This window comes from Streptomyces sp. NPDC055955 (assembly GCF_042270245.1).
In the GTDB taxonomy this organism is placed as follows: Bacteria; Actinomycetota; Actinomycetes; order Streptomycetales; family Streptomycetaceae; genus Streptomyces.
Map to the genome: position 1 here is coordinate 56532 of NZ_JBHJYS010000024.1, position 40927 is coordinate 97458.

Below are 40927 nucleotides of genomic sequence, written 5' to 3' on the forward strand. Positions count from 1 at the left end.
TCGAAATCTAGGATATTCGCGACTCCCTATTGTCCGGGGCCGTTCCGACGGGGACATACTTCCAACAAATCAGGCTGGAACCCTCCCGGCGCGTCACCACAAGACGTGACACGACAAGCGAGAAACCGGCGGCCCGGTGGGGCTGAGCCGTCGGTTCGCACGGCAGGGAGCCATTCCCCAAGGGGACAGCCCCGATGCCGGACATCCACACCTATGGCCATACGACAGTTCGCCACACGTCCTCGTAGGCACGATTCAGACGTGGAGTGACATACGCTCCGGCTCTTGATCGCGTCGTGGACGCGATCTCCCCATCATCCTAGATCTTCTTATGCGGCGATTATACCTCCGCTTTACCCGTTCGGCCGGTCTCCCGACCCGCTCTACCGCCCTCAATAGCGATGCCACATATGCGATGGAAGAGGAAATGATGAATGGCAAATTCGCATCACAGAGGGCAACGGCCCATTGGCAACAGACTGGGCGCCAGCCGAAGGAAATCACCAGCTCCGGGCCGACGTCGAGCCCCTCGTCTGCGTCATCAAGAAGCTCACCCTGGAGAACCGGCAAGGGCGGGAGGCACCGTCACACCCTGGCCCGCGCGTCCGTGCATCGCCGACCCAGCCGGACCCGAGTGACGCCGAACGGCACCCCCCGACGCGACAAGTACGCCCCACAGTCCTAACGTCGACGCAGGACGTCAGTACGCGGCGTACCTACCGGCCCCGCGCCCCACGCCAACCGTGCGCGGGGCCGCCGACATCGCCTGGGGCCCGTACCCGAGTACGGGCCTCCGGCCAGGTGTCGCAGAGTGTTCACTACACGATGAGGGTTCGTCGCCGGGCATGATCCAGCTCGGATACTGGGCGAACTCGACGGCAGGCGGCGCATCATGCATCTGTCTGCGGAGGCCATGGAGGAGCCGGGCCACCCCGCGCGTACGGATGCGCGGACTCCTCGACTCCGGCCGTGACGATTTCGGCCGACTACACCGGGAGAAGAGTCAACTCATCGAGGCCGCGGACCAGTCTGCTCACCGCGAGGAGCGGCGGCCGTAACCGCACGCTATCGAGCCCACGAGCAGTCTGAGCGGGGACTCTCTTGGCGTGTGCGTGCCAGGCATTCACGCTCAATGCTTTTCACTTCAGTACAGGACCGCCCACCGGACCACCCTTCGCACTATTCAGCCCTGAACAGGGCAATCATCAGCCCTATGAAGCATGCGGCCGAAACCACGCTCAGAGCGACGTAAATGATCCTGGACCACCGCTCAGGACTCACCGAGCTCCCCCTCCCTGGACAACCAAGCGTAGTAACTCTAGGGCCGCGAGGCGCCGTCCGGCCGGCATTGCTGACCCTCATGCCAGGCACGTATGGGCTGGTGAGGTGCTCTTCACCTACCTGCCGCTGCACAACGGTGCGTGACCTTCTGAGCCGTTCGCAGAAGCGTCTTAAGATCCGCTCGTGGCACACACCTTCGATGAACTGGTCGAGAGACAGCAGGCGGCGAACGCCGCGCACCGCGAGGTCCTGCGCCTGCGAGACGAGTACGGCCCGCCGACCGCGGCGGGCTGGGCTGAAACGCACACGGCGGAGTATGAGACGGCCTGGCGCGCCTGGCAGGACCTGACCCGGGACACGCAGGCAGCGGTCACGGAGTACGCGAAGGAGCAGGGCGTTCCTCGGCACCAAGCCGAGCAGGACGTAAAGACAAAGGCCCGGGACGGCGCCTGAGTTGACGGCAGCTACGCCGCGCTGTCCGGCCACGCCTTCGATTCACCCCACCACTCCTTCGCGGCAACTCGGCCAATGCCGTCCGGGGCGTCCGGGGCACCGGACATGACGCTGTAGCTGCCGATCGATGAGCTTCCGCTCCCCCGTCGCGATAGTCACTACGTCGGCTCTGCCCATCCCACGTACTTCCCGACGTACTTCACGATCGATGCAACCGAGGCCTGAGCGGCTCAGAGCGCGTTGATCGCAGATGGCGCACGCTCCGCTCGAGCCAAAGCGCGCAGCAACGCCGCTTGGCCGTGCCGGCGGGCGGCGAGTCTGGCCAGCAAGGTCAGCACGGGATCAAATGCCGTGGCCGGGATTTTCGGCGCAGCGATTCCCACGCTGACCGCCAGGTCGTCCATGTGGACGGCGAGCTCCATCATCCGCGTCACAAGGAAGTCGTCCAGGCTCAGCGCCCACCCCGTCTGGGGCATGAACACGACCCGGCCACTCTGAACCCTCGGAAGGGCGACCTTCTGTTCGCCAAGTGCCGCACGGACACGCTCCAGCAGCACTTGGGCGCCCTCGGATGCGATGTCCTCACCCTTCGCCCGAATGCCGGCGTTCGCCTCACCGTCGAGTGGTGCATCGATCCAGGCGGCGCGGGCGTAGTGCTCGAGAAGCGGGATCGGCGCCTCGTGCGACGTGGGTTCCTGCAGGGCCGGCGTCACGCTGAAAACCTGATACGCGAGATGACCAGCCAAGGCGGCGACAGTCATGTCCGTCAACGCGCTGTTCTTCTCCCAGGAAGCGGCGACTTCCGGCACACCCAGCAATGTCATCGCCTGGGCCGCAGTATCCAGATACGCGTCCGTGAGACTCATCAGACCCCCCGTGATCGACTGCCCCCAGTATGCGGGCAGGCAACTGGGGCGATACAGCCCTCCGCGATGTCACCCTGACGGAACGAGCGCCCCATTCGCCAAGAACACCCAGTGCCCCAGCAGGTTCCCGCGAGAACGATCCTCAGAATCCTGGTACCCGCCGATTTCGTCCGCGCGCTCGTACTCCCTACTCGTACTCGTACTCGTACTCGTACTCGTACTCGTGGGCCATGGTCCCCGTGGGGGATCTCGCCACGGGACTATGACCTGCAGTCGCACGACGGGGATGTTGCCGAGGGTGTCGCCGTTGTGGAATCTGGCGCGGGCCTCGGCGTCAGGGCGGGGCTGGCCGGTCATAGGTACCCCTGATGGTGCTGCGGTGAGGAGGAGCGTGTGCCTCGGCCGCGTGGCGCACGCCGCGGGTGCGGGCCAGTAGCCGCCGGCACCGAGGGCACCGACACTCGGCGACGGCACCTGGCCGAGCACGCCGAAATCCGTGTCCGGCCGGCAGTGCGGACAGGCCGGGGCACCGCCCACCATGCACGAGCTCGTCAGCTTCCCCGACCGTCGAAGAGTCCGGCTGCGCGGGCGCGGGTATGCAGGACTGGCACTCGTCGTGTGCGTGGGAGGGGCGATGCTGACCATCCTGATATCTGTGCTCGCAGTCCTCGTGTCCGTGGGGTCTCTTGTTCTGTCCTACGCGTCCAACCGCCGTTCCCACATGCCTGTCTTGCAGTTCATGTGGGAGAGCGCGCAGGGCGATTCCGGTGAGCCGAAGTGGTGGCTCGTCAACGTCGGAACAGGCCCAGCGACGAATGTCGTTGTTGCCCAAACCATGAGAACGGGGCTCACAAGGGGACTCAACGGAGAAGTGTGGTTCAACCCAGTGCTGGTGCCTTCTGTCCCGGCCGGGGGCAAGCTTTCGTTGTCATGGCTCGGTGGAGTCATGGGCTTGGAGTCAGGCCTCGGAGCCAGCTACACAGACGTCGAGCGGTACTTCTACACCACCAAGTGCGGCGACGACGTCTCGATGTTCTTCAGCGGGCTGCATCTTCCTCGTTGGCCGCTGCTGAAGCTCGGCGGGAACAAGGCGGTCAAGACATGGTGGGGCGTGGAAGATCTCGCCGGCCCTCAATGGTCCTCGGTCACGGCTGATCACGTTCGACGGCGCTGGTGGCTGCCTTCACGCTACGGGCTGTCACGTCGCCTCGGCGGTTGGGCGGATCCAGTGCTCTCCTATCGGCCACGATGACCCTTGCAACCTCGAGCCACAGCGCTCACCGGCTCCCCCGAACTCTCGGCCTCGCGCGAGCACCAGACCCCGCCCACCAGCACCAAAGGGATGCGGCCGCCTTGATGCAACCAGGCCCTGTGGACAGGCCTCTAGCCTCAACTCGCCGCTAATCGTGAGGTATTGTGCCAGCCTGAGATTGCTGATGCGCTGAGAAGATGTCCGATCTGCAGGATGCCGCTGCCGCGCACGCGCGTCGACAGCGGGAAGAAACGGATGCCGCGGCGGCCGTGGCGGATGCCAAGAAGGCGGCCGCCGATAGGGCCCTGGAGGTGCGACTGCGCGATCTGGCCGGGCCGGGCCGCGCGTTCTTCGCCTTGGCGAGGAGCCGGGGCGAAGGCGGGGCGCCGTCGAGTTTCCGTTCTACCGATTCGGCAATGCAGGTTATACGAGTGAGCGAGCCCTGCGTCATCGCGGCGCTCTGGGACGGCAACTCCGGCCGCTTCGGCGGCTCCACCCTCAATGGATGTTGGGCTGTCACCGGATCCGGCGTGTTCTACGGAGAGGCGCAGTTACACCAGCGCCGTGACTTCAACGACGAGGTCCCTATGCGCGAGGACCTCTTCGTCGTCGGATCCCTGGCCGGCCACGTGAATGGTGACGCGCTGGAACCGGCGCTCGTTCCTCTGGTGACGCAGGAGGAACTGGTGGATGCCGCCGCCACATTGCTCGAATCGGTTCCGGTGACTTCGCTATTCTCGCGCGGCGACCGGACAGGAATCCAGACGGGCGGGCTGATCGGCTACCTGCGTTGGACACTGGTGGACACCGACCAAAACTCGGCACGATTGGTCCATGGCGCCCACACTTGGTCCGCATTGCTGGCTGCACCGATATGCCGAGGTGCGCCCGTCCCCCATTGCGGGTTCGGGCCTGTTCGCTCGAGCCTCGCTGGCAGCCGGAACCGTCGTGGCTCGATTGGGCGGGCGTGTTGTCTCACACCAGGAGTTGCAGGACCTGTTCGCGGCAGCGGCGCGCGCGTCCGTCCACCCCTACATCGACACCATCGCCGTCGATGACAGCACGCACCTCGTCCTCCCACCTCGCACCGAGCAGTCCATCGGTTACAGCAACCACAGCTGCGATCCGAACCTGTGGTGGGACAGTTCGTACGCTCTTGTAGCCCGCCGTGGCATCCGCAGAGACGAGGAACTCACCAACGACTACGCCACGAGCACCTGGGACCCCTCGTTCTCTCTGGCCTGCGCCTGTGGTGCACCGAAGCAGTGCCGGGCCATCGTCACCGGTGGCGACTGGCGGTCGCCCGAACTCCGGACCCGTTACGGCGATCACTGGGTGCCGGCCCTCCTGAGCCGCATCACCAGCACTCTCTAGGACAAGGCCACAAGAAGCCACGTCAAGCGGACGACGCGCACATTAGACAGTTCACGGCGCCGTATCACCCAACCACGTTCCGCTGACTGAGAGACACCGAATACCGCCGGACCGTAAAGCAGCGCGGGGCCAACTCGCTTTGCCCGTATATGGTTGCGAGGTCTGCTGTCCTGACACATGTTCGGCCACTCGGCCACGGTGTCTTCGTGACCGTCGCCGACACGACCTCTCCACCTGGAGGAACTACAGATCAGAAACGCGGCATAGTCCCGTGGGCGTCGGGAACGTCCGTGTAGCGCCATAGCTTCGCGCCTCAATCGGCATGGAGGAGGCTTGTCACTCGGCGGGCCGTCTCCGAGTCGCCGGCAGCACACGGCTCGATGAAGCTCGGTCAAGTCCGTCCGGAGGACGCTGAGGGGGTCTCGGGGGTCTCCTTGGACCGAAACACCGGGAAAGCGACGGGCCGGTAGGCGCACCACGGCATGGCTTCCGCTGTCAGTTCCCGCTGTGAGTACCTAGAGCAGGAAGCTGACGCTCTGACGGGTAATGCTGGGATACTGCTCGCCTGTGACCCCTTCTGATCTTGCTCTCCGCATCCATGCCGCCTCTCACCTGACCGGTCGGTTCACGCTCCGGTCCGGACGCACCGCCACGGAGTACTTCGACAAGTACAGGTTCGAGGCGGATCCTGTTCTGCTGGACGAGATTGCCCGACGCATGGCACCGCTCGTGCCGTCCGGCACGGAAGTGCTGGCCGGCCTGGAGATGGGCGGCATCCCGGTGGTGACCGCGCTCGGCCGGCACACGGGGCTGCCCTGCGCGTTCGTTCGCAAGCAGGCCAAGGCGTACGGCACTTGCCGTCTCGCCGAGGGCGCCGAGATCGAGGGGCGCCGGGTGCTGGTCGTCGAGGACGTGGTCACCAGTGGCGGGCAGATCGTGCTGTCGACCGCGGATCTGCGGGGCCTGGGCGCTCAAGTCGGCGGTGCTCTGTGCGTGATCGACCGGGAGCAAGGCGGCGCCGCCGCTCTCGCAGCCGAAGACATCGTGCTTCATTCGCTGCTGACGGCCGAGGACCTGCGGGGCGCCGCGACATCCGTCCGGTAGGCCGCTTCTACCGGTCACCCAGGCGCGTGGAGCCCGGGCAGGACCTGGCCGCTCACAAGCGGTGCGGGCGAAGGGGGCCACTCCGCACCCGGCGGCCAAGGCGGCCACCGACGGGAGTGGCCCTCCCTCGTGAGCGTTCGACGGTGCCGACGCGCCGCTCGACGTCGACGCCCAGCTCGACGTAGGCGAGGTGCTCCACGTAGCCGAGGCGCCGTTTGGCCTGGTCGCCATGTTGGACGAGAGCAGGCTGGGCTGCCCTCGACTCGCCCCTAGGGCCTGTCTGAAGTTGTGATCAAGGACTGCGATTCCTCTCTCGGTGATCGTTGGGCGGTGTTCTGTGCGTCGCTCTGGATCCCGCCGACCTGGCAAGATGCCCTCATGGAAATGGGTGTCCCCTGGGGATCCACGCCAACCGTCGATCTCCGCCTGTGGCGCTCCGATGCCATCGTGCTGTTCGACTGGCTGATGAGCACCGACCTGAACGCCGTACCGATCACGCATCCGGCTCAGAAGCAGGCTCTCGCAGACTTGCTGGCGCGCTTGGAGGAGGTGGACGTCATCGAGTCCACCGAGGAAGAGATCGCCGCGGCCCAGGAAGAGGTGGCCAAGGACATGGGCTGGTAGGAGAGCACATGGCGAGCGAACTCGACGGCACGGAAGCAAAGTTGGCCGTCATGGGGCATTTTATGATCAGGACTTCAGACAGGCTCTGGCAGTCGGTGGACAGAAGCCGAAGGGCGGGAGAGGCCAGGACACTCTCGATGCCTGATGCCGCGGGAAGGCGATGAGCTGGCGGGCCGGAGGCCACCAGGCAGGTACTGGTCATCAGGAGTGCCGCTGCAATGATCACGCCCAGGCATGGTGAGTGAACGGCGGCTGCGACCGCGATGAGCGGTCCGCAGATCTTGGTCACTTCGGTGAGAACCGCGTCCAAGGCGTAGGCGCTGTGCACCAAGTCCTTGGACACTGCCTGCGCCCACAGGGGGCGGATGCCGGCCATGACAGGCGGGGCGGCGGCGCAGGCGAGAGCACCGAAGCCGATCATGCGCGTGGTTCCCGCTGCGGTGGCCAGGCCTGCGGTGGCAAGGGCTGTGATCACCGTCAGGGCAAGGAGAGGCAGGCGTTGGCCGTAGCGGTCGACGAGGCGTCCGCGGAGGGACCTGTCACGGCGCCGCCCATACTCCAGGCGCCTGCTACGGCCCCGGTGTCCAGGAGGGACCCGGAGGAGCCCTGTCCGATCAGCACGGTGGCCAGCGGGAAGACAGCGAAGCCGAGTTTGCCGGTGGCGGTGGCAGCGGCAGCGGCAGCGGCAGCGGCAGCGATCAGCCTGCCTTCTCGGGCAACCGATGCCGCATCTCAGTCTGTCTGGGTAGGCGGACCGAAGGCCGACACCCACAAGATCTACTGCGAGTCCGGCGCGAGCGCGCCCACATCAAGGACCTCTCAGCGATGCGGCAAGGAGCTGGCACAGCCTCAGTCTTGGCGCAGCTGCTGGAACTCTGGCTGGTCCCTTCGAAGTTCGACGGGCTGAGGGCGGAGCGAAAGCGCCTGGCGGAGCGGGGATGGATGGGGAAGGGCTGCCGCGGGGGTGCCGGACGTGCCGCGGCCGTCAGCGAAGCGAGGGCGTCAGGCGTGACGGAGCAGGCCGCGAAGCGTTGAACCGAGTGGTTGTGGTGCCGCCGGACAGAGCGTCCAATGACATTGGACACCGGTCTCTGTAGCACCTGATGGCAAGCCGTTCAAGAGTGTTTGCTCAACCGCCTTGCTAGCAGGAAGAATCGATCTCGTGGCCAACACACTGCAGGAATTGGTGAAGAGCCGGCTGGACCAGCAGGGCTGGTCCTACGGTGACGTGGCCCGGCGCGGCGGTATCCCGCGATCCACCGTGCACCACCTGGCGACCGTGACGCACGTGGCCCGTATGCCGCAGCAAGCCACCCTCGAAGGACTGGCCCGGGGACTGGAACTGCCCCTGGACGCGGTACGTCGAGCCGCTGCCGAAGCCTGCGGCATCCACCTCTACTTCGAGGATCCCGCCGACACCGCGTCGGACCCGGAGATCGCGACCCTCATCGCCAGCGTCCAGCGCCTGTCCGACGCCGACCGCCGCCACGTCACCGCACTCGTCGAGTCCCTCCTGCGCAGCACCTCCGGCAGCCCCCGCTAGGGGTTTTGCCGCACGGACGTGCATTGCGTGGCGAAGTGTCAGATCGCCGTAAAAATCGCTCCATTGGGGCTATCCTCTCGTCGCACGGGCCGCGTTGAACCGCCCGAAGCCTCCAGGGAGAGAGAGGGGCGGCTACGTGCTTGTCGTCCGTGGCGTGTCCGCGACCGCCGTCGTACGGGGCAGGACGGGGGAACCGGTGGTCCTGCTCTCCGGCGAACTCCCCGAAGCCCTCACCTCCGCAGCCCGCGACGAACTGCTGAACCTGGCCGCCGCGGTGCTCGACGCGGAGGAACTGCGGCTGTTCCGGAGCTGCCTGTCCGCACTGCACTGCGGCGAGAAACTCGAAGAACGCCGCATCGAAGTGAGCGGAGCCGTCCTCACCGTTTACCGGAGTTGATTCCGGACACGGCCGCGGGGCTCCCGGGAGTTACTCCCGGGAGCCCCGCATTGGGTGCGCCCGACGTCGGGTCTCGCCCGATCAGACCGGATCAGACCGGATCAGAAGTCGCGGTCGCAGTTCCTGTAGTCGTTGTAGTCGTTGTAGGCGCGGTAGTTGACGTGGCGGTAGCCCCTCCAGTCGTTGCGGTAGCCACAGTTGTCGTCCCACCGGCTCCAGTAGTGCCCGCGGTGGTGGCGGTTGTGCCGGTAGTCCCCGCACCAGCCGTTGTTGTGAAGGGCCGGCTTGTGCAGGAGCCGGTAGGTGTGGGCCGGGGCGGCCGTCGCGGTAGAGGCCATGGCCGTGCCCGTCAGGGGGATGGCGACCGCTGCGATGGTCAGGGCAGCCGTCGCGGTGGCGCGTGCCAGTTTTCTCACCGTGTTTCTCCTTGTTTCGACGAATTGCCGGATGGCGTGCCAGACATTACTCGGCAACGCCCCTCACGCATTCCTTCAACCGGCTTCTGGTGACTTACCGGAGCACAATCGATGCAGAGTTCCGTGGCGCCCGAAACCCGCCCTGAGCTTTGCTTACCGGGTGTTTCCGGTCTCGCTTCCGCGGCCGCCGGAAGCACTCTTCAGGGTGAAGCAACTCCCGTGTGTCGTGGCCGCGTTGCGCGTCACCCTGAGATATCAAAAACTCTTCTGGGTCGCCCCGGATAATGCGTTGAAGAATTCTCTGCCGTTTTCATGAGCGGAGAGTTCTGCCCTGCGCAAACGGAAATCTGCCGCATCGCGTTCGCCCCGTGTTGTGCGCAGTCGGTTCAGCGCGGTCAGCTTCGGTAGACGGCCAGGACGGCTCCGCTCACCTCGATACGGCGTTCTTCGAGTTTCTCGCCGCAGTGCAGTGCGGACAGGCAGCTCCGGAACAGCCGCAGTTCCTCCGCGTCGAGCACCGCGGCGGCCAGGTTCAGCAGTTCGTCGCGGGCTGCGGGGGTGAGGGCTTCGGGGAGTTCGCCGGAGAGCAGGACCACCGGTTCCCCCGTCCTGCCCCGTACGACGGCGGTCGCGGACACTCCTTGGACGACAAGCACGTACACCCCTCTCGCGGAGGTTTCGGGCGGTTCACCCGTCTTGAGGGTCGAGAGGATAGCCATGGTGCAGCCGCGCAACATGGCCCGATTGGGGCCTAGTTGAGCCAATCGGGTGAGGGCGCGACGCGCGTCGGACGTAGTTCGTGTCCGGTCATTTGCCCTCTCGCCTGCTGTTTCCCTCGATGGGCGATGTGTCCGATGGGGGGCGATGTGCGTGAAGTGGTTGTCCGAGGTTCTTGAACGGTCTACTGTCCAATCTCGTCAGACAGATCGTCCGGCATGGATGGACGTCCGAGACCTACGTGACCCTCCATGCCCATTCAGTAAAGGAACCACCATGCTCGGCATGCGTGAGCTGGACGCGGAATCCGCAGAGCTGCTGCCCGGCCGTGAGGCCCTGGGCCGGCTGAAGTTCAACTTCGTCAAGACGACGAACGTGACGCGGCACGTCGCCTACGTCCAGGCCCAGAACAACTCGTACGCGCTGAACGCCTGCTCCCCCGAGGCCATCGCCCAGTCCGCGGCCAACCAGACCATCAACGTCCACCAGTAACCAGCCCTTTATCCCGAAAGAGGTTTCACCATGAACAACGAACAGCTCAACGAAGAGTCCGCGGAACTGCTGCCCGGCCGTGAGGCCCTGGGCCGGCTGAAGTTCAACTTCGTCAAGACGACGAACGTGACGCGGCACGTCGCCTACGTCGACGCCCACAACAACTCGCTGGCGGCGAACGTCAACTCCCCCGAGGCCATCGCCGCCTCCGAGGCCAACCAGACCATCAACATCAGCCAGTAGCAGCACCCGTCACGTGCGGACCGTGTTCTATGGCGACGCGGTCCGCACCGGGGGGAGGGAGGCAGGACGATGGCCAAGGGTCAGGGGGCCCATGACCCCGCTCCCATGGGGACGGCGGTACGGGACGCAGACAAAACGTTTCCCGGGGACGTGTACGAGGAACCGCGCTTCCCCGTCCCGCGACTCGGAGCAGGGCTTCAACGCCTGGGCGAGTACCAGGGATCCGGCTTCACAGAACGCAAGTATCTGGTCCGCCGGGAGGACGGACAGGTGGTCCAGCTCTCCCCGCTGCTCTATCTCGTGGTCGAAGCCATCGACGGCGTACGCGACACCGAGGGCATCTCCCACCGGGTCAGCGGCCGCTTCGGACGCGAGCTCAGCGCGGACAACATCCACTACCTCGTGGAGCACAAGCTCCAGCCGCTCGGCCTCACCGTCCCGTTCGGGCAGGCGGACGAGCAGATCGTCGCCGGCCCCCGGTCCGACCTCCTCCTGGTCCTCAAGGGCCACCGGGTGATCTTTCGCGAGCGGCAGGTCGCCCGTATCGCCAGGGCACTGTCCTGGCTGCACCGGCCCGCGGTGGTGGCCCTGGTGCTGGCAGCGGTCACCGTGCTGGACGTCTGGCTGTTCGGCTTCCACGGAGCAATGCAGCCGGTGCTCCAGGTGCTGGAACAACCCGTCCTGATGCTGGCCGTCTTCGCGCTGATCGTAGCCTCGCTCGTGTTCCACGAGTTCGGTCACGCCTCGGCCTGCCGGTACGGGGGCGCGCGCCCCGGAAGCATCGGGTTCGGCCTCTTCCTGATCTGGCCCTCCATGTACACCGACGTCACCGACGTCTACCGCATCAACCGGGCCGGCCGAATCCGCACCGACCTCGGCGGGGTCTATTTCAACGTCGTCTTCCTGCTTGGGCTGGCCGGCGCCTACCTCCTCACCGGCCAGCCCTTCTTCCTCGGCGCGGTCTACCTGGTGCACTTCGAGATCCTCGAACAGCTGATGCCGGCGGTCCGCCTCGACGGCTACTACATCCTCGGTGACCTCGCGGGGATCCCCGACCTCTACGGCAAGATCAAACCCATCCTCCTGAGCATGCTGCCGGGCCGGCCGGTCCCCCCGGAGGTGGCGGGCCTCAAGCGCTCCGCACGGGTCATCGTGACCAGCTGGGTGCTGACCATGGTGCCGCTGATCCTCGCCGAGCTCGGTTACGTCCTGTGGAACCTCCCCCGCCTGCTCGAAACCGGGCTGCGTTCCCTGGTCGAGCAGGCGACCGGAACCTGGTTCGCCTTCGCCGACGGACAGATCGCGGCCGGACTCGTCGGCGTCGTCGGAGGGTTCATGATCCTGTGCCCTCTGGCCGGCGCGGGGTATCTCGCCGTGCGCCTGACCGGGCGGCTCGTGCGGGCAACCCTTCGCGCCACCGAGGGAAACCTCCGGCTTCGCCTGGTCATCTGCGCCGGCGTGCTGACCGCGGCCGCCGCGCTCGGCGCGGCATGGATGGGCGGGGTGACACCCAAGCCGCTGCCGCCGCGGCCGCCCATCATCCCCATTCTCCAGCCCGGCGTGCCCACGCTCCGCGCGGCGGCGACGCCGTCGGCATCGGACGAGTCGCCCCAGGACACCCAGCCGGAATCCCCCGACCCCACCGGCCCGTCGCCGGAGGCGAGCCTGCTCTCGCCGACGCCCGATGCCAGTCCGTCCGACGAGGCCGGCACGGCGAGCGGTTCCCCTTCGGCCGACGACGAGACCAAGACGGCTGCCCCGACACCCAAGAAGACGACGTCGAGCCCGCCCCCGACCCACAGGCAGAGTCCGGCGCCGCCCGGGCCCAGCCCCTCGGCGGGTACATCGAGCCCCTCAGCGTCGGCCGGGCCCTCGTCGAGCCCCTCTCTGCCGCTGCCCACCGAGAGCTTCCCCGACCCCTCCAACTGGTGATCCCCCGGGGGGCCCAGAACCCCCCGATGAACAGCCGCGAACCCCGGTGAACCCCCGTGAACCTCCCCGGCCCCGTGCCGCTCATACACCCGCAAAAGGAGAACTTCAGTGAGCCACCGTAAACCACGCACCGGCACAGTCGGCCGGACGGCCATGCGCCTGGGCATGCTGACCACCGTCTGTCTGACCGGCCTCGCCACCGTGACCCCCGCGGGCGCGACGACCGGATCCCGCACCACCGGTGGCGTCGGCATCGCCGTGGACGAGGCACGGTCCCTGGCCAACCCCAGACACCGCGTCGACCACGACGAGGAGTTCTCGGTCCATCAACTCGGCACGGTCCTGGGCGCCGGCGTCCGCAACCGGGCGATCGCCCGCTCCGTCGGCTGCTCGATCGACGCTCCCTGCCGGTCGATCGCGCTGTCCTTCCAGGTCGTCACCACGAACGGGGTCGCGGGCCTCAACGCCTCGAACACCAGCAAGGCCATCAACGACCACTGCGCAGGCTGTGAGACCTTCGCCGGCGCGTACCAGTTCATCGTCTCGACCCCGTACCGGTTCACGCTGAGCTCGTCGACCAGGAACAAACTCGCCGCGTACGAAGGGCGGCTGGCCGCGCTGGAACGCAGCCGCGAGCCGATCGACGTCGTCAAGAGCCGCTCCGACGCCCTGGCCGCCGAGGTCGTGAGCCTTCTCCAGCAGGCGGTGGCGGCCGCGCCGCGCGGCGAGACCGTCAACCCGCTGGTCGCGCGGCCCACCGTCTCGCTCCGGCGTCACATCGACTAGCCTCCGCGCTCCGTACCCCGGAGCCCAACGCCTCCCCGGGTCCGGCTGCTCCTCCGGACCCGGGGGCCGACCTCCCCACGGATGACACCCATGCAACCCACGCGATACCCGCCCGAACTGCGCCGCAAGGCCCTGGACCTGCTGGCCGACGGCGAGCCCGTGAAGAAGGTCGCCGTCGCTCTCGGCCTCAGCGACCAGACGGTCTACCAGTGGCGGCGCCGGTACCTGCCGCACCTCAGCAGAGGAGGGCCCAAGCCCTCCACGGGCATGGACCTCAGGGCCGCGCGCCGGCGTATCGCCGAACTGGAGTCCGAGCTCGCCGCCCTCCGGCGCGCGACCGAGCTGCTGTGCGATGTGGTGTCCCCAAAAGGCGATTCGAGGCAGTTCACGTGATGGCCGGTGAAGGGCTGCCCGTGCGCACCGCCACCCGGGCTCTCGGGGTGACCGAGTCCGGCTACTTCACCTGGCGCGCCCGCCGTCCCTCCGCCCGGTCGATCCGTCACACCTGGCTCACCGAACTCATCACCAGCATCCACGCAGCCTCCGGCGCCACCCACGGATACCGGCGCATCCACCGCGAACTCACCCAGACATACGGGATCGCCGTCAGCCACGGGACGGTGGAACTCCTCATACGCCGGGCCGGTATCCAAGGGCGCGCCGGCGACGGCACCCCTTCCTGAAAGGAAACCGGAACATGACCCTGGAACACCCCACGCCCCCGCTGCCCATCTCCTCGCTGCTGCGCCCCCAGATGCGCATGGAAGGGGACCTGCCGGCCACTCAGGCACACCAGGTGATGCTGCACTGCGCCCTGGACGCGGCCTGTGTCACGGTACGGATGACCGACCTCCCCGCCGTCACCCGGATCGCCGAGCTCGACTACCAGACGGTGGCCACGGTGATCAGATGGCTGCGGATCCTAGGAGCCGGACGGTGAACGGCCCGACGCCGCCCATCAGTCGTCGGAGCCGGATCCGGAGCCGGAGTCTGTCGGGGCGTCGCGGTCAGGAGCGCTGCGCAGGAGGGACTCGACGAGTGCGGTGACGTGGCGGCGGTCGGCGTCGGACAGGCGCTGGACACTGGCGATGAGGGTCGCGATCTCCGGGTCCGACGCGGTGTCGGCGGGATCCTCGAAGTAGAGGTGGATGCCGCAGGCTTCGGCAGCGGCTCGGCGCACCGCGTCCAGGGGCAGTTCCAGCCCCCGGGCCAGCCCTTCGAGGGTGGCTTGCTGCGGCATACGGGCCACGTGCGTCACGGTCGCCAGGTGGTGCACGGTGGATCGCGGGATACCGCCGCGCCGGGCCACGTCACCGTAGGACCAGCCCTGCTGCTCCAGCCGGCTCTTCACCAATTCCTGCAGTGCGTTGGCCACGACATCGATTCTTCCTGCTAGCGACAAGCTGACGCGTTCGCGCGAGATCGAGTCTATGTCGGTGCGTGTGGGAACGATCACGCCTGAGCAGCCTCAGTTCCGCTCGCAGTCACTCGACCCGCTCCCGCGCCGAACCTTCCCTCGCCTCCGACGGCCCGGCGCCGACACGACCGGCCACTTCCGAACGAACAAGAACGTCGACAGCCGCCTGCCCGGCCGTACGGACAACAACTCCCACCAGCGAAGACGCGGCGATCAAGTGCGGAACGGCAACGGCACTGAGGCAGGACGTGAGTCCGGGCAGCGGCTGAGCGTCAACCTACGTGGGGATTGCTCCTCAGCAACGGCGGACTGAACCGCCCTGTCAGGCCCGCCAACGCCTCCCACTCGTCCGGTGTCAGCGGCACGACCACTGGACGGGCGGCCCGCCCTGAACCCGCAGCGAGCGAAGGGCTGTTCGGCGACCCAGCCCACATGGCGCACCCGTGGGACGAGATCGACCACTCGCACCCCGTCGGCGACCGCGAGCAACGCCACGCTCATGCGCGGAAACATCCACACATGCTCAGGCATGGCCACGGTCAGCACCACGGTCCGGGACATCGGCCCCGGACCGTGACACATCGCGCATGAGCGGACAGTTGCGAACTGTCAGGTGGCTACCGGTATCTGGTGTCAGGCGGCCACCGGTATCTTCGGCTCCTGCCCCTTCTGCGCCGTCGCGTCGCCTGCCCTGTCCGCTCCGCCTTCCGGCGCGGACTTCCGCATCCCCTTCAGGATCACCACCAGGGCCGTCGACACACAGACACCGGCGGCGATCGCGATGAGGTAGAGGAACGGGTTGCCGATCAGCGGGACCACGAAGATGCCGCCGTGCGGGGCGCGCAGGGTGCAGCCGAAGGCCATCGACAGGGCGCCGGTGACCGCGCCGCCGGCCATCGAGGCGGGGATGACGCGCAGCGGGTCCGCCGCGGCGAACGGGATCGCGCCCTCCGTGATGAACGAGGCGCCGAGCACCCAGGCCGCCTTGCCGTTCTCGCGCTCGGTCCGGGTGAAGAGCCGGCCGCGCACGGTCGTCGCCAGGGCCATGGCCAGCGGCGGGACCATGCCGGCGGCCATCACCGCGGCCATGACCTTGAGCGAGCCCTCGGTGGGGTTCGCGAGGCCGCCGACCGCGAAGGCGTACGCGACCTTGTTCAGCGGGCCGCCCAGGTCGAAGCACATCATCAGGCCGAGGATGACGCCGAGGATGATCGCGTTGGCGCCGGACAGGGAGTTCAGCCAGTCCGTCAGGGCGCGCTGGAGGGAGGCGATGGGCTTGCCGATGACGAGGAACATCAGGAAGCCGACCACCGCGGAGGAGATCAGCGGAATGACGACCACCGGCATGATCCCGCGCAGCACGGCGGGCACGTTCACCTTCTGGATCGCCATCACGACGCCGCCCGCGATGAGACCGGCGGCGAGGCCGCCGAGGAAGCCGGCGTTGATGGTGAGCGCGATCGAGCCGCCGACGAACCCGGGCACGAGCCCCGGCCGGTCGGCCATCCCGTACGCGATGAAGCCCGCGAGGACCGGGACGAGGAACGCGAAGGCGACGGAGCCGACCTGGAAGAGCAGCGCGGCCCAGCTGTCGGTCTGGGTCCACACGAAGTGCTCGGCGACGGACGGGGCCTTGTTGATCGTGTAGCCGCCGATCGCGAAGCCGAGGGCGATGAGGAGACCGCCGGCCGCGACGAACGGGACCATGTAACTGACGCCGCTCATCAGCCACTTGCGCAGTTTGGTGCCGTAGCTGTCGCCGGTGTCACCGGCCCGGTCCACGGGGGTGGCGGACGCCGCGCCCGAGGTCGTCTCGCCGCGGGCGGCCTTCTTGCGGACCTCGCCGATGAGTTCGGCGGGCCGGTTGATGCCGGCCTTCACGCCGACGTCGACGGTGGGCTTCCCGGCGAAGCGGTCCTTCTCCCGTACGGGCACGTCGTGCGCGAAGATCACGCCGTCCGCTCCCGCGATGACCTCCGGGGCGAGGCGGGTGAAGCCGGCCGAGCCCTGTGTCTCGACCATCACTTCCACGTCACCCGCGTCTCGGCCCGCCTTCTCCAGGGACTCGGCCGCCATGTAGGTGTGGGCGATGCCGGTGGGGCAGGAGGTGACAGCGACGATCTTGAACTTCGCGGCGGGGGCAGCGGGAGCGGTCTCGGGAGTGGGCGTGGGCTCCGGCTCGGGCATGGATTCCGAGTCAGTAGGGGATTCGGGCGTGGACTCCCCCTCCGCAGTCGGCTCGGGCGCGGACTCCGGCTCGGGAGCGGGTTCGGGTTCGTCCCCGCGGATCAGCGCCGCCGTGGCCCCCGCGTCGGTCGCCGAGCGCAGCGCCGCCTTGAAGTCCTCGTCCATCAACTGCCTTGCCAGCGACGACAGGATGGTGAGGTGGGCGTCGTCCGCGCCGGCGGGTGCGGCGATGAGAAAGATCAGGTCGGCCGGGCCGTCCGGCGCCCCGAAGTCGATCCCGTCGGCGCTGCGGCCGAAGGCGAGGGTCGGCTCGGTGACGTGCTCGCTGCGGCAGTGCGGGATGCCGATGCCGCCGTCGAGGCCGGTGGGCATCTGCGCCTCGCGGGCCGCGACGTCGGCCAGGAAGCCGTCCAGGTCGGTCACCCGGCCCTGGGCGACCATCCGTTCGGCGAGGGCGCGGGCCGCCGCCTCCTTGGTGTCGGTGGACAGGTCGAGATCGACCAGGTCCGCGGTGATCATCTCGCTCATCGCGGGCTCCTTCGCACTCGTATCGCCTTGGCGGCGTGGGTGGGGACGGGGGTTTCGCCGCGGGGACGGCGGCTCCGGGACGGAGCGTGGGGAGTGATCAGGCCGGAGGCGACCGGATGGGGCGTGTTGAGGGGCGGGGCGCAGGCTGTCATGGCGCGGGCTCCCTCAGGACGCGGTCCAGCGGGACGTCTGCCGTGACCGTCACCGCGTCCGGGTCCAGGTCGGCCGGGGTCGGCATCGCGCTGCCCGGGAGCTGGACCGCGGCGGCGCCATGGGCGACGGCCGAGGCCAGCGCGCGCGGGCCGGTGCCGCCCGCGATGAGGAAGCCGGCCAGGGACGAGTCGCCCGCGCCGACGTTGCTGCGGACAGTGTCGACCGGGGCGGTGGCGAACCAGGCGCCCGAGCCGTCCACGAGCAGCTGCCCGTCCGCGCCGAGGGAGGCGAGGACGGCGCGCGCGCCGAGGTCGCGCAGCTCCTCGGCCGCCTTGACCGCGTCGCCGACGGTGGCGAGCGGGCGGCCGACCGCCCCGGCGAGCTCCTCCGCATTCGGTTTGACGACGTCGGGCCGTTCGCGCAGGGCCGCGAGGAGGGCAGGGCCCGAGGTGTCGAGGGCGATCCGGGCGCCGGCCGCGTGGGCGCGGGCGACCAGTTCGGCGTACCAGGACGGGGCGAGGCCGCGCGGGAGGCTGCCGCAGCAGGCGATCCAGTCGGCGCCCGCGGAGCGTTCGCCGACGACGGCGAGCAGCGACTCGGCTTCTTCCGGGGTGAGTTCGGGGCCCGGCGCGTTGATCTTCGTCAGCGTTCCGTCCGGCTCGGCGAGCGCGATGTTGGACCGGGTCTGTCCGGCTACGGGAACGGGGTCGACGCTGATTCCCTGGGCGTCGAGAAGCTCGGCCACGAGGGCGCCGGGCGCGCCGCCCAGCGGAAGCACGGCGAGCGTGGGGGCACCGGCGGCGGCGACGGCCCGCGAGACGTTGACGCCCTTGCCGCCCGGGTCCATGCGCTCGCCGCTGGCGCGCAGGACCTCGCCCCGGTCGAGCGCCGGGACCTCGTAGGTGCGGTCCAGTGACGGGTTGGGGGTGACGGTGAGGATCATGCCGCGTGCGTCTTCCGTGGTGGCTTGTGAAGGGAGTGCCGGTGCCGATGCCGGTTCCGGGGCCGGGGGCGGTGTCGTGGGGTTCATGCGCGGACCACTTCCGTTCCGCCCTTCTCGATCGCGGCCGCGTCCTCGTCGCTGAGGCCGCTGTCGGTGATCAGCACGTCCACATCGCCCAGGTCACCGAAGCGGGCGAAGTGCTCCTGCCCGTACTTCGCGGAGTCGGCGAGCAGCACGACCCGGCGGGCGGCGCCGACGGCCGCGCGCTTCACGGCGGCCTCGGCGAGGTCGGGGGTGGTCAGGCCGTGTTCGGCGGAGAACCCGTTGGCCGCGAGGAAGAGGACGTCCGCGCGGATCTCCCCGTACGCCCTCAGGGCCCAGGCGTCGACGGCGGCGCGGGTGCGGTGGCGGACGCGGCCTCCGACGAGGTGCAGCTGGATGCCGGGGTGGTCGGCGAGGCGGGCCGCGACGGGCAGGCCGTGGGTGACCACGGTGAGCGTCGATTCCAGGGGCACCGCCGCGGCGAGGCGGGCGACCGTGGTGCCCGCGTCGAGGATCACGGTGCCGTCCTCGGGGAGCTCGGCGAGCGCGAGCCGCGCGATGCGGTCCTTCTCGTCGGCCGCAGTGCCCTCGCGCTCGGCGACGTCGGGCTCGAAGTCGAGCCGCCCGGCCGGTATGGCACCGCCGTGCACCCGCCGTACGAGACCGGCCCTGTCCAGGGCCTTCAGGTCGCGCCGGATGGTCTCCGCGGTGACCTGGAACTCCTCGGCGAGCGACAGCACGTCCACGCGCCCTCCGTCACGCGCGAGACGGAGGATCTCCTGCTGCCGCTCAGGTGCGTACATGTCCGTCTGCCTCCGACGTTCTCGCCCGGTCGTGCCCGAGTCTGTGGTTTCCATCTGACACTACGACTGGATTTCCAGAAAGTAAACAGATTCGGGCACACCGCAGACACAATCGGACTTTGACCGAGGGCGCCACAGGCTGTTCCCCGCGGGCCGGTGGGCGACTCCCCCACATGACGTACAGCGGCTCTCCACATGACGTACAGCGGCTGTCCGCGTGCGTACGACGAAGGGCCCGGCCTCCTCTCGGGGAACCGGGCCCTTCGGGCTATCCGCTGCACAAATGGCACCCACGGCGTCTACCGCACCTGGGGCCCGTTCGGCGCCTGCGGCACCTGGGGCCCTGTCACGCACTTCACCGTCGGCCCGCGTTCCAGTAACCGTCCACGGCGAGCTCGGCGCCGGTGACGTGACGAGGAGCCGCCCGAGAGCGGAACCACGACCACCTTGGCGCGCTCGCCCACCTCGGCTGCCCGATCACCGTGTCCACGGCCTGGGAGAATCCGCATTCCGCGGAGCCGACCCCGCCCCGCAGCGTTCCGGCCCCACTTGGGCACGCCCCACACCGCCACTTCCCCTCAGTCGGAGCGCTTAGCCGACACCGCTCACGCGGCCGGCAGCGGGAACAGCATGCAGGTGCTGGTGGCGTGAGCGAGTACACGGTCCGTCGCGTCGACCAACTGAGCCTGCGCGAGGGCGGTTTGACGGCCGCTGCTCACGACCGTGCCGATGGCGCGGACCCTGCCGGTGTCCACGGTGATCCGCCGCAGGAACTTCACGGTCAGATCGAGCGAGGTGTACGCGACGCCCGGCGGCAGCGTCGACTGGACGGCGCAGCCCGCCGCCGAGTCGAGCAGGGTCGCGTAGACCCCGCCGTGCATGCTGCCGATGGGGTTGTAGTGCTCCTCCCCGGGGACGAGCGAGAACACCGCGCGCCCCTTCTCCACCTCGTCGAGGCGGAAGTCCAGGGTCGCGCTCACGGGCGCCGCGGGCAGCCGTCCCGCCTGTATCTCCCGCAAAAAGTCCAGGCCGGAGGACTGCCCCACGGCGGCTGCCGTGAGCGCGGGGTCCTCCCACTCATACGTACGTGTCCGTCCCACAGCCCCGCTCCTCCCGGTCTGACTTTGCAACTTGAAGTTAGCCCTGGCCCACCTGGCTGTCAATCATGAAGTCAGGGTTCTACGATGAGGGGCATGGAGTGGCTTGAGACGAGCACGGAGAACTGTCCGGTCCAGCTCACGCTCGACGTGGTCGGGGAGAAGTGGACGCTGCTGATCCTGCGCGACGCCTGCAACGGCGTCCGCCGCTTCGACGACTTCCGCCGCCACATCGGCCTGTCGGAAGCCCTCCTCAGCGACCGCCTGCGGAAGCTGACCGCGGCCGGCATCCTGAGGACCGTGCCGTACCAGGAACCCGGCAGCCGCTCCCGCAGCGAGTACCGGGTGACCCGGAAGGGCTGGGACCTGTGGCCGGTGCTGGTGGCATTGAAGCAGTGGGGCGAGGCACACACGGGTGAGGGGCGGGGGCCGGTCATCGACCTGCGGCACGCGGAGTGCGGAGCCCCTGTGCACGTGGCGGTCGAGTGCGAGCAGGGGCACACCACCCTGTCCCCCACCGACGTCACCGCACGCCCCGGCCCGGCAGCCCGCCCCCGCGCCTGACACACGAGCGGACTCCGCCGCCCGACGACGTACCACTCGTCGCCGCCGACACGTCCGGGGTGCGCACGCACACGGTGCGCAGCGCGCTATCGCCGTACCGATGACAGCGGCGGGTGGGCGTTCGCGGTCCCGGCGTCCGCCTCCTGATCCCGTGGGTGGAGATCGAGTCGGGCCAGATCGGCCCGGAGCGGCGCACCTGCGGGCCCCTCGATGGGCAGCACCTCGGAGGGCCCTCAGGGTCCGAACGGCGCAAAGCGGCCGGAAGGGGGCCGGGCCTACGGTGGAGATGTGGAAGCAAACGGCGGCCGGGGGACGGACCGCGAGGTCACCGTCTGCCTCGCCGGCGACGTGATGCTCGGCCGGGGCATCGACCAAGTGCTGCGGTACCCCGGCGACCCGCGGCTGACGGAGCCGTGGGTGACGGACGCACGTATGTACGTCGAGATGGCCGAAACCGCGCACGGACCGGTACCACAGCCCGTCGACAACGACTGGCCGTGGGGCGACCTGCTCGAGGAGCTTCGGGCCGAGGCGCAGCGGGCCGCCGGGCCGAGTGCCTGGGTGCTGAACCTGGAGACCAGCGTGACCCGGTCGGACGACTTCGCCCCCGACAAGAGCGTCCACTACCGCATGAGTCCGGCGAACCTGCAGTGCCTGGCCGCCGCCCGGCCCGACGTGTGCGTACTTGCCAACAACCACGTCCTCGACTTCGGCCGGGACGGACTGGCCGAGACCCTCGAAAGCCTCGGCGCCGCCGGGCTGCGCACCGCCGGTGCGGGCCGTGACGAAGCCGAGGCGTGGCGCCCCGCGGAGGTCGCGCTGCGCCCTCCCGCGTCCGCACCAAGGACCACGCCCGACCACGGGCCGCGCCTCCTGGTGTTCTCGGTCGGCCTGCCCTCCAGCGGAATCCCGCTCGACTGGGCAGCCACCCCGGACCGCAGCGGCATCGCCCTCGCCCCCGCGCCCTCACCGTCCGCCGCGGCCGACCTGGTCGCCCGCATACGGACCGCCCGTCGGCCCGGTGACCTGGTGGTCGTCTCGATCCACTGGGGTTCCAACTGGGGCTACCGGGTCCCGCCCGACCACATCCGCTTCGCCCACGACCTCGTCGACGGCGGCGCCGACCTCGTCCACGGCCACTCCTCTCACCATCCCCGCCCCTTGGAGGTCTACCGCGGCCGGCTGATCCTCTACGGGTGCGGAGACCTGGTCGACGACTACGAAGGGATCACCGGCCACGAGCAGTACCGCGACGACCTCCGCCTCCTCTACACCGCCCGCCTCGACAAGGCCACGGGGACGCTGCGAGAACTGCGCCTGACCCCCTTCCAGGCCCGCCGCCTCACGCTGCACCGAGCCGGCCTCCGCGACGCCCACTGGCTGCACGACGCCCTCACCCGGCACGACGCCCCCTTCTCGACGACACTCACCGTCGGCAGCGACGCGACGCTCACCCTCGCCCAGGGGAGGCACGAGGCGTGAACGCAGAGGGGCTTCCCGCACGAGCGATGGCCCCCTCGGGTGCCGCCGGCCGACGCGTCGCAGATACTGCGGGGCGCCACTTCCCTCCCCCGCACGTCCCCCGCACGCGGCCCGGCGGGGAAGCTCGCGCGTAGACGACCGCCGTCCCCGCCCGGCCCGTGCCGTGGTGGCCGGGCCGACGAGTGTGAGCGCACACAGCCGGGGCCGCGACGCCGACGAAGGCAGAGCAACCCGTGAGGCGGCCACAACCTTCACGCTTCAGGCCCTCGGAGCATGTCAACTGATCAGTGCGTCCCGCAGCTGATCGGGCGTGGCGGTGAGCGACTGCTCGGCCCAGATGACCTTGCCCAGGGCCGTGTACCTGGTCCCCCACCGCTTGGCCAGTTGAGCGACCAGGAACAGCCCGCGGCCGCCCTCGTCCGTCGTGGCGGCGTACTGCAGATGCGGTGAGGTGCTGCTGTGATCGGAGATCTCGCAGACCAGGCCCCCGTCGCGCAACAGGCGGACGTGGACCGGCGGCCTGCCGTAGCGAATCGCGTTGGTGATCAGTTCACTGAGGATCAGCTCGGTGGTGAAGGCGAGGCTCTCCAGCCCCCAGTCCGCGAGCTGCCCGACGCACTCGGAGCGGATGCGCGAGACGGCGGACGGATCGCTCGGAACCTCCCACTCGGCGACCTGGTCGGACGCGAACAGGCGCGTACGTCCGATGAGAAGGGCGACGTCGTCCCTCGGCTGCGGTGGAACCAGCGCACGGAAGACCGCGTCGCACATGGCTTCCGGAGAGTCGCCGCTCGCGTCGCGCAGAGCGGCGCGCAGAGCGGCGAGCCCCTCCTCCACGTCGCGCTCGCGGTGGTAGATGAGCCCGTTGGTGTAGAGGACGAGCCCCGTTCCAGCCTCCAGTTGCAGCTCCACCGCCTCGAACGGCAGACCGCTCACACCGAGCGGCGGCCCCGCGGGCAGCTCGGCGAAGTCCACGCCGCCGTCAGGGCGCACGAGAGCGGGCGCGGGGTGGCCCGCCCGCGCCATGGTGCAGCGCCCGGAGACCGGATCGTAGATCGCGTAGAGGCAGGTGGCTCCGGTGACCTCCGTGGCCTGCTCGCCGCCGGCGCCTGGCCGGTCGAGGCTGGTGACGAGGTCGTCGAGGCGAGCGATCAGCTCGTCGGGTGCCAGGTCGAGGGTGGAGAAGTTGTGGATCGCGGTCCGCAGGCGGCCCATGGTGGCCGCCGCGTGCAGCCCGTGGCCGACGACGTCACCGACGACGAGCGCGACCCGGAACCCCGGGAGCGGGATGACGTCGAACCAGTCGCCGCCCACCCCCTGCCATATCGGGCCGTAGCGGGAGGCCGCGTCCAGGGCGCTCTGTTCGGGCAGTCCGCTCGGCAGCAGGCTGCGCTGGAGCGCCTCGGCCATCGTGTGTTCGCGGGTGTAGCGGCGGGCGTTGTCCACGGAGATCCCGGCGCGGGCGACCAGCTCCTCGGCGAAGGAGAGGTCGTCGTCCCCGAACGGCTCCGAGGATCCGGCGCGCCAGAAGTTGACGATACCGAGGTTCAGGCCGCGCGCCCGCAGGGGTGCGGAGAGCAGCGAGTGCATGCCGTAGGCGAGGAGGCTGTCGGAATTCGTCGGGTCGCGCTCCCGCCAGGCGCGGGCCCGGCGCAGATCGGCGGCGACGGCGGGATGGCCGGTCACCAGGCCCATGCCTTCGGGGGTGGTCGGCAGGAAACTGACCACCGATCCCATCGGGTAGAGCGGCGCATCGTCCCGGACGCCGCTCACGGCCGTGCGGCGGAGCGCCAGGCCCCCGGCCGCGCCCGTGCCCGGGGAGGGTTCGTCGCCGTTCAGTACGGGGTCGGCCAGCTCGACGGTGACGAAATCCGCGAAGCGGGGGACGGCCATGTCCGCCAGCTCCTGCACGGTTCGCTTCACGTCCAGCGTGGTGCCGACCCGCCCCCCGGCGTCGTACAGGAGCTGCAGGCGGGCCCGCGCCCGGTCGGCCTCCTCGTACATGCGCGTCATCTCGGCCGGGTCCAGGCCGTGCGTCTGACGGTGCAGCCGCCGCCGGACCAGCACCGCTCCGCCCATGCCCAGACAGAGCGCGGCCGCCGCGCCACCGAACACGACCGGCAGCTGGCCGATCACCCCGTGGTTCACCCGTGCGACGGTGATGCCCACCGAAACGTAACCGGCGACCTGGCCGCCCGGGCCGCGGACGGGCGCGGTGGTGTCCACGATGTGCGCCAGAGGGTTGGTGAAGCTGCTGGTGTACGGCCCGTTCCGGGCTCGCAGGTACGGGCCGTAGATGTGTTTGCCGATGAGGCGCGGGATGGGCGAGGTGTACCGGATGCCATGCGGGTCGGTGAACACGACATAGTCGAAGCCCGCGCTCTTGCGGGCCCGTTCGGCGATGGGCTGCAGCGTCGCCGTCGGATGACTCCCGGCCAGGGCCTTCGCCGTACCTGGAGACTCCGCCAGGGCAACGGCCGCGATACGGGTGCGGTGCTCGGCGTCGGTCGTGTTGTAGTACCGGGCCTGCAGGACGAGCGCCACCAGCGCCGAGGCGATCAGGAGCACCACCGCGGCGACCTGCCACAGGAACACCTGCCCCGCGATGCTGCGCACCCGCAGCCGCGAACGCACAAACCCGAGCGGACGGCGCCACGCCGGTCCGTCCGTCCATGCGGGCCGTTCCTGTACGTCCATGGCTGGTCGTCTTCCACGCTGCCACACGGCCGGGCCACACGCATGCCACACATGGCACGGCACCACGCACGCGGCCGAAGCGGCCCGTCACGGCCGACGTCGGCCTTCGCGCGTCGTCGCTGCCGCGGCGGTTCACTGCGCGAGCGCAGCTGCCGGGATCATGAACGCCGACGCGATCCGGCCGAACGCCGCGCGCGACGCTCCCGGCTTCTCCCTGAAGGCGCTGATTGAGCTGATCTCGTCAGCCCGCCTGCACGGGTGGACGGCGCGATGACCGGCGAAGGGTGCAGGTCGAGCGGCGACGGCAAACTCTGAGTGGCGCGGGCCATGGTGGGCGCTCATCGACTGTGCCGCGAGAAGAACAAGAGCGCTATGCCCTTATTGTCCGGATAGTCTGGGAACTGTGATCGAGTCCGGACGGCCGCGGCTCCGTCGGCGCTACGGCCGGGGGAGGCTTGTGCGGCTGTCGCCGGTCATTCTGACCGTCGTCATCGCCAGTCTGGCGTACACCACTCCGCCGGAATTGGCCTTCAGCCGCCTCCTGCCGGCGGCACCGGCCCTGGCCGCCGCCATGTGGCCGGTCCTCCCCACCATCCTGCTCGGGACGGTCTGCCTCTTCCTGATGATCGGCCTCAGCCTCGTCTTCCCCGATCTGGGAACGTGGTGGACGGCCGCGGGGATCATCGCGGTCACCGTGGCCGCAGCGTACGGAAGCCATGTCCGGCTCCAGCGGGAGCGCACCCTCTTCCATGTACGGCTCGTCGCCGACGTGGCCCAGCAGGTCGTCCTGAGCCGCATGCCCCGCCGCTTCGGGAACATCGAGATCGAGTCGCTGTACCTCGCGGCCGCGGCGGAGGCCCGCATCGGCGGGGACTTCTACGAGGTGGTCGACACGCCATACGGGGTCAGGCTGCTCATCGGAGACGTGCGGGGCAAAGGCCTGCCGGCAGTGGGGACGGCCGCGGCGATCGTCAACGCTTTCCGGGAGGCGGCCTTCACAGAGACCGGCTTGGTCAACGTCGCCCGCAGGCTGGACGCCAGCTGCACCCGTTACAACGACGCCTTTCCCGCCGACGGGTCGGCGGAGCGCTTCGCCACCGCCCTTGTGGCCGAGATCCCGCACGAGGGCAGACGCATCGACATCCTCAACTGCGGACACCCGCCGCCGCTGCTCCTGAACGGCAGAAGTCTTCGCGTCCTCGAATCCGCCGTGCCCTCGCCGCTGCTCAACCTCGCGGAGCTGATCGGCGATCACTACACGATCGACAGCTTCGCCTTCGCCCCCGGCGACCTGCTGCTCCTCTATACGGACGGGATCGCCGAGGCCCGCGCCCGCGACGGCGAGTTCTTCCCGCTGGCGGCTTGGATGCGTCGGCAGCCCCCGACACCGCCCCGCGAACTCCTCACGGCCCTTCACCGCGACCTCCTCCGCTACAGCAGAGGGCGCCTCGACGACGACATCGCCGCCCTCGCCGTACGCCTGAGCAAACCCTGAGGCACGCAGGACGACATGCCTGGGCCGATGGGTCAGGAGCGCGGCGGCAAGCTGTCGAGCCCGTCGGCCGCGCGCACGTGCCCGGAGGGCCAGTGACGGTGACGGTCGGTGCCGGTGCCGGTGCCGGTGCCGGTGCCGGTGCCGGTGACGGTGCCGGTGCCGGTGACGGTGCCGGTGACGAGGGACAACGCCCGGCGGTGAGCCCTTCCTGGGAACCTCCGAGCGTGGTGGGCTGCCGAGCTACGGCCGCATTTCCGTACCCCCCAGGGATCGACTGGGCCGCGCATCCGGCAGCTTCATCGCCTTGGGACGCGAGATGCGGTGCACGCTGGTCTCGCCCTGCCGGGGTCGACGGAGGAGCATGGGAGATGAGCGACCGAGGGAGGCCCGCCATGAAGTCCGAAGCCTCGGATTACGACACCTGGCTGTACTCTCACACACCCTCCCAAGCCGAGGGCGAGCGCGACGAGCCGGCTGAGCGTACAGCCCAGCACCCGGACGTCCCCAGGACCGAGCCGTCCCAGGCGGAGGGCGAGCGCGTGGACGACATCAAGACCCCATGACCGCGGCGAGCCGGGCTGCGCCTTGCCACGCCGGTGTCACTGCTGCTCGGAACGGACGACCGTCCCGGAAACGTCGCCTGTCGAGGCGACTCGCTGCGGCACGCTCGCGCTGTCGCTGTTCGGCGGCCTCCTGGGTGCATCGTGCCGCAGGGTTGTCCACCCGGCTGATGGGTGACTTGCCGCCGCCGGCGGTGTGGCAGTGAGGGCAGTCCGCGGCCGGCCGGGTGGCGTTCCGCCCAGCACCGGCATACCCGCGGGCGTACTGCGCCTCGCGAGATGCCCTTCTCGGCGGCCGCATACGCGACTGCGCGGTCGCACGGCACACGGGCGACAAGCAGCCATGCGCCGTGCCGAATGAGACTCGAAGACTTCGTGTGGTGCCGTCAGCCGGAGGCGTCGGAGGTGAACGTGACGGGCAGCTGTTCGGGGCCGCGCAGAGCGCCCGGGCGCCACCGCAGTTCGCCGGGCGGCACAGCCAGGCTGAGGTGAGGCAGGCGGCGCAGGACGGTTTCCACGGCGATCTGGCCTTCGAGCCGGGCCAGGGGCGCCCCCAGGCAGTAGTGGATGCCGTGCCCGAAGGCGAGGTGCGCGTTGTCCTGCCGGGTGATGTCCAGGCGGTCGGGGTCCGGGAACTGCGCCGGGTCGCGGTCGGCGATGGCGGAGGCGACCAGCACGGTCGCGCCGCGCGGGATCGGCACTCCCGCGATGACGACGTCCTCGCGCGCGAACCGGGCGATGCCGGGGTTGACCGGTCCGTCGTAGCGCAGGAACTCCTCGATGGCGCCGGGCAGCAGTTCCGGGTCGTCCCGCAGCATCTGCAGCTGGTCGGGGTGGGCGAGCAGTGCGGCGATACCGCTGCCGATCAGGTTGACCGTGGTGATGTATCCGGCCACCAGCAGCAGGAAAGCCATGGCGATCAGCTCGTCCTCGTCCAGCCGGTGTTCCTCGTCCCGGGTGGCGATCAGCGCGCTGAGCAGGTCGTCACCGGGCCGGGCCCGCTTGTCCTGGAGGAGTCCGGTCAGGAACGAGCGCATCTGCCGCCACGCTCGGTCCACCCGGGCCGGGTCCGGCGGCTCGGCTCCTTGAAGGATCATGTCGTCGGTCCACCGGTGGAAGTCGTCCCGGTCGGTGACGGGCACTCCGAGCAGTTCGCTGATCACTGTGACGGGAAGCGGCAGCGCGAAGTCCTCGATGAGTTCGGCCTTGCCTGCGGGCACGATCGCGTCGAGCAACCCGTCGGTGATCTCCTGGACGCGTGGCCGCAGCTCGGCCACTCTGCGGGCGGTGAACGCCTTGGAGACCAGTCGGCGCAGGCGGGTGTGGTCGGGCGGGTCGGAGCGGAGCATGGTGCGCAGCATCGACTCGCGCTCCGTGGCGGGCAGCCGCTCGAGGAGCCGGGGGTCCGAGGCATCGCGGACGTCGCTGCTCAACCGCGAGTCGGAGAGGGCTGCGAGCCCGTCTTCATAGCGTGTGACCAACCACGCCTCGAGGCCACCGGCGAGGACGGCGCGCCGTACCGGTCCGTCCTCGCGCAGCTGCCGGTAGAGCGGGAAGGGATCCGCCATGAAGGCCGGATCGGCATACGGGAGAAGGACCGGCTGCTGGCTCATCAGGCCTCCAGGGTCGTCACGAACCCACACGGCAAAGGTGTCATTTTTGAGGGTATATGCACCATTGACGCGGATTGTGGATGTCACCGAAGGGACGGGCTGCGATGGAGCGGACGACGTGCTGCGTGGTGGGCGGCGGCCCCGCGGGAATGGTCCTCGGCCTGCTGCTGGCCCGCGCCGGCGTGGAGGTCACGGTCCTGGAGAAACACGGGGACTTTCTGCGCGACTTCCGCGGCGACACCGTGCATCCCTCGACTCTGGCGCTGCTGGACGATCTCGGTCTGGCCGAGCGCTTCGCCCGTCTGCAGCAACGCCGGGTGACCACGGTCCAGCTGCCGCTCGGCACGGACGGTTCGCTGGTCACCGTGTCGGACATCAGCGCGCTTCCGGGCCCGTACAACTACGTGGCGATGGTGCCGCAATGGGACCTGCTGAACCTCCTCGCCGACGAGGCCCGAAAGGAGCCGTCCTTCTCCGTGCGGATGAGCACCGAGGCGACGTCGTTCGTGCTGGAACACGGACGGATCGCCGGGGTGCGGTACCGCACGTCCGACGGCCGTACCGGCGAACTGCGGGCCACCCTCACGGTGGCCTGCGACGGTCGGGGCTCGCTGGCCCGCTCGCGGCCCGAACTTCGGCTGCGGCGGTTCACCTGCCCCATGGACGCCTGGTGGTTCCGGCTGCCACGGCGGGAAGGCGACCCGCACGGGCTCGTGGGAGGCGCCGGGGGCCGACTCCTCACCGCGATGATCGACCGTGGGGACTACTGGCAGTGCGCCGCGCTGATCCCCAAGGGAACCGACGCCGAGCGCCGAGCCGCCGGCCTTGAGCGGTTCATGGCCGACTTCTCGGCCGCCGTGCCCTGGGTCGCGGACCGGGCGCACGCGCTGCGGTCATGGGACGAGGTGAAGATGCTCGACGTGCGGCTCGACCGTCTGCGGCGCTGGCACCGCCCGGGACTGCTGTGCATCGGCGACGCGGCGCACGCGATGTCACCTGTCTTCGGCATCGGCATCAACCTCGCCGTCGAGGACGCGGTGGCCGCCGCGCGCCATCTCGTCGAACCGCTGAGCAGGGATGTGGTCGGCCTGCGGGACGTACGTGGCGTCCAGCGGCGCCGGTGGCCGACCACTGCGGTGACACAGGCACTGCAGCGGTTCGCTCACGCGAGGGTCATCGCGCCCGTACTCGCGGGACGCCCGCCTTTCGGCAACGCCAGGCGGGCGCAGCGGATGAGCGACCTGCTCGCCACCTCGACGTGGCTCAAGCGCGTGCCGGCGTACTTCATCGGCTACGGCGCCGTGCGCGAGCGTCCGCCCGCCGCGTCGGTGCGGTGAGCTGCGGCTCAGCACCAAGCCGTCTCTCGGTGAGCTGCGGCTCAGCACCAAGCCGTCTCTCGGTGAGCTGCGGCTCAGCACCAGGCCGTCTCTGTCGGATCATGCCTGGTCAGCGTCCTCCTCCGCCTGCACCCAGGCCAGCTGCGCGTCGCTCAGCGGCGGGTCGAACCCTTCCGGGAACAGCAGCATGGCCGGCTGCGGCCACATGCTCTCCGCCCCGTGCTCCTGGCAGTGCAGGACGATGAGATGCGGTCCCTCCCCGCAGGACTCGTGCCAGTAGTGGCGGTCATGCGTCTGACAGAAGTACCCGTACGCCGAGCAGCCGTCCTCATCGGTCGGCTCGTAGAAGCTGGGATCACGGACGATCTGGGTCACCGGCTCCTGCCGATTGAACCGGGGGATGGGCCGGGGATCACGCCACAGCAGTCGGGAAGGGAGCACGCGCCCATCCTGCACCGACGGCGACTCGTTCGGACGACCGGGCCGTCGGTCCGCCTACGCCCCCTTCCCCACCGCGCGCCGCATCTCCCCCCGCCCCCCGCGAACACCCACGACAGTCGCCGCCGCCCCGATCCGCGACCGGAGGCTCGGCGACCCGGCGCCCAGGTAATTCGATGGCGCGCATCGAGCAGTGTCCGCACGCTGTCACCGTGGCAGAACTCAAGCACCAGATCCGCGCCCGCTACACCGACTCCACAGTCGTCGTCTACCAGGCATACAGGCCAGAACTCGGCCTGCCCGCAGCCCGAGAGGGCCGCTTCCCGACAGCCTGGCAGCGAGACCGGATGACGTGGATCAAGCCGTCCTTCCTCTGGATGATGTACCGCTGCGGATGGGCAGCCAAGGAAGGGCAGGAAACCGTACTCGCGGTCGAGATCACCCGCGAAGGCTTCGAATGGGCATTGGAGCAGGCGTGCCTGTCCCACTACGAGCACGGACTGCACTCCGACCGAGCAGCCTGGAAGCGGGAGTTGAGGCGGGCGCCGGCTCGTGTCCAATGGGACCCCGAGCGCGATGTGCATCTGCGGCCCCTTCCCCACCGCGCGCTGCAGCTCGGCCTCACCGGCGAAGCCGCCCGCCGCTACGCGGACGAATGGACAGTTTCGATCACGGACATGACTGGTCTCGCGCACGAGATCCATGGGCATGTCCGGGACGGCGACGTGGAGACCGCTCAGCAACTTCTCCCCCACGAACCGCCCTACCCCGTGCCCGACGGACTCTTGGATCACCTACACCGATGAGTCCTGCCACCGGCTGAGATGTGCGGGTGCACCACGTCCGTACTCTCGCACTCCCCAAGGTCCGCAACTGAGCTGGAAATGTGGGCAGTTGGCGAGGACTTGATCCTGAGGCAGCGCCCGGCGCGACGGGTGGCGGGCTGCTCCATCCGGGCAAGTGAGCTGCCCGGTCACCCTGCTATGGTGCGCCGATGTCAGCGACGATCAAGAAGTTCCAAGTCACCTTCGACTGCGCGGAACCTGAGCGCCTCGCCCGCTTCTGGTGCGAGGTGTTGGGGTACGTCGTGCCTCCGCCGCCGGAGGGGTTCGCCACGTGGGACGATTTCAAGCGTGCGCAGCCGCCTGAGCAGCGGGATTCCTGGTTCGCGTGCACAGATCCCTCAGGGGTGGGCCCGCGACTGTACTTCCAGCGCGTCCCCGAGGGGAAGACCGTCAAGAACCGGGTGCACCTTGATGTGCGGGTCGGCACCGGCCTCGTGGGTGAGGAGCGTCTGGCCGCGCTTGAGGCCGAATGCGCGCGACTGGTCCCTCTCGGCGCCGTACACGTACAGACGCTGTATGACGGCAATGATGCGTGCATCCCGATGCTGGACATCGAGGGCAACGAGTTCTGTATCGACTGACCTTCTCCGGAGGTGGGCAGCCACCTCGTCCGGGCCTCCCGGTCCCGTATGGGCGGGAGACACCCCGTGAGGGCGAGGTGTGCGGCCTGGCGATGCCGAGCGTGACGGTGTGAACGCCGTCGCCTGTCGGACGGCGAAGTGAACGGAACGGTGCACCAGCACCCGCCTCTGGGCGTGCACCACCTTGCGCGGCGCCGCGCAGGCACCGGACTGGGCCATACCTCGATGGCCCGGCCAGGAGCACATGGCTGCGGCAGCCTGCGGGTTCGCCACCTCCCCCGCACCCGGACCCGACCGAGCCGGCGCCTGATCGACACTGTGTGTACGTACACACCTCAACAGGCTTGGGCTACACCGGCATCGATCTCGGCGCCGAACACGCCTCGCCCGTGTCGACGGTCCGGTTCTTCCCCGGAGCGAACGACACGGAGCTCGACCGGCTGAAGGGCTGCCGCTTCGAGGGGCGCCGACGGCCCCACCAGCGGCTGCCACACCCTCGCCACGGTCAAGGACAGGCCGGAGTTCGGCTGGAACCAGATCGCCTTCGACGACCCGTCGCGCTACCGGTGGCTGCGCTACGTGAGTCCCGACGACGGCTACACGAGCGTCGCCGAGATCGAATTCCTGGCGCCGCGCGACAGTGACCGGCAGGGCAGCGTCACCGTCAACGGCCCTGACCGACTGAGCCAGTTGGGCGACAACGACGTGGTGACCACGTTCCGCAACACCACCACCCACCGGCTCCACGACGTCCGCCTCTCCCTCGCCTCCAGTCGACCCAGGACCTGTCCACTCGCCAGGTGCACGCCGCCGACGCCACCACGTTCGGTCCGCGCGAATCCGTGTCCACACGCTGGCAGGTGGACGTTCCACTGACCGCGACCGACGGCGCCTACCAGCTGCTCGGCAGGGCCACGTAGGAGAAGGAGATGGATGGGGCCGCCGGACGGGACGAGAGCTGGAGTGGGAGCTCGACGACACTGGGCAAAGCCCTGACCGCGCACCTCGACCCCGCGCTCGTGGCCCTCGACCCGGACGACTTTGCGCACACCCGACTGCAGAGTCACCAAGCACGCGGCCCGCGAGGTCGAGGTCGACTGGGACGAGGTACGCGCCCCCACGGCCGACCCCGCCTACACGCTTGCTCCCGCCTCGGGCACGGTCCGGATCCCGGCGGGCAGGACCCGGTCCACCACACTCACCGTGTCGGCGTCCGACCAGGCCGGACCGACTCCGGCTTGGATGCCGGGCGCCGTCTCGACGTCTGCGGAGGCGAGGGGGACCGGTGTGAACATTGGCGGTTCCTCGTCCCGTGTGAGTGCCGTCGGGCCATTCCGCCCGACGGCGTCCAGTTCATCGGGCGGGCGCACGGCGGGCGTTGATCACTTTCCGGCCGGCCTCTCCCCCACTTCCTGCCGTGCCGGTTTCCCCGTCCCCGGAGCAATGTCCGTACTCCGCGGTATGAGCAGCAGCGCCACCAGGGAAAGCACGCAGCAGGCCACGATGTAGACACTGATGCCGACGCTCGATCCGGTGTCCTCGAGGATCGCCGCGGCGATCAGTGGCGCCGGGCCGCCGGCGATGACCGAGGCGAGCTGGTAGCCGATGCCCGCGCCGCTGTAACGGACGTGGGTGCCGAAGCCCTCCGCGATGAGCGCGGCCTGGGGTCCGTACTGCATGTCGTGGAAGACCAGCGACAGCACGATCGCCAGCAGGACCAGGCCCGCGGAGCCGGTGTTGAGCAACGCGAAGTACGGGAACGCGAAGACGGCGACGCAGGCGATCCCGATCCCGTACATGAGGCGGCGGCCGATACGGTCGGAGAGGTGGCCGAAGACGGGAATGGAGACGAGTCCGACGGCGGCCGCGACGAGCGTGTCGTCGAGGAGGTCACTGCGCGCCAGGTCGAGGTGCTGCGTCCCGTAGGTGAGCACGAAAGTGATGAAGAGGTAGAACGGGGCCTGCTCGGAGAGGCGGACGAACGCCGAGGTGAGGACCTCGCGCCACTGGTGGCGCAGCACGTCCCAGACCGGCAGGCGGACCACGGCCTGCGCGCGCTTGACCGCTTCGAAATCGGGGCTCTCGACGACCCGCAGTCGCACATACAGCCCGACGGCGACGAGAACGGCGCTCGCCAGAAACGGGATCCGCCAGCCCCAGCTCTCGAAGCCGTCGCCGGTCGCCGAGGTCATCCAGCGCACCATGCCGGTCGAGGCGAGCAGTCCGAGCGGCACGCCCATCTGCGGCCAACTGGCCATCAGACCACGGCGTTTCTTCGTGCCCCACTCCATGGCGAGCAGCACCGAGCCGCCCCATTCGCCGCCGACGCCGATGCCCTGGACGACCCTCAGGACGACGAGCAGGATCGGCGCGGCGAGGCCGATCGACCCGTACGTGGGCAGGCAGCCGATGAGGACCGTGCTCAAGCCCATCAGGACGAGCGTGATGACGAGGGTGGACTTGCGGCCCACCCGGTCGCCGAAGTGCCCGAAGATCGCCGCGCCGACGGGGCGGGCGGCGAAGCCGACGAACTGTGTCGCGAAGGAGGCGAGGATGCCGGTGTACTCGGACTGGCCGGGGAAGAACAGGTGCGGGAAGACGAGAGCCGCGGCCGTCCCGTAGAGGAAGAAGTCGTACCACTCGATGGCGGTGCCCACCGTGCTGGCGACGACGGCACGGTTGCGGTGGCTGCGTGTCGCGGCCGGTTGTCCGGTACTCGTGCCCATGGGGGATCCCCTGTCTTCGGCGGACGGGCCTGCATGGGGGGAGGCTGCCGTGAGGGTGCTCCTTGGATCGGGACATGTCAAGGATGCTGGCGGGGCTCCTGGCACGGGCGGTACGTCAGGGGCGCGACAGCCGCGGCGGCGCGACGCGGACATCCCGCTTGCCCCTACCCCGCACGTCAGGAGTTGCGTCCCTGCGCCTTCGCACCCGCGCAGGCATGCGACGCCTCCGGAGGTTCGCCCATGTCCTCGCCGTCCGCCCCGTCGACCGGCCTCGAGATCCAGCCGGCCTCCACGCCCGAAGGCCTGCCGGGCCCGCGGCGAAGCCGCTCCCCCGGCGCCGCCAAGGGCGTCGGACACGGCGCATCGCCGCGCTGGACACGGAGATCGCCCGCCTCACCGCCCTGCGCGACCGGCTGAGCCGGCACCTCACACCCGGACCACCTGCGTGACCCCACGCCGGCGACAGCGCCGCAGCGAGCACCGTGTACGGGGTGGACCCGGGCCCACAGACGACAACACCGGACGGCCATCAACGTCAGCTCGCGACCACCGGGCACAGCCTGGACGCGGGCCCGCAGACAACAGCACCGGACGGCCGTCAGCGTCTGCTCGTGCCCGCTCCGGCAGAAGCGGCCGCCCGCCGACGGGGGGCGTGCCGCGGGGCGCCTTCCCGAGCGAGCCGATCCCGCGCTTCGGCGATCACGCGGGACGGTGCGGGACGGGTCACCGCTGGAAGGACACCTGCCACGGTCCCCCATCGTGGTGGTCGGAGAGGTGGGCCCGGTCGGCGGTGCGGCGCCGGCCGCGCGCAGCGCCCGGACGCGGAGCTCGGCGACCTCGTGCTCCGGCATGCGGATGCTGCTGGTCATCGCAGGTCAGCGCCCGTGGTGGTGCATGACGTGCTTGGTCCGCGAGTAGTCCTCCAGGGCGTAGACGGACAGGTCGCGGCCGTAGCCGGAGCCCTTGAAGCCGCCCCACGGGACCTCGTTGGCGAGCACCAGATGCGAGTTGACCCAGACGGTACCGGCGTCGAGGCGGGCGGCGACGGCGTGGCTGCGGCGCGCGCTCTCGGTCCACACGGACGCGGCGAGACCGGCGTCGACGTCGTTGGCGCGGCGGATCGCCTCGTCCTCGTCGGTGAACGTCTCGATGCTGACGACCGGACCGAAGACCTCCTCGCGGGTGATCTCGGCCCCCTCGGCCACGCCGACCAGAACGGTCGGCGCGACGAAGTAGCCGGGCTTGCCCTCTTCGAGGGCGGCGCCGCCGACGACGGGACGCGCGCCCTGGGCGACGGCCCGGCCGAGGTAGCCGCGTACCCGGTCGTAGTGCGGCTTGGACACCAGCGGGCCGATCTCCACGTCGTCGCCTGCGCGCGGGTCGCCGACGGTGATCTGCTCGATCTCGCGGACGACGTGCGTGGTGAACTCCTCGGCCACGGAGGCATGGACGAGGACGCGGCAGGCGGCGCCGCATTCCTGTCCGCTGTTCCAGAAGCCGGCCGTGCGGAGGCCGGTCGCGGCCGCCGCCAGGTCGGCGTCCTCGAAGACCACGAACGGGGCCTTGCCGCCCAGCTCCAGGTGGGCGCGCTTGACGGTGTCGGCGGCGGCGCGGGCGACGGCCTGCCCGCTGCCGGTCGAACCGGTCAGCGCGATCATGGCGATGTCGGGGTGGCGCGCGAGCCGGTCACCGACCACGGAGCCGCGGCCCGTGACGACGTTGAAGACACCGGGCGGGAGGAGGTCCGCGACCAGCTCGGCGAACTTCAGTGTGGACAGCGGGGTCTGCTCGGAGGGCTTGAGGACCAGGCAGTTCCCGGCGGCCAGGATCGGCGCGATCTTCCAGGCGCCCATCAGGAGCGGGTAGTTCCACGGGGTGACCGCGCCGATGACGCCGAGCGGCTCGCGCAGCATCAGTGAGGTGTGGTCGGCGACGTATTCGCCGGAGGCCAGGCTGCTCCCGGTGGCGCGCAGGGCGCCCGCCATGAAGCGGAAGCCGTCCGCGGTCATGGAGATGTCGTCGCGGGAGACCGCGAACGGCTTGCCCGTGTCGGCCGACTCCAGGCGAACGAGGAGGTCGGCGTGGGTGTCGACCCGGTCGGCGATGGCCAGGAGGAGGTCGGCGCGCTCCTTGGGGGTGATGCGGGCCCAGGCCGGGTGGGCGGCGCGGGCGGCGGCCACGGCACGGTCGGTGTCCTCGACTGCGCCGAGCGGGACGCGGGCGAGCAGTTCTTCGGTGGCAGGGTCGAGTACGTCGCTCAGCTCGGGGCCGGGTTCGGTGAACTTGCCGTCGATGAAGTGGCCGAGCGGGGGCAGCTCTTCCGCGCTGATCAGCGGTGCGGTGCCGGCCGCGGCGCGGCGGACGGTGAACGTCATGACAGGAAATTCCTCACGTCTCAGTCGTGGACGGTCAGTTGTGGACGGCCAGGTGGGGCAGGTCGGCGAGCGCGGCGCGGATGCGTGCGCGGTGCGCCGGCTCGACGTCGAGCAGCGGCTCGCGCGGTGCTCCGACGGGCAGGCCGATCTCCTGGAGGGCGGCGCGGACGCCCTGGATGAAGGGGCCGCCGGTCATCAGCGTGTCCATGAGCGGGAAGATGCGCTTCCAGCGGGCCCGGGACAGTTCCAGGTCGCCCGCGGTGAGCGCCTGGTGCACGGCGACGAGGTCGGCGGGCATCACGTTGCCGGTGCCGGCCATGACGCCGGCTGCGCCTTCGGCGACCGCGGCGAGCAGCAGGCTGTCCCAGCCGAGGAAGGTGTCGATGACGTCGCCGTGACGGTGGATGAGCTGACCGGCCTGCGCCATGTCGGCGCTGGTGTCCTTGATGTAGCGGATGTTCTCCTGCTCGCGGGCGAGCGCGCCGACGGTGTCCGGGTCGAGGTTCACGCCGGTCGCGTCCGGGATGTTGTAGAGCATGACCGGGATGGAGACGGAGTCGGCGACCGTACGCAGGTAGCGCAGCGTCTCGTCCATCGAAAGGGCTTCGTAGTACGGCGCGACGACCATCACGACGTCCGCGCCCGCCTTCTCGGCGTGCCGCGTCAGCTCGACGGCCTCGCGGGTGGCGACGGCGCCGGTCTGGGCGATGACCGGGACGCGCCCCGCGGCCTGGTCGACGACGGTCTCCACGAGCAGGCGGCGTTCGTCACCGGTCATGGCGGCGAACTCGCCGGTCGAGCCGCCCGCGACGACGCCGGACACACCGCCGTCGACCGAGCGGTCGACGAGCACGCGCAGGAGCTTCTCGTCGATGTCACCGGCCTCGTCGTACGGGGTGGCCAGCGCGGTCAGGATGCCGTTCTGCAGGGGCATGGTGGTTCTCCTTGCGAGGGGTGGTGTGGGGTTCAGGAAGCGGTGATCAGACCCGCGCGGGCGGTCTGCCGGTGGGTGGCGAGCAGGCCGCGTACGTCCGTCGCGGCGTTGAGGCCGGACTGGATGGCGGTCTCGGTGTAGAGCGAGCCCATGTAGTCGCCCGCGAGCAGGACGCGGCCGGTCCGGCGGGTGAGGGTGGGCTGGAGCCTGCCCCGGCCGGGGAAGCAGTACGGGGCGCCCAGCGGGAGACGCCAGATGTGCGACTCGGTGACGTCCGAGGCGACGCCCGGCAGCACCTGGTCGAGGTCTTCGAGGTAGGTGGTTCGGATGCCCTCGTCGTCCATCTCCATCAGATTGCGAGCGAGTGTGCCCGGCGAGAACGTCATCAGGCTGGAGCCGGGGTGCCGCTCGCGGCTGTAACCGTGCTGGATGTTGGACATGTTGAGCACGACGTTGAAGGACCTCTTGGGTGTCGCGATGCCGTAGGCGTTGTCCCACGGACGCCGCTCGGTCTCCCCCGTCAGGAACGCGGCGCTGACGTACGGCCCGTACTGGATCTTCGAGAGCGCGTCGCGGAGGTCCGCGTCCAGGTCGGGGGCGATGCGGTGGGTGACCGGGGCCGGGGTGGCGAGCACGGCGGTGCGCGCCTCGACCTCGAAGTCGAGGCCGTCCTGCTGGTAGCGGACGACGACCGAGTCCTTCTTGTGGACCACTTCGTTCACTGTCGCGCCGATCCGGACGCGGTCGCCGAGGGCCGCGGCGATGGTCTCGGTGAGGGTGGACGGGCCGCCGACGATGGAGTTCGACAGGCCTGCGCCGATGTTCCACACGAGGCTGAAGTAGCCGACTCCGGCACCGGCCGAGATCTGGTCGATGTCGCCGGCGGAGCGGGTGACGGTCGGCTCGAAGAGAGCTTGGGCGTCGGCGGGGATGTCGCCGATGAACTCCTTGAAGCTGATGTCGTTCATGAAGTCGTAGACCCGCTGCTGGCGTTGGGCCTCGCTCTCACCCTTGCGCCGGCCGACGATCCGGGCGTACTTGCCGACCTTCGTGAAGACCTTGGCCCCGGTGGTGAGCATGCCGATGCGGGCGGACAGCGGCATCGGGATGCGGAAGGGGTACGTCTCCACCCGGCCCTTGAGCAGCAGCTTGCCGTTCATCTGGAGGCCGGAGAGCGAGCCGGGGACGGGGACGGCGTCGACGCCGGTGTTGTCGAGCAGCCACGAGGTGGCGGAGTTGCCGCCCGCGTAGACGTGGCCGCCCCAGTTCAGGAAGTAGCGGCCACGCTTCTCGGACCGGACGCGGCCGCCGACCCGGTGGTCCGACTCCAGGACCAGAGTGTCGAGGTGGCGCAGCCGCCAGGCGGCGGAGAGCCCGGCGATGCCACCGCCGACGATGACGACGTCTTTCATGGGAGGTGCCCCCTGATCTTCGGCAGGCCGGGACGGCCCACCTCGTGGGTACGGGAGTGCTGGTGGGGATGCGCGCGAACGGGCGGAGGCCGTTCGGCGAACTGACAGCCACACTAAGATGTGATCACAGATCACACAATGGGTTGCGGGTCACCGATTCGACGGACCGCGGGGCGGCATCAGCGAGGGCGCTCAGCGCTTACGGGCGGAGGGCCGGCGCCGCACGACCTTGGGCGGGGCGGGAGTTCCCTCAGACCCCAGGCCTTGGATACCCGGTACGCGGAGACGAGTTCGACGGGCATCCCGCCCGCACCGCCCATGGCACTAGAATGTGATCAAAGATCATGCGATGGGCCTCCGAGAACCCCTCGGGGGCTGTTTAGGATGCGCACGTGGATACGTCAAAACGCCTGGAACCGGCTCTCTCCATGGCCGACCGCGTGTACGCGGTACTGCACGAGTCGATCATGAGCGGGGAGTTCCCCGTCGGCTACCGCCTGCGCATCCGCGATCTCGCGGCCCTCGTCGGCACGAGCGAGATGCCCGTGCGCGAAGCGATCCGGCGCCTCGAGGAGGCAGGGTTCGCCGAGCGCGTTCCCCACAGGGGTTCCGTGGTGAAGGGCCTGGACCTCGCCGAGCTGGTGCACGCCTACGACGTACGGCTCCTGCTGGAGGTCGAAGCCACCCGGCTCGGCGCCGCACGCATCGGCAAGGCGGACATCACCAGGATGCGCGACGGCCTGGTGAGGATGCGTCAGGCCATAACGGAGGGCGAGGTGATGGACTACCTCGACCGCGACGAGGCCGTGCTCGAAGTCCTGTACGAGGCGTCCGGCAATCCCGTCCTGGTGGACACCGTGCGGTCCCTGTGGGCGCAGTGCCGCGCCTACAAGACCGTCGGCGCCCGCTCCGCCCTCGACAAGCCGGGCGATGATGCGCTGTGGAGCCACCAGGAACGCCTGGTCGAAGCGGTCGAGGCAGGCGACGCCGATGCGGCGGCCGCCGTCACGCGTGAGTCCCTGGCGAGCGCCACCGACCGCATCAAGGCCCAGCTGAGGGAACAGAAGACAGTGAAGTAGGGCAACGACAAGAGTGGTGGGGGGGGGGGGGCCCCCCCCCCCCCCCCCCCCCCCCCGGGGGGGGCCCCCACCCCAGGGGGGGTTGTACGACCGGGTCGTGATGCTGATGGCCGAGGACGGCCCCCAGAATAACACCGCG

Annotated in this window: 40 protein-coding genes and 1 pseudogene; 23 read left to right on the top strand and 18 right to left on the bottom strand. The window is 69.6% G+C overall.

Translation table 11 applies throughout. The annotated features are described in order from the left end of the window. Positions 1-1464: 1464 nt before the first annotated feature. Complete coding sequence (locus ACFC96_RS36275; RefSeq protein ID WP_376225591.1) at positions 1465-1734, top strand: hypothetical protein; 270 nt, start codon at positions 1465-1467, stop codon at positions 1732-1734. Positions 1735-1964: 230 nt separating this feature from the next. On the opposite strand, the gene ACFC96_RS36280 is transcribed toward ACFC96_RS36275, so the two are convergent. Continuing rightward, complete coding sequence (locus ACFC96_RS36280) at positions 1965-2600, bottom strand: maleylpyruvate isomerase N-terminal domain-containing protein (protein ID WP_376261707.1); 636 nt, start codon at positions 2598-2600, stop codon at positions 1965-1967. Positions 2601-3234: 634 nt separating this feature from the next. On the opposite strand from ACFC96_RS36280, the gene ACFC96_RS36285 reads away from it, so the two are divergent. The 3 genes from ACFC96_RS36285 (at position 3235) to ACFC96_RS36295 (ending at position 5226) form a co-directional block, all read left to right on the top strand. Then, the gene (locus tag ACFC96_RS36285; protein ID WP_376225589.1) at positions 3235-3852 is read left to right on the top strand and encodes a hypothetical protein; all 618 of its coding nucleotides are present in this window, start codon (positions 3235-3237) and stop codon (positions 3850-3852) included. Between the two features lie 197 nt (positions 3853-4049). Further along, the gene (locus ACFC96_RS36290; RefSeq protein ID WP_376616492.1) at positions 4050-4910 is read left to right on the top strand and encodes a hypothetical protein; all 861 of its coding nucleotides are present in this window, start codon (positions 4050-4052) and stop codon (positions 4908-4910) included. Continuing rightward, a complete protein-coding gene (locus ACFC96_RS36295) occupies positions 4801-5226 on the top strand; it encodes an SET domain-containing protein-lysine N-methyltransferase (protein WP_376616482.1) in 426 nt (141 codons plus the stop codon). The genes ACFC96_RS36290 and ACFC96_RS36295 overlap by 110 nt, the downstream gene beginning before the upstream one ends. Here the strand turns inward: ACFC96_RS36295 and ACFC96_RS36300 are convergent. After that, positions 5223-5714: pseudogene (locus ACFC96_RS36300) on the bottom strand (DUF6959 family protein); the annotation flags it as partial. The gene ACFC96_RS36295 and the pseudogene ACFC96_RS36300 sit on opposite strands and share 4 nt — an antisense overlap. A 79-nt stretch (positions 5715-5793) precedes the next feature. Here ACFC96_RS36300 and pyrE point away from each other — a divergent pair. The 4 genes from pyrE (at position 5794) to ACFC96_RS36320 (ending at position 8894) form a co-directional block, all read left to right on the top strand. Continuing rightward, a complete protein-coding gene (gene pyrE / locus ACFC96_RS36305) occupies positions 5794-6330 on the top strand; it encodes an orotate phosphoribosyltransferase (RefSeq protein WP_376616355.1) in 537 nt (178 codons plus the stop codon). Positions 6331-6708: 378 nt separating this feature from the next. After that, complete coding sequence (locus ACFC96_RS36310) at positions 6709-6954, top strand: hypothetical protein (protein WP_376616357.1); 246 nt, start codon at positions 6709-6711, stop codon at positions 6952-6954. A 1162-nt stretch (positions 6955-8116) separates the two neighbouring features. Then, positions 8117-8497, top strand: coding sequence for a helix-turn-helix domain-containing protein (locus tag ACFC96_RS36315; protein WP_376616358.1), 381 nt, complete (start codon positions 8117-8119; stop codon positions 8495-8497). Between the two features lie 136 nt (positions 8498-8633). Then, positions 8634-8894, top strand: a complete 261-nt coding sequence (locus tag ACFC96_RS36320) for a hypothetical protein (RefSeq protein WP_376616360.1) — start codon at positions 8634-8636, stop codon at positions 8892-8894. Between the two features lie 101 nt (positions 8895-8995). Here ACFC96_RS36320 and ACFC96_RS36325 read toward each other — a convergent pair whose 3' ends face one another. Beyond that, a complete protein-coding gene (locus ACFC96_RS36325) occupies positions 8996-9310 on the bottom strand; it encodes a hypothetical protein (RefSeq protein ID WP_376227187.1) in 315 nt (104 codons plus the stop codon). Between the two features lie 395 nt (positions 9311-9705). Then, positions 9706-10029 (bottom strand): hypothetical protein, encoded by a 324-nt coding sequence (locus tag ACFC96_RS36330; protein WP_376227186.1) that lies wholly within the window; start codon positions 10027-10029, stop codon positions 9706-9708. Positions 10030-10312: 283 nt separating this feature from the next. Here ACFC96_RS36330 and ACFC96_RS36335 point away from each other — a divergent pair, with 283 nt between their 5' ends. From ACFC96_RS36335 to ACFC96_RS36365, 7 genes are all read left to right on the top strand, one after another. Further along, on the top strand, positions 10313-10519 hold the full coding sequence (locus ACFC96_RS36335) for a hypothetical protein (protein WP_376261685.1): 207 nt from the start codon (positions 10313-10315) through the stop codon (positions 10517-10519). A gap of 30 nt (positions 10520-10549) precedes the next feature. Beyond that, the gene (locus tag ACFC96_RS36340) at positions 10550-10762 is read left to right on the top strand and encodes a hypothetical protein (protein WP_340459256.1); all 213 of its coding nucleotides are present in this window, start codon (positions 10550-10552) and stop codon (positions 10760-10762) included. Positions 10763-10831: 69 nt separating this feature from the next. After that, a complete protein-coding gene (locus ACFC96_RS36345; RefSeq protein ID WP_376616362.1) occupies positions 10832-12694 on the top strand; it encodes a hypothetical protein in 1863 nt (620 codons plus the stop codon). 108 nt (positions 12695-12802) lie between these two features. Further along, positions 12803-13480, top strand: a complete 678-nt coding sequence (locus tag ACFC96_RS36350) for a hypothetical protein (RefSeq protein ID WP_376226607.1) — start codon at positions 12803-12805, stop codon at positions 13478-13480. A 90-nt stretch (positions 13481-13570) separates the two neighbouring features. Then, positions 13571-13873, top strand: a complete 303-nt coding sequence (locus tag ACFC96_RS36355; protein ID WP_340459149.1) for a transposase — start codon at positions 13571-13573, stop codon at positions 13871-13873. A 20-nt stretch (positions 13874-13893) separates the two neighbouring features. Beyond that, positions 13894-14163 (top strand): IS3 family transposase, encoded by a 270-nt coding sequence (locus tag ACFC96_RS36360; protein ID WP_376261679.1) that lies wholly within the window; start codon positions 13894-13896, stop codon positions 14161-14163. Positions 14164-14177: 14 nt separating this feature from the next. Next, positions 14178-14420 carry a hypothetical protein gene (locus ACFC96_RS36365; protein WP_340459146.1) on the top strand — a complete coding sequence of 81 codons (243 nt, stop codon included), beginning with the start codon at positions 14178-14180 and terminating at the stop codon, positions 14418-14420. Positions 14421-14438: 18 nt separating this feature from the next. Here ACFC96_RS36365 and ACFC96_RS36370 read toward each other — a convergent pair whose 3' ends face one another. The 5 genes from ACFC96_RS36370 to ACFC96_RS36390 all read right to left on the bottom strand — a co-directional run bounded on the left by ACFC96_RS36370 (position 14439) and on the right by ACFC96_RS36390 (position 20653). Beyond that, positions 14439-14855, bottom strand: coding sequence for a helix-turn-helix transcriptional regulator (locus ACFC96_RS36370; protein WP_340459144.1), 417 nt, complete (start codon positions 14853-14855; stop codon positions 14439-14441). A 675-nt stretch (positions 14856-15530) separates the two neighbouring features. Continuing rightward, a complete protein-coding gene (locus ACFC96_RS36375; RefSeq protein WP_376616364.1) occupies positions 15531-17612 on the bottom strand; it encodes a fructose-specific PTS transporter subunit EIIC in 2082 nt (693 codons plus the stop codon). Positions 17613-17760: 148 nt separating this feature from the next. Beyond that, positions 17761-18708 carry a 1-phosphofructokinase gene (gene pfkB, locus ACFC96_RS36380; RefSeq protein ID WP_376616366.1) on the bottom strand — a complete coding sequence of 316 codons (948 nt, stop codon included), beginning with the start codon at positions 18706-18708 and terminating at the stop codon, positions 17761-17763. Between the two features lie 83 nt (positions 18709-18791). Continuing rightward, positions 18792-19553, bottom strand: coding sequence for a DeoR/GlpR family DNA-binding transcription regulator (locus ACFC96_RS36385; protein WP_376616368.1), 762 nt, complete (start codon positions 19551-19553; stop codon positions 18792-18794). 605 nt (positions 19554-20158) lie between these two features. After that, positions 20159-20653: a PaaI family thioesterase gene (locus ACFC96_RS36390; protein ID WP_376225625.1), complete on the bottom strand. Its 495-nt coding sequence runs from the start codon at positions 20651-20653 to the stop codon at positions 20159-20161. Positions 20654-20746: 93 nt separating this feature from the next. Here ACFC96_RS36390 and ACFC96_RS36395 point away from each other — a divergent pair, with 93 nt between their 5' ends. After that, positions 20747-21214: a winged helix-turn-helix transcriptional regulator gene (locus tag ACFC96_RS36395; protein ID WP_376616370.1), complete on the top strand. Its 468-nt coding sequence runs from the start codon at positions 20747-20749 to the stop codon at positions 21212-21214. A gap of 288 nt (positions 21215-21502) precedes the next feature. After that, positions 21503-22696, top strand: coding sequence for a CapA family protein (locus ACFC96_RS36400; RefSeq protein WP_376616372.1), 1194 nt, complete (start codon positions 21503-21505; stop codon positions 22694-22696). 276 nt (positions 22697-22972) lie between these two features. On the opposite strand, the gene ACFC96_RS36405 is transcribed toward ACFC96_RS36400, so the two are convergent. Next, positions 22973-25393 carry a SpoIIE family protein phosphatase gene (locus tag ACFC96_RS36405; RefSeq protein ID WP_376261668.1) on the bottom strand — a complete coding sequence of 807 codons (2421 nt, stop codon included), beginning with the start codon at positions 25391-25393 and terminating at the stop codon, positions 22973-22975. A gap of 403 nt (positions 25394-25796) precedes the next feature. Here ACFC96_RS36405 and ACFC96_RS36410 point away from each other — a divergent pair, with 403 nt between their 5' ends. Then, the gene (locus ACFC96_RS36410) at positions 25797-26888 is read left to right on the top strand and encodes a PP2C family protein-serine/threonine phosphatase (protein ID WP_376616374.1); all 1092 of its coding nucleotides are present in this window, start codon (positions 25797-25799) and stop codon (positions 26886-26888) included. 32 nt (positions 26889-26920) lie between these two features. Here the strand turns inward: ACFC96_RS36410 and ACFC96_RS36415 are convergent, their stop codons facing one another. Then, complete coding sequence (locus tag ACFC96_RS36415; RefSeq protein WP_376616376.1) at positions 26921-27076, bottom strand: hypothetical protein; 156 nt, start codon at positions 27074-27076, stop codon at positions 26921-26923. A 204-nt stretch (positions 27077-27280) separates the two neighbouring features. Between ACFC96_RS36415 and ACFC96_RS36420 the strand changes: the two genes are divergently transcribed. Then, on the top strand, positions 27281-27451 hold the full coding sequence (locus tag ACFC96_RS36420; protein ID WP_376261664.1) for a hypothetical protein: 171 nt from the start codon (positions 27281-27283) through the stop codon (positions 27449-27451). Between the two features lie 383 nt (positions 27452-27834). On the opposite strand, the gene ACFC96_RS36425 is transcribed toward ACFC96_RS36420, so the two are convergent. Continuing rightward, a complete protein-coding gene (locus ACFC96_RS36425) occupies positions 27835-29061 on the bottom strand; it encodes a cytochrome P450 (RefSeq protein ID WP_376261662.1) in 1227 nt (408 codons plus the stop codon). A gap of 104 nt (positions 29062-29165) precedes the next feature. On the opposite strand from ACFC96_RS36425, the gene ACFC96_RS36430 reads away from it, so the two are divergent. Then, complete coding sequence (locus tag ACFC96_RS36430) at positions 29166-30398, top strand: FAD-dependent oxidoreductase (RefSeq protein ID WP_376616378.1); 1233 nt, start codon at positions 29166-29168, stop codon at positions 30396-30398. A gap of 99 nt (positions 30399-30497) precedes the next feature. Here ACFC96_RS36430 and ACFC96_RS36435 read toward each other — a convergent pair whose 3' ends face one another. Continuing rightward, positions 30498-30773: a hypothetical protein gene (locus ACFC96_RS36435; protein WP_376616380.1), complete on the bottom strand. Its 276-nt coding sequence runs from the start codon at positions 30771-30773 to the stop codon at positions 30498-30500. Between the two features lie 239 nt (positions 30774-31012). On the opposite strand from ACFC96_RS36435, the gene ACFC96_RS36440 reads away from it, so the two are divergent. Together ACFC96_RS36440 and ACFC96_RS36445 are read left to right on the top strand one after the other, a co-directional pair. Next, complete coding sequence (locus tag ACFC96_RS36440) at positions 31013-31642, top strand: DUF4291 domain-containing protein (protein WP_376227110.1); 630 nt, start codon at positions 31013-31015, stop codon at positions 31640-31642. Positions 31643-31830: 188 nt separating this feature from the next. Then, positions 31831-32262 carry a VOC family protein gene (locus tag ACFC96_RS36445; protein WP_376227109.1) on the top strand — a complete coding sequence of 144 codons (432 nt, stop codon included), beginning with the start codon at positions 31831-31833 and terminating at the stop codon, positions 32260-32262. A gap of 1133 nt (positions 32263-33395) precedes the next feature. Here ACFC96_RS36445 and ACFC96_RS36450 read toward each other — a convergent pair. The 5 genes from ACFC96_RS36450 to ACFC96_RS36470 all read right to left on the bottom strand — a co-directional run bounded on the left by ACFC96_RS36450 (position 33396) and on the right by ACFC96_RS36470 (position 39709). Beyond that, positions 33396-33557, bottom strand: coding sequence for a hypothetical protein (locus ACFC96_RS36450; RefSeq protein WP_376616382.1), 162 nt, complete (start codon positions 33555-33557; stop codon positions 33396-33398). 87 nt (positions 33558-33644) lie between these two features. Next, a complete protein-coding gene (locus tag ACFC96_RS36455) occupies positions 33645-34988 on the bottom strand; it encodes an MFS transporter (RefSeq protein ID WP_376616384.1) in 1344 nt (447 codons plus the stop codon). Positions 34989-35863: 875 nt separating this feature from the next. Continuing rightward, on the bottom strand, positions 35864-37363 hold the full coding sequence (locus tag ACFC96_RS36460; protein WP_376616386.1) for an aldehyde dehydrogenase family protein: 1500 nt from the start codon (positions 37361-37363) through the stop codon (positions 35864-35866). A 34-nt stretch (positions 37364-37397) separates the two neighbouring features. Continuing rightward, positions 37398-38297, bottom strand: coding sequence for a dihydrodipicolinate synthase family protein (locus ACFC96_RS36465; RefSeq protein WP_376616388.1), 900 nt, complete (start codon positions 38295-38297; stop codon positions 37398-37400). 32 nt (positions 38298-38329) lie between these two features. After that, positions 38330-39709 carry a flavin monoamine oxidase family protein gene (locus tag ACFC96_RS36470; RefSeq protein WP_376616390.1) on the bottom strand — a complete coding sequence of 460 codons (1380 nt, stop codon included), beginning with the start codon at positions 39707-39709 and terminating at the stop codon, positions 38330-38332. 392 nt (positions 39710-40101) lie between these two features. On the opposite strand from ACFC96_RS36470, the gene ACFC96_RS36475 reads away from it, so the two are divergent. Further along, entirely contained in the window at positions 40102-40788 is a 687-nt protein-coding gene (locus ACFC96_RS36475; RefSeq protein ID WP_376261646.1) for a GntR family transcriptional regulator, read from the top strand. Positions 40789-40927 lie beyond the last annotated feature (139 nt).

Coding starts and splice junctions, on each gene's coding strand:
- ACFC96_RS36330 (WP_376227186.1), bottom strand. CDS start 10,029: ATGGCTATCCTCTCGACCCTCAAGACGGGTGAACCGCCCGAAACCTCC.
- ACFC96_RS36395 (WP_376616370.1), top strand. CDS start 20,747: ATGGAGTGGCTTGAGACGAGCACGGAGAACTGTCCGGTCCAGCTCACG.
- ACFC96_RS36405 (WP_376261668.1), bottom strand. CDS start 25,393: ATGGACGTACAGGAACGGCCCGCATGGACGGACGGACCGGCGTGGCGC.
- ACFC96_RS36290 (WP_376616492.1), top strand. CDS start 4,050: ATGTCCGATCTGCAGGATGCCGCTGCCGCGCACGCGCGTCGACAGCGG.
- ACFC96_RS36440 (WP_376227110.1), top strand. CDS start 31,013: ATGGCGCGCATCGAGCAGTGTCCGCACGCTGTCACCGTGGCAGAACTC.
- pfkB (WP_376616366.1), bottom strand. CDS start 18,708: ATGATCCTCACCGTCACCCCCAACCCGTCACTGGACCGCACCTACGAG.
- ACFC96_RS36340 (WP_340459256.1), top strand. CDS start 10,550: ATGAACAACGAACAGCTCAACGAAGAGTCCGCGGAACTGCTGCCCGGC.
- ACFC96_RS36460 (WP_376616386.1), bottom strand. CDS start 37,363: ATGACGTTCACCGTCCGCCGCGCCGCGGCCGGCACCGCACCGCTGATC.
- ACFC96_RS36365 (WP_340459146.1), top strand. CDS start 14,178: ATGACCCTGGAACACCCCACGCCCCCGCTGCCCATCTCCTCGCTGCTG.
- ACFC96_RS36385 (WP_376616368.1), bottom strand. CDS start 19,553: ATGTACGCACCTGAGCGGCAGCAGGAGATCCTCCGTCTCGCGCGTGAC.
- ACFC96_RS36335 (WP_376261685.1), top strand. CDS start 10,313: ATGCGTGAGCTGGACGCGGAATCCGCAGAGCTGCTGCCCGGCCGTGAG.
- ACFC96_RS36470 (WP_376616390.1), bottom strand. CDS start 39,709: ATGAAAGACGTCGTCATCGTCGGCGGTGGCATCGCCGGGCTCTCCGCC.
- ACFC96_RS36445 (WP_376227109.1), top strand. CDS start 31,831: ATGTCAGCGACGATCAAGAAGTTCCAAGTCACCTTCGACTGCGCGGAA.
- ACFC96_RS36375 (WP_376616364.1), bottom strand. CDS start 17,612: ATGAGCGAGATGATCACCGCGGACCTGGTCGATCTCGACCTGTCCACC.
- ACFC96_RS36455 (WP_376616384.1), bottom strand. CDS start 34,988: ATGGGCACGAGTACCGGACAACCGGCCGCGACACGCAGCCACCGCAAC.
- ACFC96_RS36280 (WP_376261707.1), bottom strand. CDS start 2,600: ATGAGTCTCACGGACGCGTATCTGGATACTGCGGCCCAGGCGATGACA.
- ACFC96_RS36310 (WP_376616357.1), top strand. CDS start 6,709: ATGGAAATGGGTGTCCCCTGGGGATCCACGCCAACCGTCGATCTCCGC.
- ACFC96_RS36465 (WP_376616388.1), bottom strand. CDS start 38,297: ATGCCCCTGCAGAACGGCATCCTGACCGCGCTGGCCACCCCGTACGAC.
- ACFC96_RS36450 (WP_376616382.1), bottom strand. CDS start 33,557: ATGTTCACACCGGTCCCCCTCGCCTCCGCAGACGTCGAGACGGCGCCC.
- ACFC96_RS36430 (WP_376616378.1), top strand. CDS start 29,166: ATGGAGCGGACGACGTGCTGCGTGGTGGGCGGCGGCCCCGCGGGAATG.
- ACFC96_RS36285 (WP_376225589.1), top strand. CDS start 3,235: ATGCTGACCATCCTGATATCTGTGCTCGCAGTCCTCGTGTCCGTGGGG.
- ACFC96_RS36355 (WP_340459149.1), top strand. CDS start 13,571: ATGCAACCCACGCGATACCCGCCCGAACTGCGCCGCAAGGCCCTGGAC.
- ACFC96_RS36420 (WP_376261664.1), top strand. CDS start 27,281: ATGAAGTCCGAAGCCTCGGATTACGACACCTGGCTGTACTCTCACACA.
- ACFC96_RS36345 (WP_376616362.1), top strand. CDS start 10,832: ATGGCCAAGGGTCAGGGGGCCCATGACCCCGCTCCCATGGGGACGGCG.
- ACFC96_RS36425 (WP_376261662.1), bottom strand. CDS start 29,061: ATGAGCCAGCAGCCGGTCCTTCTCCCGTATGCCGATCCGGCCTTCATG.